The 57671-nt window shown below is 70.7% G+C and carries 44 protein-coding genes (1 of these 44 running past the window's edge); 21 read left to right on the top strand and 23 right to left on the bottom strand.

Features of this window, described 5'->3' with window-relative positions:
* The 3 genes in view from ACO2Q3_RS15615 to ACO2Q3_RS15605 are tightly spaced (each overlapping or abutting the next) and all read left to right on the top strand, a layout consistent with a single transcriptional unit that may run on beyond the window.
* Nucleotides 1–828, top strand: partial view of a DUF58 domain-containing protein gene (locus ACO2Q3_RS15615; protein ID WP_423308104.1) — the 3' portion only. 483 nt of this gene lie to the left of the window's left edge; the window shows 828 of its 1311 coding nt (coding positions 484–1311); the start codon falls outside the window, past its left edge; its stop codon occupies nucleotides 826–828.
* Nucleotides 825–1817 (top strand): stage II sporulation protein M, encoded by a 993-nt coding sequence (locus tag ACO2Q3_RS15610; protein ID WP_423308102.1) that lies wholly within the window; start codon nucleotides 825–827, stop codon nucleotides 1815–1817. Before ACO2Q3_RS15615 ends, ACO2Q3_RS15610 begins: the two co-directional genes overlap by 4 nt.
* A complete protein-coding gene (locus ACO2Q3_RS15605) occupies nucleotides 1817–2791 on the top strand; it encodes an RDD family protein (RefSeq protein ID WP_423308100.1) in 975 nt (324 codons plus the stop codon). The genes ACO2Q3_RS15610 and ACO2Q3_RS15605 overlap by 1 nt, the downstream gene beginning before the upstream one ends.
* A gap of 42 nt (nucleotides 2792–2833) precedes the next feature.
* Here the strand turns inward: ACO2Q3_RS15605 and ACO2Q3_RS15600 are convergent, their stop codons facing one another.
* Genes ACO2Q3_RS15600 through ACO2Q3_RS15585 form a run of 4 tightly spaced genes read right to left on the bottom strand, consistent with a single transcriptional unit; the run spans nucleotide 2834 to nucleotide 6967 of the window.
* Nucleotides 2834–3661, bottom strand: coding sequence for a hypothetical protein (locus ACO2Q3_RS15600; RefSeq protein WP_423308098.1), 828 nt, complete (start codon nucleotides 3659–3661; stop codon nucleotides 2834–2836).
* Nucleotides 3661–4494: a hypothetical protein gene (locus ACO2Q3_RS15595; protein ID WP_423308096.1), complete on the bottom strand. Its 834-nt coding sequence runs from the start codon at nucleotides 4492–4494 to the stop codon at nucleotides 3661–3663. Before ACO2Q3_RS15595 ends, ACO2Q3_RS15600 begins: the two co-directional genes overlap by 1 nt.
* 26 nt (nucleotides 4495–4520) lie before the next feature.
* Nucleotides 4521–5651 (bottom strand): DSD1 family PLP-dependent enzyme, encoded by a 1131-nt coding sequence (locus tag ACO2Q3_RS15590; RefSeq protein ID WP_423308094.1) that lies wholly within the window; start codon nucleotides 5649–5651, stop codon nucleotides 4521–4523.
* Nucleotides 5652–5659: 8 nt separating this feature from the next.
* A complete protein-coding gene (locus ACO2Q3_RS15585; protein WP_423308092.1) occupies nucleotides 5660–6967 on the bottom strand; it encodes a D-arabinono-1,4-lactone oxidase in 1308 nt (435 codons plus the stop codon).
* A 75-nt stretch (nucleotides 6968–7042) separates the two neighbouring features.
* On the opposite strand from ACO2Q3_RS15585, the gene ACO2Q3_RS15580 reads away from it, so the two are divergent.
* Nucleotides 7043–8473: an amidase gene (locus ACO2Q3_RS15580; protein ID WP_423308090.1), complete on the top strand. Its 1431-nt coding sequence runs from the start codon at nucleotides 7043–7045 to the stop codon at nucleotides 8471–8473.
* Nucleotides 8474–8482: 9 nt separating this feature from the next.
* On the opposite strand, the gene ACO2Q3_RS15575 is transcribed toward ACO2Q3_RS15580, so the two are convergent.
* Complete coding sequence (locus tag ACO2Q3_RS15575; protein ID WP_423308088.1) at nucleotides 8483–10717, bottom strand: hypothetical protein; 2235 nt, start codon at nucleotides 10715–10717, stop codon at nucleotides 8483–8485.
* 156 nt (nucleotides 10718–10873) lie between these two features.
* Between ACO2Q3_RS15575 and ACO2Q3_RS15570 the strand changes: the two genes are divergently transcribed.
* Genes ACO2Q3_RS15570 through ACO2Q3_RS15560 form a run of 3 tightly spaced genes read left to right on the top strand, consistent with a single transcriptional unit; the run spans nucleotide 10874 to nucleotide 14603 of the window.
* On the top strand, nucleotides 10874–11410 hold the full coding sequence (locus ACO2Q3_RS15570; RefSeq protein WP_423308086.1) for a 2Fe-2S iron-sulfur cluster-binding protein: 537 nt from the start codon (nucleotides 10874–10876) through the stop codon (nucleotides 11408–11410).
* Entirely contained in the window at nucleotides 11407–12351 is a 945-nt protein-coding gene (locus tag ACO2Q3_RS15565) for an FAD binding domain-containing protein (protein ID WP_423308084.1), read from the top strand. Before ACO2Q3_RS15570 ends, ACO2Q3_RS15565 begins: the two co-directional genes overlap by 4 nt.
* Nucleotides 12351–14603, top strand: coding sequence for a xanthine dehydrogenase family protein molybdopterin-binding subunit (locus ACO2Q3_RS15560; protein WP_423308082.1), 2253 nt, complete (start codon nucleotides 12351–12353; stop codon nucleotides 14601–14603). The genes ACO2Q3_RS15565 and ACO2Q3_RS15560 overlap by 1 nt, the downstream gene beginning before the upstream one ends.
* On the opposite strand, the gene ACO2Q3_RS15555 is transcribed toward ACO2Q3_RS15560, so the two are convergent.
* The 3 genes from ACO2Q3_RS15555 to ACO2Q3_RS15545 all read right to left on the bottom strand — a co-directional run bounded on the left by ACO2Q3_RS15555 (nucleotide 14600) and on the right by ACO2Q3_RS15545 (nucleotide 19182).
* Complete coding sequence (locus ACO2Q3_RS15555; protein WP_423308080.1) at nucleotides 14600–14944, bottom strand: YciI family protein; 345 nt, start codon at nucleotides 14942–14944, stop codon at nucleotides 14600–14602. The genes ACO2Q3_RS15560 and ACO2Q3_RS15555 overlap by 4 nt on opposite strands.
* A gap of 96 nt (nucleotides 14945–15040) precedes the next feature.
* Nucleotides 15041–18163, bottom strand: coding sequence for a VIT domain-containing protein (locus ACO2Q3_RS15550; RefSeq protein WP_423308079.1), 3123 nt, complete (start codon nucleotides 18161–18163; stop codon nucleotides 15041–15043).
* Nucleotides 18164–18258: 95 nt separating this feature from the next.
* Nucleotides 18259–19182: an efflux RND transporter periplasmic adaptor subunit gene (locus ACO2Q3_RS15545; protein ID WP_423308078.1), complete on the bottom strand. Its 924-nt coding sequence runs from the start codon at nucleotides 19180–19182 to the stop codon at nucleotides 18259–18261.
* 233 nt (nucleotides 19183–19415) lie between these two features.
* Between ACO2Q3_RS15545 and ACO2Q3_RS15540 the strand changes: the two genes are divergently transcribed.
* Nucleotides 19416–21020 (top strand): DHA2 family efflux MFS transporter permease subunit, encoded by a 1605-nt coding sequence (locus ACO2Q3_RS15540; RefSeq protein WP_423308076.1) that lies wholly within the window; start codon nucleotides 19416–19418, stop codon nucleotides 21018–21020.
* A 148-nt stretch (nucleotides 21021–21168) separates the two neighbouring features.
* A complete protein-coding gene (locus tag ACO2Q3_RS15535; RefSeq protein WP_423308074.1) occupies nucleotides 21169–22860 on the top strand; it encodes an AMP-binding protein in 1692 nt (563 codons plus the stop codon).
* Between the two features lie 159 nt (nucleotides 22861–23019).
* On the opposite strand, the gene ACO2Q3_RS15530 is transcribed toward ACO2Q3_RS15535, so the two are convergent.
* Nucleotides 23020–23733: a GH25 family lysozyme gene (locus ACO2Q3_RS15530; protein WP_423308072.1), complete on the bottom strand. Its 714-nt coding sequence runs from the start codon at nucleotides 23731–23733 to the stop codon at nucleotides 23020–23022.
* 166 nt (nucleotides 23734–23899) lie between these two features.
* Here ACO2Q3_RS15530 and ACO2Q3_RS15525 point away from each other — a divergent pair, with 166 nt between their 5' ends.
* From ACO2Q3_RS15525 to ACO2Q3_RS15515, 3 genes are all read left to right on the top strand, one after another.
* Entirely contained in the window at nucleotides 23900–25174 is a 1275-nt protein-coding gene (locus ACO2Q3_RS15525; RefSeq protein ID WP_423308070.1) for a cytochrome P450, read from the top strand.
* Between the two features lie 83 nt (nucleotides 25175–25257).
* Complete coding sequence (locus ACO2Q3_RS15520; RefSeq protein WP_423308068.1) at nucleotides 25258–26175, top strand: SDR family NAD(P)-dependent oxidoreductase; 918 nt, start codon at nucleotides 25258–25260, stop codon at nucleotides 26173–26175.
* 142 nt (nucleotides 26176–26317) lie between these two features.
* A complete protein-coding gene (locus ACO2Q3_RS15515) occupies nucleotides 26318–27538 on the top strand; it encodes an acetyl-CoA hydrolase/transferase family protein (RefSeq protein WP_423308902.1) in 1221 nt (406 codons plus the stop codon).
* A gap of 182 nt (nucleotides 27539–27720) precedes the next feature.
* Here ACO2Q3_RS15515 and ACO2Q3_RS15510 read toward each other — a convergent pair whose 3' ends face one another.
* Nucleotides 27721–29631: a potassium transporter Kup gene (locus tag ACO2Q3_RS15510; RefSeq protein ID WP_423308066.1), complete on the bottom strand. Its 1911-nt coding sequence runs from the start codon at nucleotides 29629–29631 to the stop codon at nucleotides 27721–27723.
* Nucleotides 29632–29934: 303 nt separating this feature from the next.
* Entirely contained in the window at nucleotides 29935–30813 is an 879-nt protein-coding gene (locus tag ACO2Q3_RS15505; protein WP_423308064.1) for an alpha/beta fold hydrolase, read from the bottom strand.
* 112 nt (nucleotides 30814–30925) lie between these two features.
* On the opposite strand from ACO2Q3_RS15505, the gene ACO2Q3_RS15500 reads away from it, so the two are divergent.
* From ACO2Q3_RS15500 to ACO2Q3_RS15490, 3 genes are read left to right on the top strand one after another with little or no spacing between them, the layout of a single operon-like run.
* A complete protein-coding gene (locus tag ACO2Q3_RS15500; RefSeq protein ID WP_423308062.1) occupies nucleotides 30926–32482 on the top strand; it encodes a sulfatase-like hydrolase/transferase in 1557 nt (518 codons plus the stop codon).
* Nucleotides 32479–33237: an HpcH/HpaI aldolase family protein gene (locus tag ACO2Q3_RS15495; RefSeq protein WP_423308060.1), complete on the top strand. Its 759-nt coding sequence runs from the start codon at nucleotides 32479–32481 to the stop codon at nucleotides 33235–33237. The genes ACO2Q3_RS15500 and ACO2Q3_RS15495 overlap by 4 nt, the downstream gene beginning before the upstream one ends.
* Nucleotides 33234–34433 (top strand): pyridoxal phosphate-dependent aminotransferase, encoded by a 1200-nt coding sequence (locus ACO2Q3_RS15490; protein ID WP_423308058.1) that lies wholly within the window; start codon nucleotides 33234–33236, stop codon nucleotides 34431–34433. The genes ACO2Q3_RS15495 and ACO2Q3_RS15490 overlap by 4 nt, the downstream gene beginning before the upstream one ends.
* A 190-nt stretch (nucleotides 34434–34623) precedes the next feature.
* Here ACO2Q3_RS15490 and ACO2Q3_RS15485 read toward each other — a convergent pair whose 3' ends face one another.
* The 3 genes from ACO2Q3_RS15485 to ACO2Q3_RS15475 form a co-directional block, all read right to left on the bottom strand.
* On the bottom strand, nucleotides 34624–36864 hold the full coding sequence (locus tag ACO2Q3_RS15485; protein WP_423308056.1) for a sulfatase-like hydrolase/transferase: 2241 nt from the start codon (nucleotides 36862–36864) through the stop codon (nucleotides 34624–34626).
* Nucleotides 36865–37081: 217 nt separating this feature from the next.
* On the bottom strand, nucleotides 37082–38308 hold the full coding sequence (locus ACO2Q3_RS15480; protein WP_423308054.1) for a beta-ketoacyl-[acyl-carrier-protein] synthase family protein: 1227 nt from the start codon (nucleotides 38306–38308) through the stop codon (nucleotides 37082–37084).
* A gap of 7 nt (nucleotides 38309–38315) precedes the next feature.
* Nucleotides 38316–38561: an acyl carrier protein gene (locus ACO2Q3_RS15475; protein WP_423308052.1), complete on the bottom strand. Its 246-nt coding sequence runs from the start codon at nucleotides 38559–38561 to the stop codon at nucleotides 38316–38318.
* Between the two features lie 356 nt (nucleotides 38562–38917).
* Here ACO2Q3_RS15475 and ACO2Q3_RS15470 point away from each other — a divergent pair, with 356 nt between their 5' ends.
* Nucleotides 38918–41287, top strand: a complete 2370-nt coding sequence (locus ACO2Q3_RS15470; RefSeq protein ID WP_423308050.1) for a TonB-dependent receptor — start codon at nucleotides 38918–38920, stop codon at nucleotides 41285–41287.
* A gap of 21 nt (nucleotides 41288–41308) precedes the next feature.
* The gene (locus ACO2Q3_RS15465; RefSeq protein ID WP_423308048.1) at nucleotides 41309–42037 is read left to right on the top strand and encodes a phosphatase PAP2 family protein; all 729 of its coding nucleotides are present in this window, start codon (nucleotides 41309–41311) and stop codon (nucleotides 42035–42037) included.
* A gap of 220 nt (nucleotides 42038–42257) precedes the next feature.
* On the opposite strand, the gene ACO2Q3_RS15460 is transcribed toward ACO2Q3_RS15465, so the two are convergent.
* Together ACO2Q3_RS15460 and ACO2Q3_RS15455 are read right to left on the bottom strand one after the other, a co-directional pair.
* Nucleotides 42258–43628 (bottom strand): VWA domain-containing protein, encoded by a 1371-nt coding sequence (locus tag ACO2Q3_RS15460; protein ID WP_423308046.1) that lies wholly within the window; start codon nucleotides 43626–43628, stop codon nucleotides 42258–42260.
* 114 nt (nucleotides 43629–43742) lie between these two features.
* A complete protein-coding gene (locus ACO2Q3_RS15455; RefSeq protein ID WP_423308044.1) occupies nucleotides 43743–44717 on the bottom strand; it encodes an AAA family ATPase in 975 nt (324 codons plus the stop codon).
* A gap of 193 nt (nucleotides 44718–44910) precedes the next feature.
* Here ACO2Q3_RS15455 and ACO2Q3_RS15450 point away from each other — a divergent pair, with 193 nt between their 5' ends.
* Entirely contained in the window at nucleotides 44911–45420 is a 510-nt protein-coding gene (locus ACO2Q3_RS15450) for a hypothetical protein (RefSeq protein ID WP_423308042.1), read from the top strand.
* A 21-nt stretch (nucleotides 45421–45441) separates the two neighbouring features.
* On the opposite strand, the gene ACO2Q3_RS15445 is transcribed toward ACO2Q3_RS15450, so the two are convergent.
* The 6 genes from ACO2Q3_RS15445 to ACO2Q3_RS15420 form a co-directional block, all read right to left on the bottom strand.
* Nucleotides 45442–46575 carry a dATP pyrophosphohydrolase gene (locus ACO2Q3_RS15445; protein WP_423308040.1) on the bottom strand — a complete coding sequence of 378 codons (1134 nt, stop codon included), beginning with the start codon at nucleotides 46573–46575 and terminating at the stop codon, nucleotides 45442–45444.
* 26 nt (nucleotides 46576–46601) lie between these two features.
* Nucleotides 46602–48890 carry an LptF/LptG family permease gene (locus tag ACO2Q3_RS15440; protein ID WP_423308038.1) on the bottom strand — a complete coding sequence of 763 codons (2289 nt, stop codon included), beginning with the start codon at nucleotides 48888–48890 and terminating at the stop codon, nucleotides 46602–46604.
* Nucleotides 48891–48905: 15 nt separating this feature from the next.
* Entirely contained in the window at nucleotides 48906–50072 is a 1167-nt protein-coding gene (spt, locus tag ACO2Q3_RS15435) for a serine palmitoyltransferase (RefSeq protein ID WP_423308900.1), read from the bottom strand.
* Nucleotides 50073–50131: 59 nt separating this feature from the next.
* Nucleotides 50132–50437, bottom strand: a complete 306-nt coding sequence (locus ACO2Q3_RS15430; protein WP_423308036.1) for an acyl carrier protein — start codon at nucleotides 50435–50437, stop codon at nucleotides 50132–50134.
* 97 nt (nucleotides 50438–50534) lie between these two features.
* Nucleotides 50535–51470 carry an NAD-dependent epimerase/dehydratase family protein gene (locus ACO2Q3_RS15425; protein ID WP_423308034.1) on the bottom strand — a complete coding sequence of 312 codons (936 nt, stop codon included), beginning with the start codon at nucleotides 51468–51470 and terminating at the stop codon, nucleotides 50535–50537.
* An 88-nt stretch (nucleotides 51471–51558) separates the two neighbouring features.
* Nucleotides 51559–53304: a fatty acyl-AMP ligase gene (locus ACO2Q3_RS15420; protein WP_423308032.1), complete on the bottom strand. Its 1746-nt coding sequence runs from the start codon at nucleotides 53302–53304 to the stop codon at nucleotides 51559–51561.
* Nucleotides 53305–53465: 161 nt separating this feature from the next.
* Between ACO2Q3_RS15420 and ACO2Q3_RS15415 the strand changes: the two genes are divergently transcribed.
* Entirely contained in the window at nucleotides 53466–55334 is a 1869-nt protein-coding gene (locus ACO2Q3_RS15415) for an ABC transporter transmembrane domain-containing protein (RefSeq protein WP_423308030.1), read from the top strand.
* A 180-nt stretch (nucleotides 55335–55514) separates the two neighbouring features.
* On the opposite strand, the gene ACO2Q3_RS15410 is transcribed toward ACO2Q3_RS15415, so the two are convergent.
* Nucleotides 55515–56333, bottom strand: coding sequence for a CDP-alcohol phosphatidyltransferase family protein (locus ACO2Q3_RS15410; RefSeq protein WP_423308028.1), 819 nt, complete (start codon nucleotides 56331–56333; stop codon nucleotides 55515–55517).
* 233 nt (nucleotides 56334–56566) lie between these two features.
* On the opposite strand from ACO2Q3_RS15410, the gene ACO2Q3_RS15405 reads away from it, so the two are divergent.
* Together ACO2Q3_RS15405 and ACO2Q3_RS15400 are read left to right on the top strand one after the other, a co-directional pair.
* On the top strand, nucleotides 56567–57358 hold the full coding sequence (locus ACO2Q3_RS15405; RefSeq protein WP_423308026.1) for an NTP transferase domain-containing protein: 792 nt from the start codon (nucleotides 56567–56569) through the stop codon (nucleotides 57356–57358).
* A gap of 168 nt (nucleotides 57359–57526) precedes the next feature.
* On the top strand, nucleotides 57527–57671 hold a 145-nt coding region (locus ACO2Q3_RS15400), incomplete at its 3' end, for a helix-turn-helix domain-containing protein (RefSeq protein ID WP_423308898.1).

Here is a 57671-nt window from a genome sequence, read left to right as displayed (position 1 = left end):
AACATCCAGGCGGTGAAGGACGAGGCGATCCGGATGTTCTCGCGCGAGGCCCTGTTCGGTCTCAAGACCCAGCTGGAGACCGGCGACGGCTCGGAGTTCCACGCCCTGCGCGAGCTGGTCGGCGGCATGGACCCGCGCACCATCGACTGGAAGCAGTCGGCCCGGCACACCAAGCTGCTGGCCAAGGAGTTCCGCACCGAGCGCAACCATCCGGTGGTGTTCGCCATCGATAGCGGGCGGCTGATGTGCGACCCGCTGCTGGGCGCGCCGCGCATCGATCGGGCGCTGAACGCGGCGCTGCTGCTGGCCTACGTCAGCCTGCGCCTGGGCGACCGGGCCGGCATATTCGCCTTCGACGCCAAGCCGCGGGTGTTCAGCGGCGTGCTCTCCGGCGTCGGGGCCTTCCCGCTGCTGCAGCGGGTCGCCAGCGCCATCGACTATTCGACGGAAGAGACCAACTTCACCCTGGGCCTGACCCAGCTCGCCGGCGCCCTGGAGCGGCGCTCCCTGGTGGTGATCTTCACCGACTTCGCCGACACCACCAGCGCCGAGCTGATGCTGGAGAACGTGGCGCGGCTGATGCGCAAGCATCTGGTGCTGTTCGTGGTGCTGCGCGACGAGGAGCTGGAGGCGATCGCCCGGCGCGAGCCGGTGGACGCCGACGACGTGTCGCGGGCGGTGACGGCCGAGGCGCTGCTGCGCGAGCGCGAGGTGGTGACGGGACGGCTGCGCCGGCTGGGCGCGCACATCGTCGACGCCCCCGCCGACCGCCTCGGCCCGGCCCTGATCAGCGCCTATCTGGACCTCAAGCGACGGGAGCTGATGTGAGGGACCTGCAGCTCAAGAGCCACCGCTTCCGGGCGGAACGGGAAGGCGACTGGCGTCGCCTGGAAAGCCTGCTGAAGAAGGCCGAGGGCGGGCGCGCGTCGCGCCTGGCCGACGACGAGCTGCTGCAGATTCCGGTGCTGTACCGGGCGGCCACCTCATCCCTGTCGATGGCCCGCGCCACCTCGCTGGACGCCAGCCTGATCGGCTATCTGGAGAGCCTGACCACCCGGGCCTATTTCTTCGTCTACGGACCGCGCACCCGGCTGCTGCAGCGGCTGACCCGGTTCTTCCGCCAGGACTGGCCGGAAGCGGTGAAGGGCCTGTGGCGCGAGACGGCGATCTGCGCGGCGATCTTCCTGGTGGCGGCCTGCGCGGCCTACTTCATGGTGCTGCGCGACAACGGCTGGTACGACACCATGGTCGGCGGCATGGCCCAGGGGCGCGACTTCGCCGCCTCCACCGAGTCGCTGAAGAAGGTGCTGTACGACAACGACAGCAAGCACTTCCTGGGCGCCTTCGCCGTCTTCCTGTTCACCCACAACGCCCAGGTGTCGATCTTCTGCTTCGCCCTGGGCTTCGCCTTCGGCCTGCCCACCGCCCTGCTGATCGCCGAACAGGGGCTGGTGTTCGGGGCCATGCTGGCGCTCTACGCCTCGCGCGGGCTGGGCTGGCAGCTGCTGGGCTGGCTGATGATCCACGGCTCGACCGAGCTGTTCGCGGTGATCCTGGCCGGGGCGGCCGGCTTCCGCATCGGCTGGGCGGTGGCCTTCCCCGGCGAGAAGACCCGCATCGACGCCGCGGCGGCCGCCGGCCGGCAGGCGGGGGTGGTGATGATCGGCGTGGTGGCGATGCTGGTCGTCGCCGGTCTGCTGGAGGGCGTCGGCCGCCAGACGATCCTGATCGACTGGCAGCGCTACACCATCGCCGGCGTGACCCTGACGCTGTGGCTCACCTATTTCTACCTGCCGCGCCGCAGGCGGCTCGCCTGATGGCCGCCCCGTCGCAGACCGCCCCCGCGCCCCGCCGCGGCCTGTTCGGGCGCCCGAGGCGGCCCAGGCCGGCGCCGGTCGACCCGGCCAATCCGCTGGTGCGCGAGTTCGTGACGCCGGAGGGCGTCGACCTTCGCTTGCAGCTGGGCGGCGCGGGCGAGCGGGCGGCGGCCTTTCTGCTGGACGAGGTGATCAGCTTCTTCAGCATCATCCTGCTGTCGTGGCTGTTCGGCCTGATCCTGGAAAGCTTCGGCATCCAGAGGGCGCTGAAGGGCGGCGACCAGGGCGCCGAGTTCGTCTGGGCGGTGCAGCTGCTGGTGCTCTTCCTGCTGCGCAACTTCTACTTCGTGTTCTTCGAGCTGCGGCCCCGGGCGGCGACGCCCGGAAAGATGATGCTGGGCCTGCGGGTCGCTTCGCGCGACGGCGGCCGGCTGACCAGCGAGGCGATCTTCACGCGCAATGCGATGCGCGAGATCGAGGTCTTCATGCCGCTGACCTTCATCCTGATCGGCTGGATCATGTCCCTGGCCGGCGGCGAACAGGTGGACGGCTGGATCATCCTGGCGGGCATCGTCTGGACCGGCATCTTCATGTTCTTCCCGCTGTTCAACCGCGACCGCCTGCGGGTGGGCGACTTCCTGGCCGGCACCTGGGTGGTGAAGGCGCCGCGGCGGGCTCTGGCCATCGACCTGGCGCAGGACGCGCACGAGCGCCTGGTGCGCTTCCCCTTCACCCCCGAGCAGACCGCCGCCTACGGCATCAAGGAGCTGCAGGTGCTGGAGGACGTGCTGCGCCGCCGCGACGCGCGCACCATGGCCGCGGTGGCCGAGCGCATCCGCCGCAAGATCGACTGGCGCCCGTCCGGCGAGAGCGACGCCGACTTCCTGGCCGCCTACTACGCCGCCTTGCGGAACCGGCTGGAGAACCGGCTGCTGTTCGGCCACCGCCGCAAGGACAAGTTCGACAAGGCCTGAGACCTGAGGCCTGAGGCGAGGGGCTCGCGGTGGGCTTGCGGCCTATTCGAATACCGCCGCGACGCCGGCCGCGCCGTCGATCGCCTCGCGGCCGCCCAGGGTCCGGTAGGCCGCCACCTTCAGCAGGGTGTCGAACGACAGCAGCAGGCCGGTGATCGGCAGGAGGGCGAGGTAGGCCAGCGCGCTGAGTCCGCCGATCTTGGTCGCGACCATGATCACCAGCGCGAGCAGCATCAGCAGCACCCCTCCCAGGAACACCATCTGCAGTGCGGCCAGGCCGCGGCGGTGACCCCGGGACAGCTCGGCGCTTCGCCGCAGCGCCGCGCGCAGGCCGGGGTGGTCGCGGGTCGCCAGCGCGGGGCCGGCCAGCGCCCATCGCGCCATCAGCAGAGTCGCGGAGACGCCTCCCACTGTCGCCCCGCTCAGCACCAGCCCGCTCTCGCCCAGGTGCAGCCGCATGGCCTGGTCGGCCACGGTCGCCACGAGCAGGCCGGCCGCCATCGCCAGACCCAGCAGCAGGGTGCAGGCGCCCTGCCAGGCCAGGGTTCCCGCGGCCAGCCGGAGGTTCTGCCGCACCTGGCCGGTCCGGGGCGCCTCGCCCATCGCCGCGCGGGTCACCACCACCTGCAGGACGACGCCGAGCAGCCACTGGCCGCCGAAGATCGCCAGCGGCGCGATGGGAAACGGCAGATCCGTCAGGTGGGACACCTCCAGGCCCACCGCTGCGGCCTCGGGCGCGGCGAACAGGGCGAGGGCCAGGAGCGCGGACGGCAGCGGCCGGCGCCGACCGGCGGCCAGGGCGTCGCGGAAGACCTGCAGGGTCCAGGAGGCGGCGCGTGGGTCCGGACCTGCGTGCTCCTGCGCCACCATCAGGCGAACACCTCCAGCACGCGGGCCTGCCCAACTTCCCCCTCCATGGTGGCGACCTCGCGGTACAGCCGAACCTTGGCGAAGCTCTCGTAGCCGGCGAGCACGCCCAGCAGGGTGAACGCCGCCTCAAGGCTGGCCTGGTCGAACCGCTGGGCGCTGCGCACGCCCAACGCTGCGGCGTGCTCGCTGAGATAGAAGGCTGCGAAGAACAGGCCTGGCCAGGCGCACAGGTAGAGCGCCTGGACGGCGGCGATCTTCAGGCGGTGGCCACGGGTCAGCTCGGCGCTTCGCTGCAGGGCCTCCACCACGCCGAGGTCCTCCACGTGCGCCGCCGCCGTCGCCAGAGCCCATCGTGCCAGCAGGAAGGCGGCCAGCACCCCGCCGGCGATCGCCCCGACCAACGCCGCCCAGCTGCCCGCATCCCCGGTCGGGGCGAGCATGCTCACCGCCACCCCGGCGGCGACGCCCAGGAGTACGGCGGCGAGGCAGACCAGCACCAGGGCCGTCAGGTTGAGGCCCAGGTCGACGCCGAGCCGCCGGGCGATCGTCCAGGCGTCCGCCCGCCAGCGCGCGCGCACCGGCCCCAGGTCGGCCGCGCCCAGCGCCAGCAGCAGCGACTGCATCGCTCCGCCGAGGCCGATCATGGCGGCGAGCATCAGCAAGTTGGATTCCAGGGCGACGCCGCGGACGCTCTCGTCGATCTCGAACATCACGGCCCAGGGACCGGCGAAGGCCCCCGCCGCCATCGGGACGACCGCGAGGCCGCGTCGGGCCGTGTCCATCGCCGCGGCGCTCAGCACCCGAACCATCCGCGCCTTCGGCCTGCCCGCCATGCGCCCCCCGTCGGCGAGACTCGGAATCAGGCCGAGCGGCCGCGTCCTTCTATGGCCCAGATATCCACCAGGGTGTCACCCCGCACGGCATGGTAGGCGTCGTAGAGGTTGACCGTCGGGTCGCAGTGCGGGGCGGCGAAGGTCACCACCTCGCCCAGCGCCGGCGGCGCCACGCCCTTGGGCGGGATCAGCGCGCCGTGCTCGTCGCCCATGAAGCGGTACTGCGAGCCGTCCGGCGCGCCGGAGACCACCGGCGGCGGCCCTGCCTCGGTGGCGAAGGCCTTGAAGCCGGCGTCCACCGTGACCAGCATCGGGTGGTTGGCGCTGATCACCCGGGCGTCCACCAGCAGGCTGGTCTCGAACGCCTGGGCCCCGTCGCCCACCAGGTCGCAGTCGGCATATTGCTTGTCCATGAACACGTAGGAGCCGACCTGCAGTTCGTTGAACACGCCGAGTTCCGCATCGATGGCGTGGGTGCCGGTGCCCCCGCCGGTGATGATCTTCGGCTCCAGACCGTGCTCGGTCAGCAGGGCGATGACGCTCTTCAGGTAGTCCGTGCGCTCGACGATCGCCTCGCGGCGGGCGGCAAAGTCCTCGATGTGCTGCTGCGAGCCGCAGTAGAACTGCAGGCCGGCGAAGCTCAGGCCCGGCGCGGCGTCGATCTGCTGCGCCAGGGCCAGGGCCGCCTCGGGGCTGGCGACGCCGGTGCGGTGGATGCCGGGGTCGAGGTCGACCACCAGGGTCAGGGCCGCGCCGCTGGCCGCCAGGGCCGCCACCGCGTGCGGATGGTCGACCGCCGCCATCAGTCCCTTGGCCCGGCCGGCCAGGGCCGCCAGCCGCGCCACGGCCGGGGCGCCGACCACCGGCGAGGTGATCAGGATGCCGTCGATCCCGGCCTCGGTCAGGGCCTCGGCCTCGCCCAGCTTGGCGCAGCACACGCCCAGGGCGCCGGCGTCGATCTGCCGGCGGGCGATGGCCGCGCTCTTATGGGTCTTGGCGTGGGGGCGCAGCGACAGGCCGCTGGCCTTGGCGAAGGCCGCCATCCTGGCGATGTTGCGCTCCAGGGCGTCGGCGTCGACCACCAGGGCAGGCGTGTTGAGATCGCGGCGCGATCCCTGCCGGCCGATCAGGTGCTGGTGCAGGTCGAAGGCTTGCATGGGAGGTCCTAGAGGCTGAAGGCGAACAGGTCGCGCAGGTGGCCGTTCATGAACTTGGCGGTGGGATCCACGCGCTTGCGCACGGCGCCCCAGCGCTGCGCCATCGGATAGAGGCGCAGCACGTCGTCTGCGGTCATCGTATGGCGCTTGGCCCAGTGCGGGCGTCCGCCGTGGGCGGCGAACACCGCTTCCACCGCCGTGAACGCCTCCTGCCAGGGCATGCGGGCGTACTGGTGGAACGAGATCGACACGCAGTCCCCCGCGTGCATCGGCGACAGCCAGATGTCGTCGCCGGCCACGGTGCGGAACTCGAACGGGAAGATGATCGGATAGCGCCGGTCACGCACCAGCTTGCGCGCTTCCAGCAGGGCGGCGACGCCGTTGGCCGCCGGAATCTCGAACTCCATCTCCTCGAAGCGGATGTCGCGGTCGGAGGGGAAGATCCGCCACGCCGGCGCCTGCCGCGAATGCAGCGAGCGGCCCTGCTGGCGCACCAGCATCCGCTGCAGGGTGGGGGCCATGCGGGGCGAGGCGGCGGCCAGATCGCTGACCGCCTGGAACACCACCCGCGAGCGGTCGGCCTCGTCCGGGTCGTCGCCCTCCTCGACCACGTCCAGGGTCTTGAAGGTGACATGGTCCGTGTACGGGAAGTTCCAGAACTCGCAGTGCCGATGCTGGTCGGCCAGGCTGTCCCACTGGTCCAGCACCTCGGCGATCGGCCGCCGCTGGTTGGTCTCGCGCAGGCGGAAGGCGGGCACGACGTTGAGGCGGATGGCGCTCAGCACGCCGATCATGCCCAGGCTGACACGCGCCGCCTCGAACAGCTCCGGCTCATGATCCTTGTCGCACTCCACCACCTGGCCGTCGGCCAGCACCAGGCGCAGACCCGCCACCTGGGTCGACAGCGAGCCGAACGCGCGGCCGGTGCCGTGCGTCGCGGTGGAGATGGCGCCGGCCATGGCCTGGCGGTTGATGTCGCCCTGGTTGGCCATCGACAAGCCGTGCGCCCACAGCTCCTCGGTGAACCGGGCCACGGTCTTGCCGGCGGGGGTCCAGACGCTCTTGCGGTCCGGCAGCACCTCGATGTCGCCCTGCTGGTCGGCCAGCGAGATCAGCAGGCCGTCGGTCTCGCACAGCGGCATGAAGGAATGGCCGGTCCCCGCCACGCGGACCCTTGATGCGCCGGCCACCAGGGCCGACAGTTCCGCCTCGGTGCGGGGCCGCTCGATCCGCGTGGGACGGGCCTCGACACTGCCGGACCAATTGCTCCATTCGGCCATCTGGATGCGTCCCGGCTTGGTGATAACGATAGTCAAGACTACCATATTCCCGCCTGCCGCCTAGAGCGGAGACGGCTGACAAAGACCCCAGGAAAGGGACCAGGGAAAGCGATGTCGTTCAAGGACTACGCAAGCTTCGACGGCCTGGGCCTGGCCGACCTCGTCCGCCGGCGCGAGGTGACGCCGCTGGAACTGGTCGACGCCGCCATCGAACGGATCGAGCGCCACAACCCGGCGATCAACGCGGTGGTGCACAAGGCCTACGACGAGGCCCGCGCGGCGGCGCAGGGGCCGCTGCCGGAGGGGCCGTTCACCGGCGTGCCGTTCCTGGTCAAGGACCTGCTGATCCAGGTGGCCGGCTGGCCGCGCACCAGCGGCAGCCGCTTCTGCCAGTCGATCGTCGACACCGAGGATTCCGGCCTGATGCGCCGCTATCGCTCAAGCGGGGTGATCCCGCTCGGCAAGACCAACCTGCCGGAGTTCGGCATCACCGGCACCACCGAGCCGGCCCTGTTCGGCCCGTGCCGCAATCCGTGGGACACCTCGCGCAGCGCCGGCGGCTCCTCGGGCGGGTCGGCGGCGGCCGTGGCGGCCGGGATCGTGCCGATGGCGCACGGCGGCGACGGGCGCGGCTCGATCCGGATCCCGGCCTCGATGTGCGGCCTGGTCGGGCTGAAGGTGACGCGCGACCGCAATCCGCACCTGCCGGACGGCTATGACTTCGCCCAGGGCTATGTGGTGGAGCACGTGATGACCCGCAGCGTGCGCGACTGCGCGGCCATGCTCGACGTCACCGGCGTGCCGGAACCCGCCAGTCCGTACGCTCCGCCGGCCAAGGCGCGGCCTTACATGCAGGAGATCGCCACCCCGCCCGGCCGCCTGCGCATCGCCTGGTCCAGCGAGACGGCGAACGGCCGCGACATCGCCCCCGAGATCCGCGCCGCCCTGGAGCGGACCGTCGAGCTGCTGAAGAGCCTCGGGCACGAGCTTGTCGAGCGCGGCCTCGGCGTCGACCAGCGGGCCTTCTACGGCGCCCAGAACGCCTGGTCCGGGGCCAACTACGCCGCCGGCATGCGCCGGCTGATCGAACAGATCGGCCGCGAGCCGGAGGAGCACGAGCTGGAGCCGCTGACCTGGGCGTCGCTGAAGGGCGGGCGGCGGCCCACCGGCGAACAGGTGATGTGGGAGCAGCAGGAGATGCGCATGCTCTCGCGCGGGGTGATGGCCCTGTTCGAGGACTTCGACGTCTACCTGACCCCGGTGATGGGCACGGTCCCGCCGCCGATCGGTTATCTCGACCCGGTGGCCGTCAGCCCCCGCGACATCGGCCGGCGCAACGGCGAGGTGTTCCCCTTCGCCGCCCCGTTCAACATGACCGGCCAGCCGTCGCTGTCCCTGCCGCTGCAGATGTCCGACGCCGGCCTGCCGATCGGCATGATGTTCAGCGGCCGCTATGCCGACGAGGCCACCCTGTTCCGCCTGGCGGCGCAGCTGGAGGCCGAGGCGCCGTGGTCGGCGCGCCACCCGCCGCTCTGGGACTGATCGCGCCGCTCACGCCGCCGCGCCATGCGGCGCGGGGCCGAGGGCGGTCTCGTGCATGTGGCTGGCGGCGCTCTCCGCCGCCGTCACCGCGGTGTCCGCCGCCGCGAGCGCGGCGCGCCAGTCGGTGTTGGACACCGAGGTCGGATCCTTGCGGATCTTGGTCCACAGATCGCCGAGGTCGGTCAGGCTCGAGCGGGCCGACTTGACGGCGGTGTCCAGGCCGGTCTGCGCCGTGGTGATCGCCTGCCGGGCGGTGGTGCGCGCGCCGTCGTCGGCGACGCTGGCCACGTGCTCGCGCGCCGCGACCAGGGCCTTGCGCGCCAGCTGCTGGGCGGCGTCCAGCCGGTCCTGCAGGGCCTTCACCGGTTCGGCGCTATCCATGCCGCCCGAGGCGCGGTTCAGCACCTTGCTCATCTGCGCCTGGCCCCACTCCCAGACCTCCTGGGCGAAGACCGCGCCCAGGAACGAGAACAGCAGCTGCGGGAAGGGCGAGTTGGCGGCCTGGCCGGAGAACACCAGCGACCCGGCCTGGAACGCCAGGAACACCACCATCGCCGCGCCCACGCCCTGGACGATGATCTTGCCGAATTCCGTCGGATTGAGCTTGGGCGTGCTGGAGGCGTGCCCCCCGCCCTGGGCCGCCGCCTGGCGGTCGACCACCAGGTTGTCCTCCGGCTTGCCCATGGTGCGGATCGCCGCCCCCAGCAGGCCGAAGCCCACCAGGCCCATGATCATCAGGATCGGCCGCGAGCCGCGATCCTCCTGCAGCCAGGGATAGACCCGGTCGACCAGGTTCAGCGGCGGATAGGGCGGCGCCTCCCAGTCCTCGTCGCTGGTGGGATCGGCGGCCGCGGCGCTGGCGCAGGCTTCGGGAGTCGCAGGCGCCTTGGCCGAGGCCGGCATGACGGCAGGACTGGCGAGGGGCGGGGCGGGCGTCGGTGTCACGGTCGCCGGCGTGGCCGACCCGGCGCCGGAAGGTGCGGCGCTGACGGCGTTCGCCGTGCCGGGCGGCGCGGTGGTCACGGGGGGCGCCGCAGACGGCGCAAGGGCCGCGGCTGACCGGGCCTGGGCCGCCGTCTGGCTGTCGGCGCAGGCGCGCAGGGCGGAGGCCAGGGCGTCGCGGCTGACGGTGCGCACCGACTGCAGCTCGGTCAGCCGCGCGTCGAGCCGGCTCGGCGGCAGGGTGGCAATCGCCCCGGAGGCGTACTTCACATACTTCAGGTCGACGGAGTCGGCGGCGTAAGCGATCGCCGAGCGGAAGCCGGCCACCGGCTCGCCGGCGTCCTTGGTCTTCAGCATCGCCGCGGTCAGCGCCTCGTCCGGGGCTGCGGGCGGCGGCCTGGAGGTCGGCGCCGCCGTGGCGTCCGCCGGCTGGCTCTGCAGCAGCACCATCGAGCCGATCGCCAGGTAGCCGGACGGCAGGATGATGGCGCTGTAGATCAGCAGCGCCAGCCATTGGCCGTAGGTGATGGCGATGGCGCCCTTGGCGACGCGGGTCGGCGCCGGCGCGTACTGGTTGACGTAGGCCCCGTAGAGGCTGCGCGACAGGATCAGGCACAGCATCATCACCAGCACGAAGATGAACCAGTCCTGGGCCGACGACTGCCAGCCGCCGGACGGGGCCGGGCAATAGGGATCGGCCGCCGGGCTCGCCGAGGCGGCGGCGACGGCCGCGGTGGTCGAGGCCGCCGTGCTGCGCCAGTGGCTGCGCTCCTGGCGGAACGGCCAGTTGCGGGCGATGCAGCGCAGCAGGCTGGCCGCCGGGCGGTCCTGGGTCGCCGCGCCGGACGTCGCACTGGACGGGGCGGCGGACATCGGGGCGCCCGCCTGGGCCGGCGGCGGACGGGCGCCGGCGTCGACCATGATCTGCGGCGTGGTCACCAGCGCCAGGCGGGTGACCACCTCGCCGACGCGGATCAGGTCCTGGATCGCGGGCGGCGAGACGGCGCCGGCCACCAGGATGCTCATCACCACGGCCGAGGTGCGAAAGCCGTAGGCGGTGTGGGTCTCGATGCCGATGACCCGCTTGGCCAGGCCCCACAGCACCAGGGTGGCCAGGCCGGAGGCGCCGGCGATCACCAGCCAGCCGCCCACCACGGCCCAGACCTCGCTGCGCGTACTCTGCGGCTGGCCGATCAGGGTCAGGCCGATCACGCCCAGCACCAGCGACGCCGCCAGCGGGGCCACCGCCCCCACCGTGCGCCAGCCACCCGTCAGCGCCGCCCCCGCGAGGTTGCCGGCCATGTGAGCTCTCCCACCGCTTGCGGTAGTATGCGCCCGGGCCATGCAATTGTTAATGGTTTCAGCGATCGCCGTTCGTCCGGGGCGCGACAGCCGGCAAACCCCAGGCTAGACTTAGGCCAAAAGCACTTTTCAAATCGATCATTGGGGTTAACGCCTTTGCCTGACGCCGCCCATCGCGCCGCCGTGACCCTGCAGGTCAACGGCGAGCGGCACACCCTCGACCTTGACCTGCGCACCACCCTGCTGGACGCCCTGCGTGACCATCTGGCCCTGACCGGGACCAAGAAGGGCTGCGACCACGGCCAGTGCGGCGCGTGCACGGTGCTGGTCGACGGGGTGCGGATCAACGCCTGCCTGTCGCTGGCGGTGATGCATGACGGCGATGCGGTGACCACCATCGAGGGCATCGGCCGGCCGGGCGCCCTGCACCCGCTGCAGACCGCCTTCCTCGACCGCGACGCCTTCCAGTGCGGCTATTGCACGCCCGGCCAGATCTGTTCGGCGGTGGGCATGCTGGCCGAGGCCGCGGCAGGGGCGCCCAGCCAGGCGACCGCGGACCTGAGCGCGCCCGTGACGCTGACCGACGCCGAGATCCGCGAGCGGATGAGCGGCAACCTCTGCCGTTGCTCGGCCTATCCGCAGATCCTGGAGGCGATCCGCGATGTCGTTGGCCGCGAAGGAGCCGCCGCATGAGGCCCTTCACCTACGAACGCGCCAGCGATCCCGCCGCCGCGGCGAAGGCGGCGGCGCAGACGCCCGAAGCCCGCTTCCTGGCCGGGGGCACCAACCTGCTGGACCTGATGAAGCTGGGCATCGAACGCCCCGGCCACCTGATCGACGTCTCGCGCCTGCCGCTGGGCGCCATCGAGGAAACGCCGCAGGGCGGTCTGCGCCTGGGCGCCATGGCGACCAACTCCCAGGTGGCCGCCGACGCCCGCGTGCGGGCGCGCTATCCGGTGCTGGCGCAGGCGATCCTGGCGGGCGCCTCGCCGCAGCTGAGGAACAAGGCCACCACCGCCGGCAACCTGCTGCAGCGCACCCGGTGCCTGTACTTCTACGACCCGGCCAAGCCCTGCAACAAGCGCCAGCCCGGCGCCGGCTGCGGCGCTCTGGAGGGCCTCAACCGCGGCAGCGCGATCCTCGGCCAGAGCGCGCATTGCGTGGCGGCCAATCCGTCGGACATGGCGGTGGCGCTGCAGGTGCTCGAGGCGGTGGTCGAGACGGTCGCCCCGGACGGGTCGACCCGCGCCGTGGCGATCGACGACCTGCATCGCCTGCCCGGCGACACGCCGCACATCGAGACCACCCTGCAGCCCGGCGAACTGGTCACCGCCGTGGTGCTGCCGCCCCCGCCCGAGGGCGGCCAGGTCTATCGCAAGGCCCGCGACCGCGCCTCGTACGCCGGGGGCCTCGCCAGCGTGGCGGTGGCCGGCGGCCGTGTGGCCCTCGGCGCGGTGGCGCTGAAGCCGTGGCGCGCCCGGGCGGCGGAGGCGGCGCTGAGCGCCGGCGCGTCCGCGACCGAGGCGGCCGCGGCGGAGCTGACCCAGGCCCGCGACAACGGCGGCAACGCCTTCAAGATCACCCTGACCCGCCGGCTGATGGCCGCGACGATCACCGACGGGAGCGCCGCCTGATGCCCAGCGTCACCGACTACGCCCTGCCCAACCCGGTCAGCGAGAACCGCGCCGGCGTCATCGGCCGCCCGGTCGACCGCTACGAGGGGCCGCTGAAGGTCAGCGGAACCGCGCCCTATGCCTACGAGGTCCCCACCCCATCGCCGCCGGCCTACGGCTATGTGGTGGGGGCGGAGATCGGCGCCGGGCGGATCGTCGCCATCGACGACGCTGCGGCCCTGGCGTCGCCGGGGGTGAAGCTGGTCTGGCATTGCTTCCGCACGCCCGCCCAGGCCGAGCGCGGGGCCAAGACCTACGCCAGCGCCCAGGCCTCCGCCGAGCCGGTGTTCGACAGCGACCAGGTGCTGTTCTGGGGCCAGCCGGTGGCTTTCGTCTGCGCCGACACCCCGGAGAACGCCCGCGAGGCCGCGGCCCTGCTGGCGATCCGCTACGAGGCGGCGCCCGCCGACTTCGACTTCGACCCCCTGCGCGCGGAGCTGCCGCGCGGCGAGGAGGACGCCCGCACCGGCGACTTCGAAGGGGCTTTCGCCGCCGCGCCGGTGCAGGTGGACGCGCTGTTCACCACCCCGATCCAGAACCACTGCCAGATGGAGCCGTGCGCCACGACGGCCTGGTTCGAGGGCGACACCCTGGTCGCGCACACCTCCAACCAGTCGATCAAGCGCCCGCAGCACCTGCTGGCCGAGACGCTGCAGATCCACCGCGACAAGGTGCATCTGATGTCGCGCTACGTCGGCGGCGGCTTCGGCGGCAAGGGGCCCAGCTACGAGGACCTGACGCTCGCGGCCCTGGCCGCGCGGGACCTGGCCCAGCCGGTGAAGGTGGCCTTCACCCGCCAGCAGATGTTCCACGCCTCGATCCATCGGCCGGCCACCGTGCAGCGTGTGCGGCTGGGGGCGACGGCCGACGGCCGGCTGACCGCCTTTGCCCTGGAGGCCGCCACGCACTGCGCGCGGCACGACGCCTTCGTCGAACACGCGGCCTCGTTCTCGCGCGCCCTCTATGCCGCGCCGAACCGGCTGACCGGCCACCGCGTGGTCAAGCTCGACATCCCGGTGGCCGGCGCCATGCGCGCGCCGGGCGAGGCGGTGGGCATGCTGTCGCTGGAAGGGGCGATGGACGAGCTGGCCGAGCGGCTGGACCTCGACCCGATCGAGCTGCGCCGGCGCAACGAGCCGGCCGCCCACCCGGAGACAGGCGCCCCGTTCTCGGCCCGCCAGCTGGTGGAGTGCATGACCGACGGCGCCCTGCGGTTCGGCTGGTCGCGGCGCAAGCCACGCCCACGCCTGACCAGGGACGGCGAATGGTGGGTCGGCATGGGCATGGCGGCCGCCATCCGCGGCAACTTCCTGCTGCCGGCCAAGGCGGCGATCAGCGTGATGGCCGACGGCACCGTCATCATCCGCCAGGGCATGACCGACATCGGCACCGGCACCTATACCATCCTGGCGCAGATCACCGCCGAGACCATGGGCGTGCCGGTCGAGCAGGTGGTGGTGGAGATCGGCGATTCCGGCTTCGCGCCGGCGCCGGGCTCCGGCGGCCAGTTCGGCGCCGCCAGCGCCGGCTCCGCGGCGCTGGCCACCGGCATGCTGCTGCGCAAGACCCTGGCCGAGATGGCCGTGGCCGATCCGGGCTCGCCGCTGCACGGCGCGCCGGTCGCCAGCGTCGACTTCCGCGACGGCCTGATCACCGCCGAGAACCGCTCGGAGACCCTGGCCGCGCTGGTGGCCCGGCTGGCGCCGGCCGGGGTGACGGTGGAGGGCGCCTCGAGCCCCGCCCCCGACGCGCGCAACTTCGCCCAGCACGCCTACGGCGCCACCTTCGTCGAGGTGGCGGTGTCGGACGTCACCGGCGAGGTGCGCATCCGCCGCATGCTGGGCGCCTTCGCCTGCGGCCGCATCCTCAACGCCAAGACCGCCCGCAGCCAGATCACCGGCGGCATGATCTGGGGCGTGGGCACGGCGCTGCACGAGGTCAACAAGGTCGACACCCGCTACGGCTCGTTCATCGGCCAGGACCTGGGCGGCTACCTGATCCCGGCGCACGCCGACATCGTCGACATCGACGCCTATTTCCTGCCGGAGGTGGACGACAAGGCCAACCCGCTGGGGATCAAGGGCGTGGGCGAGGTCGGCATCTGCGGCGTCGGCGCGGCGGTGGCCAATGCGGTCTACAACGCCTGTGGCGTGCGCCTGCGCGACTATCCGCTGACGCCGGACAAGCTGCTGGCGGGGCTGGACGCCTTCTAGCTGGCCGGCGGTGGGCCGAATTCCATGATCTGGCGGATCTCGGTGACGCCGTCGCCGGCAATGCCGAGGAATTCCTTGCACATCTCGATCACCGCCTCGCGCGACGGGGCGTTGAGGAAGGCGTAGCCGCTGGCGCGGTCGGGCTCGTCGGAGACGGTGTACTGGCCGTTCTTCAGCCGCACCCGCGCGCCCAGCTCGCGCACGCCGAGCGGCTCGGTGCCGATCAGCTTGCCGTTCTTCAGGCTCTCGTCGACGTAGCGGCCCATGGTCGCCATGTGCTCCGGATCGGGCATGGCCCCTTCCTCGCGGCCCTCGCCCCGATAGATCACCAGATAGCGCATGCGTCGTCTCCCTGTGGCCGGGCGACCCTGCGGCCGCTCATGGCCGAAGGACGCGCGGCGCGGTCGCCGGCCGACAGCCATCCGCCGATTTTCCGCTCAGGGCCTGTTCGACGCCGCGCCCGTCTTCATCGCGCCAACCTTCACTTCGCCTACCACCACCGTGCCGCTCTCGCCGGGTTTCAGCTCCACCTCGGTGGTCTCTTCCCGCTCGTTTGGCCGCCCGTAGTCGCGGAACACATGGGCGCGCACCACGATGGCGCCGTTGGGGTTCAGGCGGTCGGTGGCGAAGGTGTTGACCCGGATGACATAGGTCCCGTCGGGCGCCCGGCGCAGCAGGTACTCCTCGGGGCCGTAGCCTCTGCGCATGTCGTAGGACAGCCGCCCGCCGATGGCGGTGTGCGGATTGCTGTAGATCGCCCGCTCGCCGCTGGGCTCGTCGACCCACAGATCCATGTCGGTGGCGTCGACGAACCACTCCAGGGTCACCCGCAGATCGACGTCCAGCCGGGCGCGCAGGCGACGGTCCAGCGGGATGTCGCGCACGCCCAGCGCCTCCAGACGGCCGGCGATGCGGTTGGCCTCCATCAGCGGGATCAGTTCGAAGCCGTCGTAGTCGGCGTCCCAGGCGCGGGTGATCACCGTGTTCAGCAGGTCCAGGGCGCGCAGATCGTCGGCCCGCTGGGCGGCCGCCGGCTCGCCGTGCTCGGCGCGGGCGGCCAGGGCCAGAGCCAGGCTGCGGCGCGGCTGTGGCCGGTCGGGCTCGAGCGCCAGCACCTTTTCGTACATCCACAGGGCCCGGTCGGTTTCGCCGTAGCGCATCATCCGGTCGGCGACGATCATCAGGGTGGCGTCGTCGGCGGCGTCGAGCTCAAGGGCGCTGCGCGCCATCGAGGCCGCGGCCTGAGGTTGGCCCTGGCGATACAGCAGCTCGGCGACGTCGAGATAGAAGGCCGGCGACTGGCCGTAGCGGGCCTGCTGCTCGTCGAACACGCGCCAGAAGTCGCCGGCAGGGGCCGCCTTCAGCGCGCGCAGATAGTGGCGATCCGGATCCCACGGCTGCACGGCGATCTGGATGCCGCCGTCGGACGAGGACGCCTCGGCCGGAGTCGACTCCGGCGCAGACGCCTGGCGAGACTCCTCGGCCTGCGGCGCGCCGGCGCTGACGGCCGCGGGCGCGTTCCGGGGGGCCGGCGCCCGCCGCGCAGCGGTGACGACCAGGGAGTCGGCGGCGTTTGTGGAGGGCTCGGCGCGAGCGTAGCCGCTGGCGCGCGGCGCGGCGGGCTGCTGGACGGGCGGAGCCGACGCCGACATCGCCGGCGGGGGTGGCGGCGAGGGTGGCGGCGGCGGCCTCGGCATCTCGACGGCCAGCGCCGCGGCCGGCGGCGCGATGGCATGACCCCGTCGCGGGGTCGGGGCGAGTTTGCGCTCGCCGTGCGGCGCCGCCCACCAGGCCTTCTCCGCCTCCCAGGCGCGGATCACCTCATCCAGGCGCGCGGACTGCTTGTCGGCCTCGGCCGCCGCATGCTGCGCGAGCCTCCGCGCATAGCCGTCCTGGATGTCCTTGCCCGCCGCCTCCGGCGGCGTGATCCCGGCGTCGACATAGTCCTGCAGGGTCTCCAGCACCACGAAGGCCGCGCCGGCGCCGGCGACGCCGTAGCGACGGGCCATGGCCAGCGCCTGGTCCTGGTCGGGACGGTCGGTGGCGGTGACCTCGGCGATGCGCTCGGCGGCCCACAGCGCGCCGGGACCGTCGTGTGGCTGGGCGGTCAGGCCGTCGAGGTCGAACTCCTGGCGACTGCCGTCGGCCAGCAGCACCTGGACCTTGCGCACGCCAAGGGCGCGGCCGACGAGGCGGAAGCGGTCCGGCCCGGTGGGCAGGCTCGTGAAGTCCAGCGCCTGGCCGTCGCCGTTCACGCCCACCACCCGCGGACCGGGCGCCGTGAGGCGGCGCAGGGCTGCGTCCACGCCGAGCGTGGCCAGATCGAGGTGCTCGGCGCCGGACTTGCGCGCCAGGACGCCCAGGAAGCCGTGATCGGCGTCGGCGGCGGTGGAGATGGTGAACAGCGGGCACGCGGCCCGCTCGGCGCGGTAGGGGTCGACGGTGATGCGGCCGTCGGAGAACAGCAGGCAGGCGTCAGCGCGGCCGCCGGCGGCGTCCAGCACGCCGGTCAGCGCGGTGGCGCCGCGATAGGTCTGGCCGCGCAGAGCGGCGGCCAGATCGGCGCTTAAGGTCGGCCCGCGGAACCGGGCGACGGACGGGGCGTCGTCGGCGAAGCTCACCAGCTCGACGGCGTCCGGGCGGACGGCCGCGACATAGGCCGCGACCAGCGCCTGTTCCCGGACCAGATCGTCCTGGCGGCGCGACACCGATCGGTCCCAGTAGATCCGCACCAGGCCGCCCTGGCGGGTCGGCGGGGCGGCGGACGCGCGGGCGTCGATCTCGAAGAAGCCGTCGCCGTCGCGGTGGCGGGTGAGGGTCACCGGATCGGCGGCGGGCGCCTGGCGGACGACCAGGGCCCCGTGCAGCGGCATGTGCTCGGCGTGCGCCACGGCCACCGGGCCCTCTGGGCCGTCCCGCCACTTCAGCTCCAGGCCGTCAGGGCCCTCCACCTCGGGCCGCGGACCGTCCAAGCTCTTGACCGTGAGGGTCGCCGCGCCGACGGGATCGAGCGTCGCCAGGGGCAGGACCAACTGTCCATCGTCGGGGATCGGGGCGACGAAGGTCAGCCGCACGGTGCGCCCGCGGCCCGGCCAGATCGGAAACACGTGCGTGCGGAAGGCATTGTCGCGGGTGACTTCCGCCACGCCCGGATCGACACCCCGGCGCACCCGGCGCTGGTAGGCGAGCGTCGCCTGCCGCTGCCCGGCCAGCACGCCCTCGACCAGCGCCCCGTTGATGTCCAGGGCGTAGCCGGTGACCACTGCGCCGGGCGGCAGGTCCAGGGTGAAGTCGCCCTCCACCGCCGCGTTGGTGGGATTGTCGAAATGCGCCAGCACCGTGGTGCGCGCCACCCCGCCGGCGATCTCCACCGTGACGTCCATCTGGCCGAGGGTCAGGGCGTGCGTCGGTTCGGCTCCATTGGGGCCGAAGTAGTTGCGCGACACCAGTTCGGGATTGAGCGTCACCGACGCCGCGTGTCCCGCGCCGGCCCACCCGGCCGCCAACAGCATCGCCGAGGCCAGCAGCCCGGCGCGCAGGCTCCGCGCAGTCTTCGCCATGGTCCGTCCCTCTCCTGGTCTGCAGAGGGATACGGAAGGCGGCGGCGGACGGGGTTGCGCGGCTGCGCAGATTTTTCGGTGACCGGCCCTGCGACCTAAGGAGTCAGCTTCACCTTCACCACCGCGCTCAGCCCCGAGCGCAGTCGCTCCAGCCCGGGCTGGCCGGGGTCCAGGGCGATGCGCACCGGCACGCGCTGGACGATCTTGGTGAAGTTGCCGGCGCCCGGTTCGAACGGCAGCAGGGCGAATTCCGAACCCGTGCCGGGCGCGAGGCTGGCCACATGCGCCCTGAACACCCGCCCGGGCAGGGCGTCGACCCGCACCTCGGCGGCCTGACCCGGCAGCATGCGCCCGGTCTGGGTCTCCTTGAAGTTGGCGGTGACATAGAGGGTCTGCGGCCGTACCAGGGTCATCAGCGTCACGCCGGGCTGCACCAGGGCGCCGACGGCGGCCTGCAGGTCGCCGACCACCCCGTCCAGCGGCGCGGTCACGGTGGTGTTCGCCTTCTCGGCCCTGGCCGCGTCCAGGCCGTTGCGCGCGCGGAATTCCGCGGCCCGGGCCTGGGCCAGGGCGGCCTCGACCTCGGCCCGGCTGTGCGCCCCGATCAGGGCCTGACCGCGCGCGGTCTCGAACGCCTGGCGCAGGGCCGGATCGGCGGCGCCCTTGGGACCGGCGAGGGTCTGAGCCGCCTGCACCTGCTGCTTGGCGAGGCTCTCCTCGGCGTCCAGCCGCGACAGGCCGGCCTTCGCCTGGGCGATGGCCGCCTGGGCCGCCATCAGGTCGCCCTGCGCGGCGGTGAGCTTCAGGTCGTATTCGGTCGGGTCGATGCGCACCAGCGCCTGACCGGCCTTCACCGGCTGGTTGTCGGTCACCAGCACCGCCGCCACCGCGCCGCGCACCTTGGGCGAGATGACCGTCTTGTCGGCCCGCACATAGGCGTCGTCGGTGGCCACCGAGTCGCGCTGTCCGTTGATCCACAGCACCCCGGCGCCGGCGGCCACGACGGCGATCGCCGCCACGATCAGCGCGCGCCTGACCCCGGGCGTCAGGCCCCCCGTCCGGGCCCCGCCAGCGGCTCCCCCCATCGCCTCAAACCCCTAGAGCATGTCAGGCGAAAGTGGATCCGGTTTCGCCGCCCGGACATGCTCTAAATGTTTGAAGTAGAGCCCTTCTCAACGGGTCAGATCTGACCCTGAAGGGCTCTAGCGGCAAAGCATTTCGCATGCTCCGGCGATCAGATAGCATCGTTCGCATGGTCGCAAGCGCCGCCGCATCCTCAGGCCGGGAAGTCGGCGTCGTCGCCGGCGCGGGGCTCAGCGAGCGCCGCAGGATGGCGATCTTCTTCGTCATGGCGGTGGGCCAGTTCATGGCCCTGCTCGACATCCAGATCGTCGCCTCGTCGATGAACGCGATCCAGGCCGGCCTGTCGGCCGCCGCCGACGAGATCGACTGGCTGCAGACCGCCTATCTGATGGCCGAGATCGTGATGATCCCGCTGTCGGCCTACCTCGCCCAGGCCCTGTCCACCCGCTGGATGTTCGTCGCCTCGGCCGGCCTGTTCACCGTGGCCAGCCTGATGTGCGGCCTGGCCTGGGACCTGCAGTCGATGCTGCTGTTCCGCGTGGTGCAGGGCTTCGTCGGCGGGGCGATGATTCCGCTGGTGTTCGCCACCGGCTTCTCGTTCTTCGACGGGCCGCGACGGGCGATGGTCACCAGCGTGCTGGGGGTGATCTCCACCCTGTCGCCGGCGCTGGGCCCGGCGGTGGGCGGCTGGATCACCGACACCGAGAGCTGGCGCTGGCTGTTCCTGATCAACGTCGTCCCGGGCGCCCTGGTGACGGCCGGCCTGGTCTGGCTGGGACCGTTCGATCGCGCCCAGCCGTCGCTGTTGCCGCGGATCGACTGGGTGCACGCCGCCAGCCTGGCGGTGTTCCTGGGCGGGCTGCAGTACGTGCTGGAAGAGGGGCCGCGGCATCAGTGGTTCGCCGACGCGACCATCGCCAGCGTCGCCTGGATCGCCGCCGTCGGCGCGGTGGTGTTCTTCGAGCGCTGCTTCTTCTCGCACTCGCCCGTCGTCAGCCTGGCGCCCTTCCGGCGAAAAGGCTTCTGGGCGGCGGGGGTGCTCAGCTTCGTCACCGGCGTCGGCCTCTACACCATCACCTATCTGACGCCGGTGTTCCTGGCCCGGGTGCGCGACTTCCCCAGCCACAGCATCGGTCTGACCACGTTCGTCGCGGGCGTGTTCATGACCGCCTCGGCGCCCGTGGCGGCCTGGACGGCGACGAAGATCGACATGCGCATCTGCATGGCGATCGGCCTGGTGCTGTACGCCCTGAGCTTCTGGATGATCTCGGCGGTGGGCAGCGACTGGGGCTTCTGGCAGCTGTTCTGGATCCAGGCCGTGCGCGGGGCCGGGGTGCTGTTCTGCATGGTGCCGAGCGTCTCGATGGCGCTGAACAACCTGCCGGACGCCGAGCTGAAGCCGGCCTCCGGGCTGATCAACCTGATGCGCAATCTCGGCGGCGCCCTGGGCATCGCCCTGGTGAACACCGGCCTGCAACGCTATTTCGCCTGGCACGTCCAGCAGCTGGCTCAGAGTCTGGGCCGGGCGCCGCAGGACGCCATGGCCGCCGTCGCCGGCCTGGCCCAGCGTCTGGCGATCGACATGCCCAGTCCGGACCAGGCGCCGATGGCCGCCCGCGCGGCGATCGGCCAGATGGTGGCGCGCGAGGCCCTGACCGGGGCCTTCCAGGACGTCTTCCGCCTGTGCGCCTGGGTGTTCATCGCCGCCCTGGCGGCGGTGCCGTTCTGCCGTGGCGGGTCGATGATGCCCGACGAGACCCAGCATCATCATTGAGGTATTCTCTTCCCCCTCTGGGGGAAGTCCCGGCGAAGCCGGGGAAGGGGGCTCCAGAAGGCGCGGGCTTCCGCGCTAGGCTGGAGCCCCCATCCCCCCTCCGGGGGGACTTCCCCCAAGGGGGGAAGAGAGGGTTGGGGAAGGACGCATGGACGAGACCCTCAGCTGGGTCCGCGGGGCCGACGAGCCGCCGCTGCTGGAGCACACCATCGGCGAGGCGCTGGAGCGCGCCGCGGCGGCCTGGGGCGAGGCGACGGCGCTGATCAGCGCGCACCAGGGCGTGCGCCTGAGCTGGCGCGACCTGCTGGCGCGGGCGGACGATCTCGCCGCCGGCCTGCTGGCGCTCGGCCTGTCGCCGGGCGACCGGATCGGGATCTGGTCGCCAAACTGCGCCGAGTGGGCCCTGACGCAGTTCGCCGCGGCCCGCGCCGGCCTGGTGCTGGTCACCATCAACCCGGCCTATCGCCTGGCCGAGGTGGAATACACGCTGAACAAGGTGGGCGTGCGCGCCCTGGTCTGCGCCGAGCGGTTCAAGACCTCGGACTATGCCGGCATGATCGAGGCCCTGGCCCCCGAACTGGCCGTCTCGCCGCCGGGGCGACTGCAGGCCGCCCGCCTGCCGGCCCTGGTGGCGGCGATCAAGATCGGTGGCGGCCCGCGCGCCGGCTGGCTGGACTTCGCGGCCGTCGCGGCGCCGGCCGCGCCCGCGGCGCTGGACCGGGTCGCGGCGATCGGCCGGACTCTGAAGGCCGCCGATCCGATCAACATCCAGTTCACCAGCGGCACCACCGGCTCGCCCAAGGGTGCGACGCTGAGCCATCGCAACATCCTCAACAACGGCTTCTTCGTCGGCCGCGCCATCGGCCTTCGGGCCGGTGACCGGCTGTGCATCCCCGTGCCGCTGTACCATTGCTTCGGCATGGTGATGGGCAACCTCGGCTGCCTGACGCATGGGGCGGCCATGGTCTACCCGTCCGAGGCGTTCGACGCCGAGCGGGTGCTGGCGGCGGTGGAGGCCGAACGCTGCACCGGCCTCTATGGTGTGCCGACGATGTTCATCGCCGTGCTGGGCAGCGCCGACCTCGAACGGCGCGACCTGTCCTCGCTGCGCACCGGCTGCATGGCCGGCTCGCCTTGCCCGGTGGAGGTGATGAAGCAGGTCATCGGGCGCCTGGGCATGACCGACGTGACCATCGCCTACGGCATGACCGAGACCAGCCCGGTCAGCTTCCAGACCGGCCCCGACGACCCGCTGGAGCGGCGCGTCTCGACCATCGGCAAGGTGCAGCCGCATCTGGAGGTGAAGATTGTCGGCGAGGATGGGACGGTGACCCCGCGCGGCGCCCCGGGCGAGATCTGCACCCGCGGCTATTCGGTGATGCTGGGCTACTGGGACGATCCGCAGCGCACGGCCGAAGCGGTGGACGCCGACGGCTGGATGCACACCGGCGACATCGGCGTGATCGACGCCGAGGGCTACGGCAACGTGGTCGGGCGGATCAAGGACATGGTGATCCGCGGCGGCGAGAACCTCTATCCGCGCGAGATCGAGGAGTTCCTCTATCGCCATCCCAAGATCGCCGACGTGCAGGTGGTGGGCGTGCCCGACGACCGCTACGGCGAGGAACTGTGCGCCTGGGTTCGCCTGCAGCCCGGCGAAAGCGCCGACGAGGCGGAGATCAAGGCCTTCTGCCGCGGCCAGATCGCCCACCACAAGATCCCGCGCTACGTCCGCTTCGTCGACGACTTCCCGATGACCGTCACCGGCAAGGTGCAGAAGTTCCTGATCCGCCAGGCGATGATCGACGAACTGGGGCTGAGCGAGCGGGCGACGGCTTAGCTTTGCTCTGTCATCCCGGAATCCGCGCAGCGGATATCCGGGACCGCGGCCGGCGCCGGCGCACGCTAAGGCCGCCCTCCGTCAGCGCTTCCGGCGGTCCCGGATATGGGCTGACGCCCATTCCGGGATGACAGTGGGAAGGGAGAGAACGCCGGCCGCTCAAGCCCCCGCCAGCCGCGCCAGGCCGCCGGGCCTGCCGGCGAACACGTTCAGGTCCACCGGGCCCAGCACGCCCTTCACCTTGCCGCGGTTGTGGTACTGCCAGAACACCCACGGCCGCCGGTCGTCCGGCTGCATGGCGATCGAGCGACGCCATACGGGGCGGTCGGGCAGGGCGACGGCGTAGATCTGCTGGAACTCCGGGGTCATGTACAGGATCGCCCGCTTGCCCTCGCGCGCCTCCACCGGACGCAGGAAGGCGGCCAGCTGCTGGCGCAGCGCATCGGGTCCGGGACGGGTCTGGCAGTTGCCGCCGAACTCCAGGTCGACCACCGGCGGCAGCGCGTCCGCGGCGTGGGGCACCGTGGCCAGGAAGTTCGCCGCCTGGGCCGCGCCGGAGCGGCAGAAGGTGAAATAGTGGTAGGCCCCGACCCGCAGCCCGGCCGCCCGCGCGGCCTTCCAGTTGTCGGCGAACGCCTCGTCGCGGTTGTCCGCCCCTTCGCTGGCCTTGAGGTAGGCGAAGCTGACGTCGTCGGTGGCCACGGCGCGCCAGTCGATGGCGCCCTGATGGTGCGAGACGTCGATGCCGCGCACGGGATAGCGATGCCGGTCCGGCCGGAACGAACCGAACCACCAGGCCCCGGCGGCCAGGGCGCCGAGCACGCCCAGCGCCAGCGCCCCCGTCATCCATCGCGACCGTTTCCTGCGCGCCATGCCCGCTCCCGACCCGGCGGCAAGGCTAGCACGCCGATCGGATCGCCGGCGCCGGACAAGACCGGACTTTTCGGCGCCACGCCCCGCGTGCCGTCGCGTCGGCTTTGACCTCGATCAATGTCGCGCCTTGGCCGTTCGCTTCCGCTGGCGGGCAAGAGGAGCCCCCATGACCATCCCCACAGACGTCGCCAACACCATCATCGACCCCAAGGCGTACGCCGACGGCCGCCGTATCGACGAGGCCTTCTCCTGGCTGCGGCGCGAGGCGCCGCTCGACGTGGCCGAGGTGGAGGGCTTCTATCCGTTCTGGGTGGTCACCCGGCAGGCCGACATCCTGGAGGTCGAGCGGCAGAACGAGCTGTTCCACAACGGCGATCGGCCGACCACGCTCACCAATATCGAGGGCGAGAAGAAGGTGCGCGAGATGATGGGCGGCTCGCCGCACCTGGTCCGCTCGCTGGTGCAGATGGACAACCCCGACCACCACGCCTACCGCCGGCTGACCCAGGCCTGGTTCATGCCGCAGAACCTGCGCCAGCTGGAGGCGCGCATCCGCGAGATCGCCCGCAGCTTCGTCGACCGCATGGCCGCGCACGGCGGGCGCTGCGACTTCGCCCGCGACGTCGCCTTCCTCTATCCGCTGCACGTGGTGATGGAGGTGCTGGGGGTGCCGGAGATCGACGAGCCCCGCATGCTCAAGCTGACCCAGGAGCTGTTCGGTAGCGCCGACCCGGAGCTCAACCGCACCGGCGAGGCGATCGCCGACATCGATCAGGGCATCGCCGCGATCCAGGAAACGGTCATGGACTTCATGACCTATTTCAACGCCATGACCGAGGACCGGCGGCGCCAGCCGAGGAACGACCTGGCCAGCGTGATCGCCAATGGCCAGGTGGACGGCCAGCCGCTCGGCCACCTGGAGGCGATGAGCTACTACATCATCGCCGCCACCGCCGGCCACGACACCACCTCCAACACCACCGCCGGCGCACTCTGGGCCCTGGCCGAGCGGCCGGAGGTGTTCCGGGCGCTGAAGGATGACCTGTCGCAGATCCCAGGGCTGATCGAGGAGTCTATCCGCTGGGTCACCCCGGTGAAACACTTCATGCGCTCGGCCACCGCGGATGCCGAGCTGGGCGGGCGCAAGATCGCCAAGGGCGACTGGTTGTTCCTCAGCTATCCGTCCGGCAACCGCGACGAGGCGGTGTACGCCGACCCCTTCGAATTCGACATCGCCCGTTCGCCGAACAAGCACGTGGCGTTCGGCTACGGCGCGCACATCTGCCTGGGCCAGCACCTGGCGCGGATGGAGATGCGCATCCTGTGGGAGGAGCTGCTGCCGCGGCTGGAGTCGGTGGAACTGGACGGCACGCCGGCGAACATGACCGCCAACTTCGTCTGCGGCCCGAAGACCGTGCCGGTGCGCTTCAAGATGCACTGAGCCCGCGCTGGCGCCCCCGGCGTCACCATTGAGCCCGCCCTCTATTCGCGCTAGGCGGCGGCCATCGCGAAGAGGAGGACCCCATGGGCGTCTTGGAAGGCAAGGTGGTGCTGGTGACCGGCGCCGCGGGCGGCATCGGCAAGGAGTGCGCCCTGCTGGCGGCGCGCGAAGGCGCCAAGGTGGTGGTCAACGACCTGGGCGGCTCGGTGGCGGGCGGCGACGAGGGCTCCGCCGGTCCGGCCGAGGCCACGGCCGCGGAAATCCGCGCCGCCGGCGGCCAGGCGGTCTCGAACTCCGAGAGCGTCACCGACATCGAGGCCGTCAGGCACATGGTGCAGCAGGCGCTGGACGAGTTCGGCGGCCTGCACGCGGTGATCAATCCCGCCGGCATCCTGCGCGACGGCATGTTCCACAAGATGAGCGACGCCGACTGGGATGCGGTGATCGCGGTGCACCTGCGCGGCGCCTACAACGTCTCGCGCGCCACCATAGAGCATTTCCGGGGTCAGGAAGAGGGCTCCTACGTCCACTTCACCTCGACCTCGGGTCTGATCGGCAACATCGGCCAGGCCAACTACGCCGCCGCCAAGCTGGGGGTGATGGGCCTGTCCCGCATCCTGGCCATGGAGGGGGCGATGAAGAACGTCCGCTCCAACATCATCGCCCCGTTCGCCTGGACGCGGATGATCGCCACCATCCCGGTGAAGGACGAGGCCTCCGCCGAGCGGGTGGGCCGCATGCAGCGCTCGATGCGCGCCGACCAGGTGGCGCAGCTGGCCGTGGCGCTGGCCAGCCCGGAGTCCAAGGACGTCTCCAGCCAGATCTTCGGCGTGCGCGGCAACGAGGTGGTGCTGTTCGACCAGCCGCGCCCGGTGCGCTCGATGGCCAACACCGAGGGCTGGAGCCCCCGCAGCCTGATCGATGTGGCCCTGCCGGCGATGAAGAACGACTTCACCAGCCTGGGCGCCTCGGCGACCGTGTTCCCCTACGATCCGATCTGACCATGCAAGGTGAAGCGCTGTCTCCCCTCCCCCTCGCGGGGAGGGGCCGGGGGTGGGGGCGTCAGCGCTGGCTTCTGCCGATGTCGGCGCGACACCCCCACCCCCTGCCCCCTCCCCGCAAGGGGGAGGGGAATTGAGCGCCGTGCTGCTCGAGGCGTTCCGGCCCGGCCGCAGGATCTACGTCCAGGGCGGGGCGGGCGAGCCGCTGGCCCTGCGTGCGCTGCTGGCGGCGCATCCCGAAGCCCTGGCCGACGTCACCCTGGCGGGCTGCTTCCTGCCGGGGATGAACGACTTCGACTATGCGGCGCTGAACGACCGCGTGCAGGTGTCGTGCTTCATGCTGCCGCCCGCGTTCCGGGGCGCGTTCGAGGCCGGCCGGGTGACGGTGACGCCGATGGCCTATTCGCAGATCGCGGTGGCGATGCGCGACGGCCCGGCGCCGGACCTGGCCATCCTGCAGGTCACGCCGCCGGACGCGGACGGAAACTGCAGCTTCGGTCCTTGCGCCGACTTCGCGCCGCTGGTCTGGCCGCGGGCCAGCAAGGTGGCGGCCTTCATCAATCCCCGCCTGCCGCGGGCCCGGCGCGGGCCGACCATCCCGGTCGCGAAGATCGACATCCGCATCGACGCCGACGGACCGTTCATCACCGCCGTCGAGGCGCCCCCGGCCGCCGACCAGCAGGCGATCGCCGCGCGGATCGCCGGCCTGGTCCCCGACGGCGCGGCGATCCAGACCGGCATCGGCGGCGCGCCCGCCGCGGCGGTGGGCCGGCTGACGGACCGGCGCGGCCTGGTGGTGCGTTCCGGCATGGTCACCGAGGGCTACCGCCGCCTCGCCGATGCGGGCGCCCTCGCCGACGCCGGGCATATCACCGGCCTGGTGCTGGGATCGCCCGGCTTCATGGCCTGGGGCTGCGAGACCTTCGAACTCGCCGACGCCACGGTCACCCACGGCCCGGCGTCCCTGGCGGCGATCGAGCGCCTGTGGGCGCTGAACTCGGCCCTGGAGGTCGACCTGTTCGGCCAGGCCAATGTGGAGTGGCAGGGCGGGCGGCTGATCAGCGGCCTGGGCGGCGCGCCAGACTTCGCCCGCGCGGCCCGGCGTTCCCCTGGCGGCCGGGGCGTGCTGGCCCTGCCGGCCACGGCGCGCGGCGGGACCATCTCACGCATTGTCCCGCGCATCGCCGCGCCCACGGTGTCGATCCCGCGCGACGACACCGACCTGGTGATCACCGAGCACGGCGTCGCCGACCTGCGCGGCGCCAGCCTGGAGGGCCGGGCCAAGGCGCTGATCGCCATCGCCGCGCCGGAACACCGCGAGGGGCTGGAGCGCGGGTGGGCGGAGCTGAAGCGGGGGCTTTAGGGGCGCCGGAACCCCTCACCTTCCCATGGCTGCGCCATGGGCCCCTCCCTCTCCCTCTGGGAGAGGTGATTTTCTTATGTGCGATCAGCGCCTTACCTTCACCTCTCCCGTGGGGAGAGGGAGGGGCCCAATCGCGATCCGCGATTGGGAAGGTGAGGGGTTCAGGCCTCTCCGGCCAGAACCTAGACCGTCACCTGTAGCCCCATCTCCACCACCCGCCCGGGGGGAATGGCGAAGAAGTCGCTGGGGTTGGCGCTGTTGCGGGCCAGGGCGATGAACAGCAGATCCTGCAGGCGCCGCAGGCCGTGCTCGTGCGACGAGACGATGGTGCGGCGGCCCAGGAAGTACGAGGTGGTCATCGGGTCGAAGGCCACATCGCCCTTCACAAGCTGCATGGCCGAGGGCACGTCCGGCGTCTCCATGAAGCCGAAGCGCAGGTTCACCCGGACGAAGTCGTGCGACAGCCGGTCGAACGAGGCGCGCCTGGCCTCCGGCACCCGCGGTTCGTCGGTGGTGGTGACGGTCACCAGGCAGTTGGTCTGGTGCAGGATGCCGTTGTGCTTGAGGTTGTGCATCAGGGCGCTGGGCGTCAGGTCCGCCTCGGGCGTGAGGTAGACGGCGGTGCCCGCCACGTGATGCCGCGGCCGGCGATCCAGCGAGGCCAGGAAGTCGGACAGCGGGATGCGGTCGCGGCGCGCCTTGTCGGTGATGATCCGGCTGCCGCGGATCCAGGTGGCGATGATCGCCGCCGCGGCCGCGCCCATGGCCAGCGACACCCAGGCGCCCGAGATCAGCTTCAGCGAATTGGCGGCGAAGAAGGCCAGGTCGACCAGGAATAGCGGCGCCACGATCAGCGCCGTGCGCCACGCCGGCCACTTCCACATCCGGCGGATGACGATCGCCGCCAGGGCGGTGGTCACGGCCATCGTCCCGGTCACCGCCAGGCCGTAGGCGTTGGCCAGGTTGTCGGAGCTCTTGAAGATCGCCACCAGCAGGATCACGCCGATCATCAGCAGGAAGTTGATGGTCGGCAGGTAGATCTGCCCGGCCTCGACCTCGCTGGTGCGCCGCACGTTCAGTCGCGGCAGCAGACCCAGCTGGATCGCCTGGTTGGACAGGGAATAGGCGCCGGTGATCACCGCCTGGCTGGCGATCACGGTGGCGGCGGTGGCCAGGATCACCAGCGGCACGCGGGCCCAGGTGGGGGCCAGCAGGAAGAACCAGTCCTGGTCGGCGATCGCCGCCTGGCTGCCTGGACCGGAGATGAACTTCAGCGCCAGGGCGCCCTGGCCCAGGTAGCAGAAGGCCAGCGCCGGGAAGACCACCAGGATCCAGCCCACCCGGATCGGGCCGCGGCCGAAGTGGCCCATGTCGGCATAGAGCGCCTCGGCCCCGGTGATGGTCAGCGACACCGACCCCAGCACGAACAGGCCGATGATCCCGTGCCGCAGCAGGAACAGGATCCCGCGGGTGGGATCGAGCGCCCACAGCACCTTGGGCGCCTCGGGAATGTGGCTGACGCCCATCACCGTGATGACCACGAACCACAGCAGGCAGATCGGGCCGAACAGGGTCGCGACCCGGGCGGTGCCGTGCGACTGGATCAGGAACAGGCCCACCAGGATGGTGAGGCTGATCAGGATCACCACCGGCAGGCTGACGTCGTTCGCGATCTGCGGAACCGTCCTCAGCCCCTCGACCGCCGACAGCACCGAGATCGCCGGCGTGATCATCGCGTCGCCGTAGAACAGGGCCGCGCCGATCACCCCCAGCACCAGCACCACCCGCGTACGGCCGCCCAGCGCGTGCTGCGCCAGCGCCATCAACGACAGGATGCCGCCCTCGCCCTTGTTGTCGGCGCGCATCAGCACGGTGACGTACTTGATCGTCACCACGATGGTCAGCGCCCACAGCATCAGCGAGGTCAGGCCCAGGATGTCGCCCTCGTGCACCGTGGCGCGGGCCGCCTGGCCGATCGCGACCTTGAACGCATAAAGGGGACTTGTGCCGATATCGCCGAACACGACCCCCACGGACCCGAGGGTCAGGGCGGCGAAACGGCCGAGGGACGGCTTGGCGGCGTGGGCGGTCAAGGAGTTCTCTCTCGGCGCGCGGAAACGGCGCGTCTCTATCGCCCCGCAGCTATGTCCGCCAGCCTAAGAAGGAAATGTCCAAAGCGTCGCAGGGGCATAAGGAAAGCATAAAGATCGGGGTGCTCGGTGCGACTCGTCACCCCGTCGAGTTCTCTTCCCCCTCTGGGGGAAGTACCCGCGAAGCGGGGGTAGGGGGCTTCAGCGCAGAACGGATCATCGCTGCAACGCTGGCGCGCGGCAGCCCCCATCCCCGCCTTCGGCGGTACTTCCCCCAGAGGGGGAAGAGAACGAGGGCGGCCGCTTTCAGACCAGCCCCTTGGCGCGCATCCACTCGGCCAGCGCCGCGTTGACCGCCTCCGGCGCTTCCTGCTGCACCCAGTGCGAGACCCCCGGCAGGCGGCGGGTGGTGAGGTCGGCGACGTAGGGGCCATAGCCCTCGGCGCATTCCACCCCGAGGAAGCTGTCCTCCTCGCCCCACACCAGCAGCGAGGGGGTGGCGATGGGGGACGTCCCGTCGCCGATGTAGCGATCCACGCCGGCCACGTTGGCGCGGTAGTAGTTGATCATCGCCGTCAGGGCGCCGGGGATCAGGGCGTTGCGGCGATAGACCTCCACCGCCTCGGGCGGGAAGCGGCTCTTGTCGCGCGCCTCGGTGACGAAGGCCTGGGCGATGGCGCGGGCGCCGTTGGCCCGCATGCCCGCTTCCGGCAGGCCGGGGATCTGGAAGAAGGCGACATACCAGGACCGGGTCCACTGGCGGAACGAGCGCCGCAGCACGTCGCGATAGACCGCCATGTGCGGCGCGTTCATCACCACGAGGCCATCGAGCGGCAGGCGGCCGGCCTGGCCATAGCCCCAGGCGATGATGCCGCCCCAGTCGTGGCCGATCAGCAGCCTCCGTTTCGCGCCGGCCGCCTTGAACAGGGCGGCGACGTCCTCGGTCAGGTGGTCCAGGTGGTAGTTGGCCTTGCCGAGCGGTCGGCTGGTTTCGCCATAACCGCGCAGGTCCGGCGCGATCGCCCGCCAGCCCAGCGCCGCCAGGGCCGGCAGCTGGTGGCGCCACGACTGCCGCGCCTCCGGAAAGCCGTGCAGCAGCAGGGCGACGTCGTCCCCCTCGCCGCAGCTGTCGACCACGAACGACAGGCCGTTGGCCTGCATGCGGCTGGTGACGATCTCCGCCATGCGCTTCCCCCCAGGATCCCCGGCCAAGCTTAGCGGATTTCAGCGGCCCGCGCTTGCCTTCGCGGCCGATCCGGGGCCTTGAATGGCCAACAAGACAAGGGAGCGCGCCGCCTTGAAGACGCCGAAGAACGCCATCGTCATCCTGCTGGACAGCCTGAACCGGCACATGCTGGGCGCCTATGGCGGGACCGAGTTCGAGACGCCGAATCTCGACCGCTTCGGCGCCGGCGCCGTGCGTTTCACCCGCCACTACACCGGCTCGCTGCCCTGCATGCCGGCGCGGCACGACATCCTGTGCGGGGCGCTGGACTTCCTGTGGCGCGCCTGGGGCTCGGTTGAGATCTGGGAAGACGCGATCACCTACGAGCTGCGCCGCGCCGGGGTCACGACCCAGCTGATCAGCGACCACCCGCACCTGTTCGAGACCGGTGGCGAGAACTACCACTGCGACTTCAAGGGCTGGACCTACGAGCGTGGCCACGAGGGAGACGCCTGGAAGACCCGGCCGGACCCCAGCTGGACCGGCGCGCCCGCGTTCGGCCGTGGGCACATGCCCTATGACGACAGCCGTGGCTGGTTCCGCGGCGAGGGCGACTTCCCCGGCCCGCGCACCATGGCCGCCGCCGCCCAGTGGCTGGACGACAACGCCGGCCATCACGACCGCTTCTTCCTGTTCATCGACGAATTCGACCCGCACGAGCCGTTCGACACGCCCGAGCCCTGGGCCTCGAAGTACGATCCGGAGTGGGAAGGGCCGCACCTGATCTGGCCGCCGTACATGCAGGGCGCCATCGAGAAGGGAATCATCACCGAGCGGCAGGCCAAGCAGCTGCGCGCCAGCTACGGCGGCAAGCTGAGCATGATCGACCACTGGTTCGGCAAGGTGCTGGACGCCATCGAGCGCAACGGCCTGGCGGACGACACGGCGGTGATCCTGTGCACCGACCACGGCCACTACCTGGGCGAAAAGGACATCTGGGGCAAACCCGGCGTGCCGGTCTACGAGACCCTGGGCCACATCCCGCTGATGATCCGCTGGCCCGGCGTCGCCCCCGGGATCTGCGAGGCGCTGACCACCAGCGTCGACATCCACGCCACCCTGATGGACCTGTTCGGCGTCGCCCAGCGCCAGCGCACGCACGGCCATTCGCTGATACCGCTGCTGTCGGGCGCGGCGACGTCGGTGCGCGACTGGGTGCTCACGGGGGTCTGGGGCCGCGAGGTGTGCCTGGTGTCGGAGCACTGGAAGTACGTGCGCGGCCCGGCCGGCGCCAACGCCCCGCTGTCGATGCTGTCGAACCGCTGGTCGACCATGCCGACCCATGTGCTGCCGCCCTACGAGGCGCTGCCGCTGCCCGACCACCGCGCGGTGCTCGACCGCATGCCGGGCTCCGACGTGCCGGTGATCCACCAGCGCTGGGAAGACGGCGACGCCGTGCCGTTCTGGGCCCGCTTCAAGCCCAAGGGGAACTTCCTGTTCGACCTGGCGGCCGACCCCGACGAGATGACCAACCTGGCCGGCGGTCCCCACGAGCCAGCCCTGGCCGCCCGGCTGCGCGATATCCTGATCGCCCTCGAAGCGCCGCTGGCCCAGTTCGAGCGTCTGGGGCTGGAAGCGCCGCCGACGGTCTCGCGCCCGGCCGCCGAACCGGCTATGGCCCGGTCATGATCAGCTCGCGCCTCCCCACCCCCGCCCTGAAAGCCCGGCTGAAGTCGGGCCCCTCGATCGGCTGCCACTGGCTGTCGCTGGGTTCGCCCGCCATCGCAGAACTGGCGGCGGACGCCGGCCCCGACGCCATCGTCATCGACACCCAGCATGGTCTCTGGGACCGCTCGACGATGGAGAGCGCCATCGGCGCGGTGGCCGGCCGCGCGCCGGTGCTGGTGCGGGTCGCCGACCAGTCGGACTGGGCGATCGGCTCGGCGCTGGACGCCGGCGCGCACGGCGTGATCGTGCCGATGGTCAACACCGCCGACGAGTGCGCCCGCGTGATCGGGGCCGTCCAGTATCCGCCGGTCGGCCGCCGCTCCGGCGGCGGGGCGAGGACCAGCGCCGACTTCGCCGCCTACCGCGGCGCGGCCCAGCACCTGGTGGCCTCGGTGATGATCGAGACCGCCGAGGCCGTCGAGGCCGCCGAGGCCATTGCCGCCACCCCCGGCCTGGACCTGATCTTCATCGGCCCTGGCGACCTGACCCTGTCGCTCGGCGCCGGCCAAGGGACGCCCGCGTTCGAGGCCGCGGTCGCCAAGGTCATGGCGGCCGGCAAGGCCGCCGGCGTGCCGGTTGGCATCTTCACCACGGGCATCGACCAGGCGCTGGCGCGCGCCAGGGAAGGCCATGCCTTGGTGGTCGCCGCCTATGATGTGGCCGTGACTCGCAGCGCCACGGCCCAGGTGCGGCGCTTCCAGCAGGAGGCGTCTTGAGCCGCGCCGCCGCCGGCCTGGCGCCCCCCGCCAGCCTCGCCCTCTCGGGTGTGCAGGACCACATCCTGCGCATTCCGCTCGACAACATCTCGACCCTGGCCAAGAACGCCTTCGGCGACCCATCGATCATCCCGCTGTGGTTCGGCGAGGGCGACCGCGCCGCGCCGGCCTTCATCGGCGAGGCGATGAAGCGCGCCATCGACGATGGCCACGTCTTCTACACCCACCAGAACGGCATCCCCGAGCTGCGGACGGCCCTGGCGGACTATCTGACGGGGCTGAACCGCGCGCCGGTCACGCCGGACCGGATCACCGTCACCTTCAGCGGCATGAACGCGATCATGCTGACCCTGCAGATGGCCATGCGCCCCGGCGACAACATGATCGCCATCGACCCCGTCTGGCCGAACGCGGCGGGCATGGCGAAGCTGCTGGACGCCGAGGTCCGCTCGGTGCGCATGGATCACGGGCCGGACGGCTGGACCCTGGACGTGGACAAGCTGGTCGACGCCATGGACGAGCGCACCCGGGTGGTGTTCTTCGCCTCGCCCGGCAATCCCACCGGCGCCATGCTGCCGATCGAGACCCAGGTCGCCGTGCTGCAGGCCTGCCGCGCGCGCGGCATCTGGCTGATGGCGGACGAGGTCTACAACCGGCTGGTGTTCGGCCGCCGCAACGCCGAATCCATCCTCGACCACGCCGACCCGGAAGACCGGCTGATGGTGGTCAATTCCTTCTCCAAGTCCTGGGCGATGACCGGCTGGCGGCTGGGCTGGATCGTGCATCCGCCGTCGGTCGGCCAGCACCTGGCGATGATGACCCAGTACACCACCTCGGGGGTGACCACCTTCCTGCAGCACGCGGGCGTCGCGGCGGTGCGCCAGGGCGAGCCGTTCGTGGCGTCGATCCGCGACTACTGCGAACAGGGCATGGGCATCGTCTGCGACGCCCTGGAACGGTTCGGCCGGGTGCGCCTGGGCCCGCGCCCCAAGGCGGGCATGTACGCCTTCTTCGAAGTCGACGGCCTGCCCGACAGCCGCGCCGCCTGCCTGGAGATCCTGGACAAGACCCGCGTCGGCCTGGCCCCCGGCTTCTTCTTCGGCCCGGGGTCCGACAGCTTCCTGCGCCTGTGCGTGGCGCGCGATCCGAAGGTGCTCACCGAGGCGGTGGGGCGGCTGGAAGGGTTTTTGGGATAGCGGCGGCGGCCCTCTCCCCCCCACTGTCATCCCGGAAAGTCGCGCCAGCGGCTTATCCGGGACCGCCGGAAATGCTGTGGCTTGCAGGCCGTAGCGGGCGCCAGCGCCTGCCGCGGTCCCGGATATCCGCTACGCGGATTCCGGGATGACAGAGGAAGTGGGAGAGGGTGCAGGGGGGGCTTCTCGCCCCCTACTGCCGCGCCATCTCCGCCTCGCCGACCATGTCGCCGTCCAGCGCCTGGTCGGCGTCCATCGTCACGGTGACCTTTTTCAGCTGGCCGGTGAATTCGAAGGGGGCGCCGTAGTCGCCGACCGGGCTGCCGCGGTCGCGGCCGATGTCCAGGCCCGACCAGGAGATGAAGCTGTGGAAGCCCATGTCGGTCTCGCCGGTGCCCACGGCCTTGCCGTCGACGATCAGGGTGATCGAGCGCTTGCCGGGCTCGCTCTTCACCGCCACGCCCAGCCGGTGGTGGCCAGCGGGGACGGGGGCGTCGGAGGTGACTACGGCATGCCGGCCGCCGACGTTCATGTCGTAGGTCAGCCTGCCGTCGCGGACATAGAGGCAATAGCCACAGGTGGCGTCGCCGTGGGCGATCAGCACGCCCTCTTCCCCCGCCTCCGAGACCTTCACATAGGCCTCGATCACGAACGACCGTGAACGGACGTCCGGGGCGACGTCAGTGGGCAGGTGGCCCATGCCGGCGTGGAAGGTGAAGGCCTTGCGCGGGCCGTGGAAGCGGGTGGCGTTCTCGGCGAAGCGGGGGCCGAAGCGGTCGTCCAGCGGCAGCACCTGGCTGGCCTCGGCGAGGCGCCACCACTCGGCCTGCAGCGCCGCCAGCCGCTCGGGCTGCGCCTGCGCCAGGTCCTCGGTCTCCGAGAAGTCCTGGTCCAGGTGGTACAGCTCCCAGACGTCGGCGTCGAACGGCTGGCCCGGCGGGTGGAAGGCGACGGCCTTCCAGCCGTCCTGCCAAAGGCCCCGGTGGCCGAACATCTCGAAGTACTGCGCCTTGCCGCGCGGCGGGTCGGCCTCGCCGAGGCTGGCGGCGAACGAGACGCCCTCCAGCGGCATCTGCGCCACCCCGTTCACCGTGGCGGGCGGCTGCAGGCCCAGCACCTCCAGCAGGGTCGGGGTCACGTCGCTGCAGTGGCGGAACTGATGGCGCAGTTCGCCGCGCGCCTCGACGCCGTTCGGCCAGCTCAGCACCAGCGGGTCGCGGATGCCGCCGCCGTGGGTGTTCTGCTTGTAGCGCTTCAGCGGCGTGTTCGACGCCATCGCCCAGCCCCAGGGGAAGTTGGAGTGGGTGTCCGGGCCGCCGATGTCGCCGATGCGGGCGATCTTCTCGGTCAGGGGCTCGGGCTTGCCGTTGTAGGGGCCCATGGCGTTGACCATGCCGAACGGCCCGCCCTCCTGGCTGGCGCCATTGTCGCTCATCACCAGGATCAGGGTGTCGTCCTTCAGCCCGGCCGTCTCCAGGAAGGCCACCAGCCGCGCCAGATTGCGGTCGGCATGGTCCAGCATCGCCGCGAAGGCCGCCTGCAGGCGGGTGAACAGGCGTTGCTCGTCCGGCGAATGCTCCGCCCAGGGACGCACCATGTCGTTGCGCGGCGGCATGCGGGTGTCGGCCGGCACGATGCCCAGCTGCTTCTGCCGGGCGAGCCGGCGCTCGCGCTCCACGTCCCAGCCTTCGGCGAACACCTGGTCGTAGTGGGCGATCAGTTCCTGCGGCGCCTGGTGCGGCGCATGGCACGCGCCATAGGCCAGCCAGCACAGCCAGGGACGATCGGGCGCGTCGGCGGTATGGTCGGCGATGTAGCGGATCGCCTGGTCGGTGAGGTCCTCGGTCAGGTGGTAGCCGTCGGCATAGCCGCCCGGCGCCTCGATCGGCGTGTTGTCGCGCACCAGTTCGGGCGCGTACTGGTCGGTCTCGGCGTCCATGAAGCCGTAGTAGCGGTCGAAGCCGCGGCCCAGCGGCCAGCCCTCGAACGGTCCCGTCGGACCGGTCTCGGTCAGCGGCGTGACGTGCCACTTGCCCACCATGTAGTTGCGGTAGCCGGCCGGGCGCAGCATCTCGGCCAGGGTGCCGGCCTCCGGGGCGATCTTGCCGCGATAGCCGGGGTAGCCACTGTCGAAGTTGGCCAGGCAGCCGACGCCCACCGAGTGGTGGTTGCGCCCGGTCAGCAGCGCCGCGCGGGTGGTCGAGCACATCGCCGTGGTGTGGAAGCCGGTGTAGCGCAGCCCCTGCGCCGCCAGGGCGTCGATGGTCGGGGTGGCGATCGGCGAGCCGTAGCAGCCGAAGTCCGAGAAGCCGACGTCGTCGAACAGCACCACCAGGATGTTCGGGCTGCCCTTGGCCGGGGCGGCCGGCGTGGGCCACCAGGGCTTGGACTCCGCCACGGTGCGTCCGATGGTCGGTCCTGTTTGGGCGTCCATACTGCCAATTCCTCCCGCGCCCGGGGTCTATGCCCGAAAGGGTGGGGCGAGAAAAGGGCGGGGCGCCATGCGCCCCCAACTTCTGTCATCCCGGAATCCGCGCAGCGGATATCCGGGACCGCGGCGAGCGCCAGCGCCCGCTACGGCCGGCAAGCGCCGGCGTTTCCGGCGGTCCCGGATAAGCCGCCATGCGGCTTTCCGGGATGACAGACGGAGGCTAGCCCCAGCGCTTCAGCACCAGCGTCGTGTTCAGCCCGCCGAAGGCGAAGGCGTTCAGCACGGTGCTGGTGGCCGTGATCGGGCGCGCCTCGCCCAGCACCAGGTTCAGGTCGCAGTCCGGATCGGGACCCAGATAGTTCTGGATCGCCGGCGCCAGGCCGTGGCGCAAGGCCTCCAGCGCGATCACCCCCTGCAGCGCCAGGCTGGCGCCGATCAGGTGGCCGTGCAGGCTCTTGGTCGCGATCACCGGGTGGTTCTTGGCGCGCTCGCCGAACACCGTCTGGATCGCCAGCGTCTCGTTCTTGTCGTTCAGCGGCGTGCCGGTGCCGTGCGCCGAGATCAGCAGCTGAGCGTCGTCCATCACGCCGGCCTGCTCGAGGGCCGGCCGCATGGCGGCCAGGGCGCCGTCGAGGCTGGGCTGGGTCCAGTGGAAGGCATCCGACGACATGCCCGAGCCGGTCAATTCGGCCAGGATCGTCGCACCACGCTTCTGCGCATGCTCCAGGGTCTCCAGCACGAAGGTCGCCGCGCCCTCGCCGATGGCCATGCCGTCGCGGCCTTCGGAGAACGGGCGGCAGGTGCTGGGCGACATCGCCTGCAAGCCTTCCCAGGCGCGCAGACAACCCGGCGTGTTGATCGCTTCCGAGCCGCCGACGATGGCCACGTCCGCCATGCCTGAGGCCAGCAGGGCTGCGCCCTGGATGATCGCGTGGCCGCTGGAGGAGCAGGCGCTGGTGACGCCGAAGGTCGGACCCTTGACGCCGAACTCGATGGCGATGGCGCTGACCGGGGCGGAGACCATCACCTTGGGCACGGTGAGCGGATGCAGGCGGGCGGCCTTGCGCCCGTAGAACCGCTCGAAGCCCTCTTCCAGGGTGTGCAGACCGGCGAAGCCATGGCCGTAGACCGCGGCGGTGCGCGGGCCCAGCTGGCCCAGCAGGCCGGCCTGGGTCAGGGCTTCGTGCGAGGCCTTCACGGCATAGAGGGCGAAGGCGTCGAGCGACGTGCTCACCCGTCGGCCGAGCGCCGCCTCGGTGGCGGCCAGCGCCTCGTCCGGGACCATGGCGACCGGGGTCGTGTGGCCCTCGGGGCCGTTGGGGCCGGGGTCGAACAGCCGGGGCGCGATGCCGCTCCTGCCGTCGCGGGCCGAGGCCCAGGTCTCTTCCACGGAAAGGCCCAGCGCGGATACCGCGCCGAGCCCCGTCACCACTATGCGATGGGTCATGCCGTCCTTAAGCCTGCTTGGCTTCGATCAGGCCCTTCAAGGTGTCCACGAACTCGCCGAGATTCAACGTGTTCTTGAAGGCGTCCTCGGCGATCTCGGCCCCGTATTTTTCCTCGATGGCGAAGACGATGCTGACCACGTCGACGGAATCCAGGCCCACGTCTTCCAGCGTCGCCTCGCGCACCAGCTTGGCGCGGTCGATCAGGGCCTCCTCGGCCACCAGATCCAGGAGTTCGTCTTCAAGAGCAGCCATGGCGCCTTCTAGTCCGCAGGGGGTGCGTCGGCCCTAGCCATAGCAAGCCGAGCCCACGATGCAAAAGGCTCTTACAGGCGATGGGCCGTGCGCGCCACGCCCGGGCGTTCAAACCTCGTCGCCAACTGTTGGCGCGCCGCCCCCGTCCCTCCGGGGGCGGAGCAGGGCGCGTGAAGGTGATTCCGACGGATCGGTAATCTTCCGTCAAAAAATATTCACTCGACCGACATGTGGCCAAGGCGTCATGAGACCACCGCCGTCAGACACAAGGACGGAGTCGGGCGCGCCGAAGGTTGGCGGCGCCTGAGTGGGGTATTCGACCGGCAGCGTAGAGCGCCGGCGCTAGGGGATATTCGATGACGACTTTGAAGAGCCGGCTTTACAGCCGGACGGCGGACGTGCGCGCCTGGCGCGTCCTGGCCGCCACCGCCGCCCTCGCCACCGGGCTCGGACTTTCCACCGCCGCCCTGGCCGCGGACGCCACCTCGACGGCGACGGCCGATGCGGACACCGGCGTGGTCGATCGCCCGGACTACGGCGTGCGCGTGGAGGAACTCACCGTCACCGCGGTCAGCCGGGCTCAGGAGAATGCGCCGAGCAAGGCGCCGCTGCAGGCCACCCAGCCGACCTCGATCATCACCCACGACGCCATCGACCAGTTCGTCGCCCAGACCGGCGACTACACCGAGGTGATCCTGCTGACCCCGAGCATCTCGGGCGTCTCGTTCAACGGCCCGGGCCTCTATGAGGCGAAGTCGACCCTGCGCGGCTTCCAGGACGGCCAGTACAACATCACCTACGACGGCATTCCGTTCGCCGACACCAACGATCCCACGCACCACTCGACCTCGTTCTTCCCGTCGTCGAACATCGGCGCGGTGGCGGTGGAGCGCGGCCCCGGCGCCGCCGGCCAGCTCGGACAGGCCAACTTCGGCGGCTCGGTGAACATCTTCTCGCCGGAAGTGGGGGACACCTTCGGCGGGTCCGAACAGGTGACCTACGGCTCCTGGAACACCGCCCAGTCGGTGAGCCTGCTCAACACCGGCGCGATCGACGCGCTGCACGGGACCAAGGCGCTGATCGGCCTGTCGGCCCTGCGCACCGACGGCGCCCTGACCCACAGCGGCGCCTATGGCATCAACATCATGACCCGCGCCGTGGTGCCCCTTTGGGGCAGCTGGAAGGCCACCCTCTTCACCACCATCAACCACACGCACGTCTACCAGGACGACAACAACGGCGCGACGCTGGCGCAGATTGCTCAGTTCGGCAAATACTATGCCCTGAACGACATTCCCGGAACCAATCAGTACTACAAGATCAACCAGGTCAATAAGCATACGGATTTCGAATACATCCGCCTGAACGGCGACGTGACGCCGAAGACGCACATCGAGGACACGACCTATACCTATTACTACGATAACAACACGTGGTCGCCGAACGACGTCACCGGCACGACGACCAACTCGACCAAAGACGCGAACGGCAACACAGTGCCGGGTAACCACATCCCGGGCTACGTGAAGGCCAACCACTACCGCGTGGTCGGCAACATCCTGCGGGTCAACCAGGATATCGGCATCGGCGTGATCAAGGCCGGCCTCTGGTACGAATGGTCGGGCACCCACCGTTACCGCTACGACTACGACATGACGGCCAGCATCACGCCGACCGTGCCGAACTACGACCAGAAGCCGGTGCTGGACGCCAGCAAGAACCAAATCAGCACGGCGCCCGCCAACATCCAGTTCGACCAGCACTCCAGCTGGCATCAGTACCAGCCGTTCGTCGACTTCGAGCTGAAGCCGAACGACCGCCTCACCCTGACGCCGGGCTTCAAGTGGCTGCATTTCGAACGTGACGTCTGGGGGCCGTACAATCAGAAGAACCGCAACGGCATCCCGTACTCGGCGACCTACGAGAAGCCGCTGTACTTCTTCACCGCCAACTACCGGCTGCGCGACAACTGGAGCGTCTACGGCCAGTTCGCCACCGGCTTCCTGGTGCCGCCGCTCAGCGTGCTGCAGACCAACAACCCGAACACCGGCAACCTGAAGCCGCAGGAGACCAGGAACTACCAGATCGGCACGGTCTTCCAGAGCGGGCGCGTGTCATTCGACGCCGACGTCTACTACATCGACTTCAACAACCTGCTGCAGTCGTTCGTCTGTGCGCCGGGCAGCACCACCTGCACGCCCAACGACACGGTGTGGTTCAACTCCGGCGGCGCCACCTACAAGGGCTTCGAGGGCGAGGCCACGATCAACGTCAACGAGCACCTCTATGTGTTCGGCAACGGCTCCGTGAACTTCGCCGAGGACAAGGCCAATCCTTACAAGCAGCTGAGCGGCGCCCCGCGCGGCACCGCGGCCATCGGCGCCATCTGGCGCGACGGTCCCTGGAAGCTGTCGATCTCGGACAAGTACGTCGCCGAGCAGTGGGCCAACAACTACGACACCACCAACCCCAACCCGATTGCCGCGGAAGCGCTCTATCAGGCCTACAAGATCCGCGGCTATCACCAGACCGACTTCACCGCCAGCTACACGATCGAGCACTGGCGGCTGCAGGCCTCGGTCTACAACCTGTTCAACAGCCAGTCGGTCGTGAAGGTGAACGGCGCCGGGACCTACGCCAACGGCGTGGTGACGGGCGCCCTCTCCGACCAGTACTACTTCCAGCCGCCGCGCAGCTTCCAGCTGTCGGCCAAGTACAGCTTCTAGTCCGGACGGGGAGGGCGGCTCATGCGCCTGCGCGGTTTCAGTCTGATCCTGGCGGCCTCGGCCGCCCTCCTCGGCCTGACGGCCCAGGGCCATGCGGCCGACAAGCCGGCCCTGGCCTTCCTCACCGAGGCCGACGTCGAGCCCAGCCATCTGCTGCCGCCGCCGCCGGTGGACGGCTCGTCGATCGCCAGGGCCGAGCTGGCCGAGCTGCATCGCATCGGCGCGGTCACCACCCCTGCCGAGTTCGCGATCGCCAAGTGGGACAACGACCACGAGGACGGCACGATCTTCCAGAGCGCCATCGCGCCTGGCTTCGACCTGGACAAGCTGCCGGCCACGGCCAAGCTGTTGCGCGAGGTCAGGACCGAGGAGGCGATCGCCGCCTCCAAGGCCAAGGACTATTTCAAGCGCAACCGCCCGTGGATCGTCGACGGCAGCCTGAAGACCTGCTCGCGCGACGAGAAGCCCCAGAGCTCCTATCCCAGCGGCCACACCACCATGGGCTTCGCCATGGCGGTGGTGCTGACCAAGGCGATGCCGGAGCTGTCGGGCGCCATCATGAGCCGGGCCCGCGACTACGCCTATCACCGCATGGAATGCGGCATGCACTACCGCGCCGACATCGTCGGCGGCGAGACCCTGGGCGTGGCCGTCGCCGCCATGCTGCTGAAGGACCCGCGCTTCCAGGCGGACCTGGACGCCGCGCGCGCGGAACTGAAGGCCGCAGGGCTGACCGGACAGGCGGGGTAGTCGCGGCGGGGGCGGAACCCCTCACCCTCCCGATCGCTGATCGCGATCGGGCCCCTCCCTCTCCCTATGGGAGAGGTGAAGGAAAGTGGCGCGCGGGGCTCTAACTTGCTGACGACACTGAATAAACCACCTCTCCCATAGGGAGAGGGAGGGGCCCGCGTGGCTTGCGAGAGCAAGGCGCGTGGGAGGGTGAGGGGTTACGAGCCCTCCGCCCCGCCCCCTACCGCGGCGAGTACGTGCGCAGCACTTCCTCGATGATCTTTTCCAGCTGGTTCAGGGTGTTGCAGCTCTTGGCCACGCTGCAGAACCGCTGGTAGGCGTCCATCTTGGAGTCGCCCTGGCCCCAGTAGGTCACCGGTTCCGGGTTCAGCCAGATCACCGCGCGCGAGCGCTCGGCGATCTGTTTCATCAGGTCCAGCCGCGGATTGACGTAGTTGGAGCGGCCGTCGCCCAGGATGATCACCGTGGTGTGGCGGTCGAGCTGGTCCAGGTGGGTGTCGCAGAAGTCCGCCAGCGCCCGGCCGTAGTCGGTGGGGCGAAAGCCGATGCGCTTGAGGATCTGGGCTATGGCCTCGTCCAGCTTCTCGTCGTCCAGCAGGTCGTTCACCGACACCATGCGGTCGGAGAAGGCGAATGCCTCCAGCTTATCGACCACCTCGTTGAGGCTGTAGAGGAACAGCAGCAGGAACTGCGCCGCCGCCGCCACCGAGCGCGAGACGTCGCAGATGGCGATGATCTTGGGCTTGTCGATGGTCTGGCTCTTCCAGACGATGTTGAACGGCACCCCGCCGTAGCCCATCGACCGGCGGATGGTCTTGCGCACGTCCAGCTTGCCCTTGTCGGCGCGGTGGCGCTTGCGGGCGTAGCGGCTGGCCAGGCGCTTGGCCATGCGCTTGACCAGGGCCTCCATGGACTTCATCTCGTCCACGTCGATCGAGGTCAGCTTCATGTCGCCGAGGATCTTCTCGCGCATGCGCCGGCCGGTCTCGCTGGCGTACAGCTTTGACTGCCGCTCGACGAAGCGCTGGGCCTCGACGAACAGCGCCTCGCGCCGCTCCGCCAGCCGTTCGGCCAGCTGTTCGTCGCGAGCCTGGCCGGAATCGCGCAGCCGGTTGATCAGCGCCTCCAGCTCGCGAAGGCCCATTTCGTCGAGGGTCTTGCGGGTCAGCAGGCTGCGCTGGGTGTTGAGCCGGATGTCCTTGGCGCGCGCCCGGTCGGCTGCGGCCTCCATGGCCCGCGACAGGGCGATGGCGTCGTTGTCCAGCAGCATCTCGGCCAAAGAGGTTTCTTGGGAGGCCTCGTCCGCCCGGTCCTGCGCACCGCCGCCCGGTCCGCCCGCCGGCTGGCCGGCGTCCGGCTCACGCCGATCCAGGCGATCGTCCTCGCCGCGCTCGGCCGGGCCCATGGCGCCCTTGAACTCCTCGCGCGTGAAGAAGGTGTCGAACGCCATCTCGAACCGCTCGACCTCCTCCTCCGACTTGGCGAGGGTGACGCACAGGGCGTCCTTCAGCAGCTCGCGATTGGCGTAGCCCACCTGGGCCACGGCCAGGTGCGCATCGATGGCCTCGGCCGGAGAGACGCGGACTTCCATGGCGCGGAGCGCCCGGAGGAAATCCTCCAATGCGCCCTGCATGGGGGCGCCCCGCGCGGGAGCGCCCTGCACGGAAGCGCCTTGCCCAGGGGCGCTATGAATGGCGGCCACGGCCTAGACCCCCGCTGCCTCGGCGGCCCTGGCCAGGTGTTCGCCCAGCTTGGCCTCCACGGCGACGATGTCCTGCTCGAACTTCAGCAGCACGTTGAGGGTCTCGCGCACCAGCTCCGGCTCCAGCGCCGCGGCGTGCAGCAGGATCAGCGCCCGGGCCCAGTCCACCGTCTCGGAGATCGACGGCGACTTGCGCAGGTCCAGGGTGCGCAGGGTCTGCACGAAGGCGACCAGCTCGCGGGTCAGCCGCGCCTCGATGCCCGGCACGCGGGTGGCGACGATCCGCTCTTCCAGCCGCGCCTCCGGCAGCGGGATGTGCAGGTGCAGGCAGCGGCGCTTCAGGGCGTCGCCCAGGTCGCGCACGTTGTTGGAGGTCAGGAACACGATCGGCGGGGTCAGCGCCTTGATCACGCCGATCTCGGGGATCGACACCTGGTAGGCCGACAGCACCTCCAGCAGGAAGGCCTCGAACGCCTCGTCGGACTTGTCGATCTCGTCGATCAGCAGCACGCAGCCGCCGTCCTGGCGCATCGCCTTGAGCAGCGGGCGCGGTTCCAGGAACGGCTCGGAGAAGAACAGGTCGCCCATGCCGTGCAGGCGCTCCATGGCGCTGTCGACGTCCGGCGCGTCGGTCAGCTCCTTGCCCATGTGGTCTTTGAGGATCTGAGTGTAGAGCAGCTGCTTGCCGTACTTCCACTCGTACAGCGCCTTGGACTCGTCCAGGCCCTCGTAGCATTGCATGCGGATCAGCGGCAGGCCGAGCAGCTCGGCGGTGCGCAGGGCCAGCTCGGTCTTGCCGACGCCGGCGACCCCTTCCACCAGGATCGGCTTCTGCAGGTGGGCGGACATGTAGAGCGCCGTGGCGATGCGGCGCGAGGCGATGTAGCCGGCCCCGGCCAGGCCTTCGATGATGCTGTCGACGGACGCCAGCGGATGCGACTCGGTGATGTCTCCGAGGGAGTGAGCAGCTAGGGTCAAAGTCTCGAACTCTCAAAATGAAGATGCAGTATGCCTCTGCTTTGAAGCCGTTGCGCGCCCTTGGCAATGGCCTTGGCCTGGGCTCGCTTGTCGCGGTGGCGGGGCGCCATGTGCCCGGAACGGGCAGGGTGGCCTTGAGATCGGGGTCGAATATGCCTCCGCTTGCGCAAACGACCGCTTCTCGGGGACCACGATGCATCAGCGCCTGACGGCGGCGGCCGCTCTGCTGCTTCTGGCCGCCTGCGGCCGGGGCGGCGAGCCCGCCGCGACCACTGCGACCATCGGTCCGGCCCCGGCCGCGCCACGGCCGGTCGCCTATTCCGCGGTCGGCGGCGCCGACGACTTCCACGGGACGGGTGTGATCTGCGACCTGGCCAAGCCGTTCGTGATCTCCGGCGGCGGGGTCAAGGTCAGCTTCACCCCCAGCGACGCCAGGCAGGGCGCCTATGTCTATGGCGGCGCCCTGATGGGGTTCGCGGTGAAGGGCGCCGGAACCTACAAGGTGACGCTGAAGGACGATGGCTCGGGCGGCCGTATCGAGGCCTCCGGCCCCGGCTCGGTGAAGACGCCGATGGGGGTCAAGACCTCCGGCGGCTCCGAGGTCTACGTGCTGACCCGGCAGGCCGAGCCGTGCGACCCGGCGGCGATGACCCTCGGGGCGGCGACGGCGGCCACCGACGCTCCGCCGACGGCCGGCCACTAGCGGCTGGGGGACGCCCCGCCCCTAGCCGATCGCCTTCTCGTAGATGCGGTAGGTCTTGTAGGGGACCGCCTGCAGGTTCTCCATGATGTGGTTCATGGGGCGGTTGTCCTCCAGCACCCAGCCGCACTCGGTGTTGGTCATGCCGTACTTGACCGCCTGGTCGCGCAACTCGCGGATGATCCGGAAGGGGGCCAGGATGCCACGCGGGTCCTTGGCGAACTTGCGCTTGACCCCCATCAGCGGCACGCGGAAGCGCGGGATCTTGCCCACCTTCAGCCGCCACAGCAGCTTGATCCAGCCGAACGGGAACAGCTTGCCGCCCAGGTCGCGGGCGATCCAGTTGAGGTCGGGGACCATCACCCCGAACGCGGCCGGCTCGCCGTCGATCTCCATGAACCAGATCAGCCGGTCCTTGAGGATGAACCCCAGGCTGTCCTTCATGTACTTGGTCTCGGACTCGGTGATCGGCACCGACTGCCAGTTGTCGGCCCAGGCGTCGTTGTAGATCTCGACCAGGGCCTTGATGTCCCGCTCGAAGTGCTTCTTGTCCACCGGCCGGAACACGACGCCGTCGCCCATCGGCCGGGCCAGCCGCTTGTCCACCGCCTTGGGGAAGGTCGGCACGCCCGTGTACCAGGCGAACATGTCCTTGGCCTTGGCGTAGCCCAGCGCCTCGACGCGGGCCGCCACATAGGGCAGGTCATGCGGCATCATGAAGAACGGCGGGGTGTCGAACCCCTGCACCAGCAGGCCCGTCTCCTCGTTGATCGAGAGGTTGAACGGACCCATGACGTGGGTCTTGCCGCGCGCCTTCAGCCAGGCCTCGGCGGTGTCGAACAGGGCCTGGAAGATCGCCGGATCGTCCTCGGCGGCGATCATGCCGAACTGGCCGGTCGGCTTGCCCGGCTCCTCGCGGCACAGGCTGTCGATCTGGGCGCTGATGCGCCCGACGTCGCGGCCGCCGCGCACCGCCAGCCAGAACTGCACCTCGGCGTGCTCGAAGAACGGGTTGTGCTTGGGCGACAGCGCCTCGCGCCGCTCGAACAGCAGCGGCGCGATGTACTTGGGGTCGGCCGCGTTCAGCCGCATGGGCAAGCGGATGAACCGCTCCAGCTCCGCCTGGCTGGAGACGGGGATGATCTTCAGATCGGTCATGCGTTAGGCCGTCATCCTTCTGCCCGTCACCCTTCTGCGTACAGCAGGATACTCAAGGCGCCGCAGCCGAAGGCCACGGGCGCGCCCCACGCCGCCGCCGCGGGCGGCAGCACGCCGGTCTGGCCCATGGCGGTCAGGAGCCCGTCCACCACCAGATAGAGCAGCCCGCCGCCCAGGCCGAAGATCACCGGCAGGGTGCGGTTGCTGCGGGTATGGCCCAGCGCCGCGGGCAGCGCCAGCATCAGCATGATCAGCGGCGCGAAGCCCCCGGCGATGGTGCGCTGGATGCGGGTCTGGAACTCCGCCGGCGATCGGTTCAGCGGCTCGGTGCCGCGCAGGGCCCGGATGGCGTTGGCCGACGAGATGTCGGCGGAATCGGAGAACAGTCGCGCCGCATCGCCTGGACTGAGCGAGGTGGCCCAGTGCACGTCGCCGCCGGCGGTGATCGCCGCCCGCTGCGGTCCTATGTCGGTGACCACCGCGTCCTTCAGCTTCCAGCCGCCGACTTCCGGCGTGGCGGTCTGGGCGGTCATCCTGCGGTTCACGGCCAGGTCCTGGTCGCGCTGATAGATGGATAGCCCGGTCAGGATGCGGCCGTCGGGCGTCGAGCCTCGCGCCACCACCAGGTCGCCGCCGATGCGGAACCAGTGCGGCTCGGGCGCCTTCTTCTGCGCCGCCGGGGCGCTGGCGTTCCACCAGGTGGCCAGGGCCTGCTCGGCGCGGGGCGTGACCACCTCGGCGACGACCAGGTCCAGCGCCACCACGCTGAGGGCCACCGGCAGGGCGCGCCGGAAGATCTGCCACAGCGACAGGCCCGTGGCGCGCATGGCCACCATCTCGGAGGTCGCGGCCAGTTGGTTGAAGGTGAACAGCGCCCCGGCCAGCACGGCGAAGCCGGCGATCTGCTGGAACATGTCGGGCAGGCGCAGCGCCAGGTAGCGGAAGATCTCCAGCGCGCCGCCGCGGTGGAGGATGTCGTTGGTGCGTTCCAAGAGGTCGATCAGCTGCAAGAGGCCCAGCAGCGCCCCGGCCGCCACCGCCGTGCGCACGGCGAAGATGCGGCTCATGTAGCCGGTCAGGCTCAGGCCGCCGCGCGTCTGCACGGCCGCCGCGGGCTTCACCTTGGAGCGGCGCTCGAAGAAGCCTTCGATGGCCATGAACAGGCCGGAGATCGGCGTCTCGCCCGGCCGGCGGCGGCTGGAGAAGAACATCCACAGGCAGAAGCCGACGAACACCGCGAACACCGCGCCCATCACCAGGGTCGGCGGCGCCTTGCCGTTGCCGGCGATGTTCTTGCACAGCGTCACCCCGTGGTGGAACGCCACCAGGGCCAGGGCTCCGACGATCATCCCCGGCGCGCGCCGGCCGCGCTTGGCGGCCATGGCCAGGGGCAGGGCCAGGAACGGCAGGAACGGGATCGCCAGCGAGCGGGCCAGCCGCGCCAGCAACTCGGCTTCCAGGCCGGCGTGCGACAGCAGGGCGTCCTTGCGCCCCAGTTCGCGCACCAGCTCCGGCAGGGTCAGCTCCTGGCTGTCGCCGACGCCGCGCGGATCGAGCTTGGTCGGGCCGCCCAGGGTCTCGAAGTCGGTGACGTTGCCGAAGCGCAGCACCCGGGGGTCGCCGTGCGGCCCATCCTCGTAGAGCACGCCGCTGGACAGGGTCAGCTCGGTGGTCTTGCCGTCAGGTCGCAGCCCCAGGCGTCCGCTGGTGGCGGTCACCAGGCTCTCGCCGTTGGGCGTGATCCGCCGGATGAAGACGCCCTTCATGTTGCGGCCGCTGGCGTCCACCTCGTCGGCGGTGATGGTGAAGTCGGTGCCGGCGCTCATGAACACCTGCGGCTCGATCTGCGCGGTCCAGCCGGCGTCGAGGGCGGCGTTCCTCATCGCCCGGTAGGCGAAGCGGCTGTAGGGCTGCAGGTAGCCGGTGAGCAGGATGCTGAAGATCCCCAGCAGCACCCCGATGAACACCAGGGGCGCCACCATCCGCTCGAACGAGACGCCACCGGCCAGGATGGCGTCGATCTCGCTGTCCTCGTCCATCCGGGCGACGACAATGAACATGGCGATGAAGAACGACGCCGGCAGCGCCAGCCCCAGGTGGTAGGGCACCAGGTTGGTGATCAGCCCCGGCAGGAAGCCCAGGTGCGCGCCGTTGGCCGACAGCTCGCGGATCAGCCGCAGGGTCTGTTCCAGCAGGAAGGCGACCAGCGTCACGCCCAGCACGCCCACCGCGGGGCGCGCCAAGCTTCGCAGGACGTAGCCGTCGATCAGCGACGGTCGCCACGTAGACCTGTACCCGGCCAAGGCCGCGGCCATGGCTGCTCCCTAAGGTTAGCTGGAGGCGCCCGCGCGCCGCTTGTCGGCGCTTAGCATGCCGAGCTGGCGTCCCACATGCTCAAATGCTTCCAGGGCCGCATCGATCTGCTGGATCGTGTGTGCGGCGCTGACGCTGGAGCGCAGCAGCGGATTGTTGGTCGGCGTGGCCGGCGGCACCGCGAGGTTCAGATAGACGCCGGCGTCCAGCAGCATCTTCCAGAAGGCGACGGCGATTTCCTGGTTCGGCATCACCGCGGCGACGATCGGATTGGCCTCCGGGCCGGTCTCGAAGCCGAGCGCGGTCAGGCCGTCGTGCAGCCGGCGCGCGTTGCGCATCAGGTTGGCGCGCAGCTCGGGACGGATCTGCATCTGGTGCAGGGCCTCCAGCGTCGAGGCGATCACGCCCGGCGGCAGGGAGGCGGTGAACATGTACGGCCGGCTGACGATGCGCATCACGTCGAAGTCGGGATTGTCCGACACGCAGAAGCCGCCGACGCTGCCCAGGCTCTTGGAGAAGGTGCCGACGATGAAGTCGACGTCGGCCTCGACGCCGGCCTGTTCGGCCAGGCCCCGGCCGGTCTCGCCCAGCACGCCCAGCGAATGCGCCTCGTCGACCAGCAGATAGGCGCCGGTCTCGCGCTTCACATGCGCGATCTCCTTCAGCGGGGCGGTGTCGCCCAGCATCGAATAGATGCCTTCGACCACGATCAGCCGGTCGCCCGGCACGCCTTCCAGGCGGCGCAGGCGCTTGTACAGGTCGTCGGGGTTGTTGTGGCGGAAGCGGATCACCTCGGCCATGCCCAGCCGCGAGCCATCGTAGATCGAGGCGTGGCTGTCGGCGTCGAGCATCAGGTGGTCGCCGCGGCCCACCAGGGTCGACAGCACGCCCAGATTGGCCTGGTAGCCGGTGGTGAACACCATGGCATGCTGGCGGCCGTAGAACTTGGCCAGGCTCTGTTCCAGCTGCAGGTGGCCGTCATAGCTGCCGTTGGCGATGCGCGAGCCGGTGGTGCCGGTGCCCTGGTGTTCGGTCGCCTCGACCGCCTTCCTGATGCAGTCGGGGTCGAAGGTCAGGCCCAGGTAGTTGTTGGTGCCCAGCAGGATGGTGCGCTTGCCCGCGAGGACGCCCTCGGTGGGCGAAAGCACGTCGTCGAAGCGGACGCTGAGGGGCTCGATGCCCATGTTGCGGACCGCGTCGTAGGCCGCCTTGTACGCGGCGTGTTTGGCCAGGATCGTCACGCTCAGGCTCCCTTACGCAGCTCTTCGACCGCCCGGATCAGGTCGCCGACCGTCTGAACCTGCGTGATTCGGTCCAGCGGGATTGAGATGTCGTAGAAGTCTTCGATCGCCATAACGAAATTCATTACTCCGAGGGAGTCCATACCAAGGTCTTCGACGATGTCGGTGTCGTCGGTGATGTCCACGGGACGGTTCAGAACCTGCTCGAATATCGAAGCAATATCGTCACGCATGGATCGATGAGAGACGTCCATCTCGGAGCCAACCACTGTCAATTGATGATGTCCCCGCATTCCGCGAATCTGCATGCACCGCTTCGCGGACGAAGCCCCGAGCCCACCGTTACAGGTTTGCGAATAGCCCTTCAACTGCGGCCGAAAGTGGCCGACCGGCCGTAGTCGCCCTCTAGAGCCACCCCGCGGCCCGGTACCAGGCCACCGTGGCGGCGAAGCCGGCGGCCAGGTCGAAGCGCGCCGGCGCGGCGCCTGGGGCCTGTTCGGCCGGGCTCACCGACCAGTCCGTGTGCAGCAGCTCGCGCACCTTGCCGGGTCCGAAGATCGCCGGCTGGCCGGTGAGCCGGCCGCCGAACGCCGACAGGGCGCCGGCCGCGCGAAGCACGGTCGGGCCGACCGGCACGAAGTCGATGCGCCGGCCGAACACCGCCGCCGCCGTCTGGAACACCTCGCGCCAAGCGTAGCCCTGGGGACGCTCGCCGCCCACCGCCCAGGTCCCCGGCGTCGGCGCCTCGGCCAGGCGCAGCACCTCGGCGCAGACGTCGTCGACGTGCGCCAGCGCCAGCCGCGCGGCGGGATCGCCGGGCAGGGGCAGCAGGCTGGAGGTCGCAGCAAGTCTAAACAGCGCAAGGGTTTCCCGGTCGCCTGGGCCATAGATCGCCGGCGGCCTCAGCACGCTCAGCGCCTCGCCGAAGGCCGCCCGCGCGGCCGCCTCGCCGGCCGCCTTGCTGGCGGCGTAGTCGCTCAAGGCGGGCTCGCGGGCGGCCAGGCTGGAGATCGCCAGCAGCCTTGCGCCCGCCGTCCTGGCCGCCGCGGCGACCCGCGCCGAGCCGGCCTCGTTCACCGCCAGGAAGCCGGCCAGGTCCATGGCCTTGATCAGGCCGGCGCCATGGATCACCACCTCGGCGCCCTCGCACAGGCGATCCAGCGCCGCCGCGTCGTCCAGATCGCCGCGCACGATCTGCGGCGCCGCGCCCTCCCAGAAGGCCGGGTCAGGGTCGCGGCGGCAGAGGACGCGCACCCGCCATCCGGCGCCGATCAGCGCCGGAACCAGCCGGCCGCCGAGGAAGCCGGTGGCCCCGGTGACGGCGGCCAGGCGGGGGGTCAATTGTGGTTTCTCATCGTGTCAAACCGTGAGAGATCGCCCCTCGAAGCCCGTTTCCGGGCGCCGCCCCGCTTCCGAACGGCTGCATGGCTCAGGCGGTGAGACTGACCTGCGCCTCTTCCTCGAACGCGCCCTCCAGGTAGAGAGCCCGGGCGCGCGAGCGCGACAGCTTACCCGAGGACGTTTCCGGCAGGCTGCGGGGCGGCGCGAGCACCACCTGCACGTCCAGGCCGTGGCGCACCCGCAGCAGCTTGGCGACCTCGTCGCGCAGCGCCTCGCGCGCGGCCGGATCGCTCAGGCGGCACTGCACCAGCGCCACCACCGTCTCTTCCAGCTCGCCGGTGATCGAGAACACCGCCACGTCGCCCTGCCGCAGGGCGGCGACCTCCTTCTCGGCGGTCCATTCCAGGTCCTGCGGCCAGACGTTGCGGCCGTTGACGATGATCAGGTCCTTGGCCCGGCCGGTGATCACGATCTGGCCGTCGACGAAGTAGCCCAGATCGCCGGTGTCCAGCCAGCCGTCGGCCGACAGCACCTTGGCGGTTTCCTCCGGCTCGCCGAAATAGGTCTTCATCAGGCTGGGGCCGCGGGCGAAGATCCGCCCCACGCGCCGCTCGGGCAGGACATGGCCCGCGCTGTCGCGCACCTCGACCACGTGGCCCGGCAGCACCTTGCCGCACAGGGCGAAGTCGCGGGTCCGGCCGACCGGCTTGCCGCCGCGCCGCGCCGGCCGGCAGGCCAGGCCCTCGCGCTCCAGGCGGTCGATGTCGGTCTGGTCGGTGGTCAGGCCGCCGCCCACCGGGGTCAGGGTCAGGCAAAGGGTCGCCTCGGCCATGCCGTAGCTGGCGTTGAACGCGCCCGGGTCGAAGCCGGCCGGGGCGAAGGCCTCGGCGAAGGCGCGCAGCGGCTCGGGGCGGATCATGTCGCCGCCCAGCCCCGCGACCCGCCAGGACGACAGGTCCAGGTCGCCCATCTTGCCGGCCAGGGCCCGCTTGGCCACCAAGTCGTAGCCGAAGGTCGGGGCGTAGGAGATGGTGCCGCGGTGCTTGGAGATCAGGTCCAGCCAGACGCCGGGCCGACGCACGAACGAGCCGGTGGGCAGCAGGTCCAGGGACCCCTGGCACATCACGGTGGTCAGCAGGATCCCGACCAGGCCCATGTCGTGATACAGCGGCAGCCAGGAGACGCAGCGGTCCTCGTTGTTGGCCGCCAGCCCCTGCGGGCTCGCCATGCCGGCGACGTTGGCGCGCAGCGCCGCCTGGGTCACCGCCACGCCCAGCGGGAAGCGGGTGCTGCCGGACGAGAACTGCAGGTAGCACAGGCCGTTGGGATCGGGAGCCGGCAGCTGGCTCTCGCGCGTGTCGGGCAGCTGGGCGTAGCCGCCGGCGTAGGCCAGCCCCAGGCCCTCGGAGGCTTCCACATACCAGTCCGCCAGCGAGGCGGGCGCGAAGGCGGCCTTGGCGCCGGAGGCCTGCAGCATGCGGCGCACGTGCGCCAGATAGGGCTCCTTGCCGCCCAGCAGCGAGGGCAGCGGCAGCGGCGCCGGCGCCAGGCCGGCGTACTGGCAGGCGAAGAAGGCGCGCAGGAAGTCGGAATCGCTCTCGGCGGCCAGGGCCACGCGGTCGCCCGGCTCCAGCCCGGCGCCCAGCAGGCGCTGCGCCATGGCCCGCGCCTCGTCGCGCAGCCGGCCGTACTCCAGGACGTCCGCCAGTTCCCCGCGCAGGGAATAGACGTTGATCCCGGTGGGCATGTCGCCGGCGTAGTCCAGGCTCTCGGCGATCGTCGGCTGGGCCGCGATGAGCATGCGCCGCTCAGGCGCCGTGGGCGTGGGAATCAAAACCGACCGTCCAATAGAGTCGCTCCGGGGATGGCGAACGCGCCGTGATCATGGCATGCGGCGCGGGGTGACGTCATTATGACAACGCGCGCCGTCCTGATAGTCCGTAAGATGCGCCGCCGTGCATGTCGTGGCGCGGTTTGGTCGGTATTGGAGCACGAATGAGCGAACCCGGGCCGATCGAGGCCAGGCCCCTGGGCCGCCCCAGCCTGGGCGGGGTGATGAAGGAGGCGTTCAAGGCCGACGCCTGGCGCCGCGAGCGCCAGCGCGACCTTAGGCCGCTGGGCAAGCTGACCCCCTTCGTGCTCGCGCATGGCCTGGACGCCTTCCTCAGCGGTTTCTTCATCCTGGTCTCGGCCGGCGCCCTGCTGTTCCTCACCTGGCGGCTGAAGGCCGTGGTCGACCACGGCGTGGCGCTGCGCAACCAGGCCGAGCTGGTCAACGCCTTCGCCGGCCTCACCGCCGTCGCCTTCATCCTGGCCGCCTCCACCGGCCTGCGCATCTTCTTCACCCTCAAGCTCGGCGAGCGGGTCGTCGCCGACCTGCGCAAGCAGGTGTTCAAGCACGTGCTGACGCTCGACCAGTCGCACTTCATGCGGCTGCGCACCGGCGAGATGCTGTCGCGGCTGACCACCGACATGACCATGGTCGAGCGGGCCGTCGGCAATGTGGTGCCGGTCGCCCTGCGCAACCTGATCACCTTCCTTGGCGCCCTGGTCTCGATGGTGGTGATCAGTCCGCGGTTCACCGGCCTGGTGCTGGTGCTGATCCCCCTGCTGCTGACCCCGCTCGCCATTCTTGGCCGGCGCATGCAGCGCCTGTCGATCCTGGCGCAGGACCGCTTCGCCCAGGCGATCGGCATCGCCGGCGAGGGCCTGGAGGCGATCGAGACGGTGCAGGCGTTCGGCCAGGAAGAGTCGATGTCCGAGCGCTTCGACAGCTCGGTCGAGAAGGCCTTCGCGGCCTCCCGCGCCCAGCTGCGGGCGCGCGGCACGATGTCCGGCCTGATGATCACCCTGATCGCCGGCGGCCTGCTGATCCTGCTGTTCCAGTGCGCCATGGCGGTGTTCATCCAGCGTGACGCCCACGGCCACCCGCTGATGTCCTCCGGCTCCCTGACCGCCCTCCTGGCCCTGGCCATGGTCGCCGCCTCCGCGGTGCGTGACCTGTCCGAGGTCTGGGGCGAGATCCAGAAGGCGTCCGGCGCCGCCTCGCGCGCCATGGACATCCTGGCCCTGACCCCGGCGATCGCCGCCCCCGCCCACCCCAAGCCGCTGCCGGTCCCGGCCCGCGGCGCGGTGTCGTTCCACAACGTGCGCTTCGCCTATCCCGGCCGCGCCGAGGCCGCCCTCAACGGCTTCACTCTGGACGTCCGGCCCGGCGAGCGGGTGGCCCTGGTCGGGCCGTCCGGCGCCGGCAAGAGCACGGTGCTGCGGCTGCTGCTGCGCTTCTACGATCCCACGTCGGGCGAGGTGTCGATCGACGGCGTTGACCTGCGCGACGCCGACCCGCGCGAGGTGCGCGCGCGCATGGCCCTGGTGGCCCAGGACACGCCGCTGTTCTCCGGCTCGGCGGCCGAGAACATCGCCTTCGGCCGCGCCGGCGCCGACGCCCAGGCGGTGCGCGACGCCGCCCTGGCCGCCCAGGCGGAGGGCTTCCTGTCGGCCCTGCCGCAAGGCTTCGACACCGCCGTCGGGGAACGCGCCAAGACCCTCTCCGGCGGCCAGCGCCAGCGCTTGGCGATCGCCCGCGCCCTGGTGCGCCGCTCGCCGATCCTGCTGCTCGACGAGGCCACCAGCGCCCTCGACGCCGAGAACGAGCGCCTGGTGCAGAAGGCGCTGCTGGAGGCCATGGAAGGGCGCACCACCCTGGTCATCGCCCACCGCCTGGCCACCGTGCTGGAGGCCGACCGCATCGTGGTGATGGAAGACGGCCGCGTGGTCGAGGAGGGCCGGCACGCCGAGCTGATGGCCCGCGGCGGCCTCTACGCCCACCTCGCCAAGCTGCAGTTCGGGGAAGAGGCGGCTTAGGACCTTCGGGCGGTCGTTGACGCCGCCTTGCCCCCCCCGTCACTCAGACCTTGCGGGCTGAGCGCCACCTTCCCCGCTCCGCTGCGCTGCGCATGGGAGGAGAAAGAACGATCGACGCCGCTTCTGCTCCTCCCATGCGAAGCCGGATGGTGGAGGGGGCGCAAGGCGAGCGAAGGAACCCTACCCCGCGTACCGCGCGGCCAGCTGGTGGTTGCGGATCGCGCGGGCCGCGAGCACCGCCAACAGCACGCCGTTCAGCACGGTGATCTCGTAGATGAAGAACCAGGCCGGATGCCTGGCGAGCACCGCCAGAAACGCCGCCAGGGTGCGGCTGTTGGAGCTGAGCAGGCCCGAGCGCTTGACGATGAACACCTGGGCGCGGCGGTAGGCGGCGCGCACGTCGGCGGCGGTCTCGCCACCCTCGGCGATCTTCGGTTCCAGAGCCTGCTCCAGCCCGGTCTCGCCGGGGGCCATGAGGTTCGAGAGACCGATGTACAGCCCCCCCAGAAGGCGCTGGAAGATGTTGCCGCCCTGGCTCTGGGTCTGGCGCATCCAGGCCGCGCCATAGACCCAGCGGCGATAGGTCTTGCGGCCGGTCTCGTAGCCATTGGCCTGCACGAAATGGCTGGCCGCCGCCGCCAGGGCCAGCTGCACCGCGACGGTGACGCCGGCGTTTCGCGCGACGATCCAGCCGAGGCCGACATAGACCAGGGCCTGGCTGGCGTGGTCGCAGACCCCGTCCACCAGTTCGCCGATCGGCGAGGCGCGGCCCGTGCGGCGCGCCAGGTCCCCGTCGGCGCCGTCCAGCACGTGCCAGGCCATCAGCAGCACCAGGCCGGCGAAGGCCGAGAACGGCCAGGGCAGGGCGGCGAAGCTGGCCGCCCCGGCGGCGGCGAAGACCACGCTGGCCACCGAAACCTGATTGGGCGTGATCGGCGTTCTTTCCAGCACGTCCACCACCCGCCGCGAGATCGGGTGGATCAGCCAGACGTTGGTCACCCCCTCGATCTCGTTCGGACGTCCGGGGGCCTGGCCGGGCGCGGCGCCCTGGCCTGCCGGCCTGGCGCCGTCTGAAACCTCAGGTGATGAAGAACCGCTTGATTTCATAGCCAGGTTTGGGTCCTTAAGCGGTTCGCGTGCGGGGTCGTCTTGTTCGGCATATGGCCCGGCGCTAGCGTCCTCGCATCCCCTGGGACGTTCATCTGAAGCGTCTGTCCCCGAACGGAATACTCATGGCCAACAAGACCCGTGCGGCGACCATCGGCGTCGGTGACAGCGATGAGACGCTGCGCATGACCGGCGGCGAGGCCAACGTCAAGGGCCTGATCGTGGCCGCCGGCCAGGGCCTGCGCATCCGCGACATCGCCCTCAGCAAGCCGCTGGCCGAGGTGCGCGGCGTGGCCCTGATCGAGCGGGTGATCGACAGCGCCCATGCCGGCGGCCTGAACGAGTTCGTGGTCGTCACCGGCTACGAGGCCGAGCGGGTCGAGGCCTTCCTGCAGGATTTGTCGGCGCGCCGCGGCCTGACGATCGACACCGTGCGCAACCCCGACTGGCGCAAGTCCAACGGCCTGTCCGTCGCCGCCGCCGAAGCCGCGCTGGGCGAGCGCTTCGTGCTGATGATGTCAGACCACCTGTTCGACCCCGAGATCCTGTCGGGCCTGCTGGCCCAGGCGGCGGACCCCGAGGGCGTGACCCTGGCCGTCGACCGGCGGCTGCAGAACGACCTGGTCGACATGGAGGACGTCACCCGGGTAGCGACCACCGCCGATGGCCGGATCGTGCGTATCGGCAAGCTGATCGAGACCTACGACTGCTTCGACACCGGCATCTTCCTGGCCTCCAAGGCCCTGATCCGCGCCGTCCACGAGGATGTCGCCAACGGCGGCTCGGGCGGCATCTCCGGCGGCATGCAGCTCCTGGCCGACCGCGGCCACGCCCACGTCTGGGACATCGGCGACCGCTTCTGGCTGGACGTGGACGACAAGGTCGCCTTCGGCCACGCCGAACAGGCGGCGGCGTGAGCCCCCAACCATCCGCTCACCCCGGCGAAGGCCGGGGCCCAGGCATGACTCGCCACCAACGGCATGCTTGGTGGTCGGATCTGGCCAAAAGTCCAGCAAATTGAAATTTTTGCCTGGGTCCCGTGAGTTCTCAAACGAAGTGCAACACTCCCTTGTGGGAGTGTGGGGATGGGACGCAGCTACACACAGCTCGATCTGGAGGAGAGGTGTGCGATTGCCCGCCTTCATGAAGGCGGGCAATCGATCCGGCAAATCGCTGCAGCTCTGGATCGCTCGCCATCGAGCATCAGTCGCGAGCTGAAGCGCAATACGG

The sequence above is a fragment of the Caulobacter sp. KR2-114 genome, assembly GCF_049446115.1.
In the GTDB taxonomy this organism is placed as follows: Bacteria; Pseudomonadota; Alphaproteobacteria; order Caulobacterales; family Caulobacteraceae; genus Acaudatibacter.
Note: the sequence above shows the minus strand (reverse complement) of the source record. Positions and strands in the feature narration are given on the sequence as shown.

Bases quoted from the DNA above. Each gene is read 5' to 3' on its own strand.
- ACO2Q3_RS15600 (WP_423308098.1), bottom strand. From the start codon at position 3,661: ATGGTGGCGCAGGAGCACGCAGGTCCGGACCCACGCGCCGCCTCCTGG.
- ACO2Q3_RS15540 (WP_423308076.1), top strand. From the start codon at position 19,416: ATGGTCGCAAGCGCCGCCGCATCCTCAGGCCGGGAAGTCGGCGTCGTC.
- spt (WP_423308900.1), bottom strand. From the start codon at position 50,072: ATGGGCATCGAGCCCCTCAGCGTCCGCTTCGACGACGTGCTTTCGCCC.
- ACO2Q3_RS15525 (WP_423308070.1), top strand. From the start codon at position 23,900: ATGACCATCCCCACAGACGTCGCCAACACCATCATCGACCCCAAGGCG.
- ACO2Q3_RS15535 (WP_423308074.1), top strand. From the start codon at position 21,169: ATGGACGAGACCCTCAGCTGGGTCCGCGGGGCCGACGAGCCGCCGCTG.
- ACO2Q3_RS15495 (WP_423308060.1), top strand. From the start codon at position 32,479: ATGATCAGCTCGCGCCTCCCCACCCCCGCCCTGAAAGCCCGGCTGAAG.
- ACO2Q3_RS15555 (WP_423308080.1), bottom strand. From the start codon at position 14,944: ATGCGCTATCTGGTGATCTATCGGGGCGAGGGCCGCGAGGAAGGGGCC.
- ACO2Q3_RS15560 (WP_423308082.1), top strand. From the start codon at position 12,351: ATGCCCAGCGTCACCGACTACGCCCTGCCCAACCCGGTCAGCGAGAAC.
- ACO2Q3_RS15405 (WP_423308026.1), top strand. From the start codon at position 56,567: ATGGCCAACAAGACCCGTGCGGCGACCATCGGCGTCGGTGACAGCGAT.
- ACO2Q3_RS15580 (WP_423308090.1), top strand. From the start codon at position 7,043: ATGTCGTTCAAGGACTACGCAAGCTTCGACGGCCTGGGCCTGGCCGAC.
- ACO2Q3_RS15475 (WP_423308052.1), bottom strand. From the start codon at position 38,561: ATGGCTGCTCTTGAAGACGAACTCCTGGATCTGGTGGCCGAGGAGGCC.
- ACO2Q3_RS15480 (WP_423308054.1), bottom strand. From the start codon at position 38,308: ATGACCCATCGCATAGTGGTGACGGGGCTCGGCGCGGTATCCGCGCTG.
- ACO2Q3_RS15550 (WP_423308079.1), bottom strand. From the start codon at position 18,163: ATGGCGAAGACTGCGCGGAGCCTGCGCGCCGGGCTGCTGGCCTCGGCG.
- ACO2Q3_RS15595 (WP_423308096.1), bottom strand. From the start codon at position 4,494: ATGGCGGGCAGGCCGAAGGCGCGGATGGTTCGGGTGCTGAGCGCCGCG.
- ACO2Q3_RS15485 (WP_423308056.1), bottom strand. From the start codon at position 36,864: ATGGACGCCCAAACAGGACCGACCATCGGACGCACCGTGGCGGAGTCC.
- ACO2Q3_RS15505 (WP_423308064.1), bottom strand. From the start codon at position 30,813: ATGGCGGAGATCGTCACCAGCCGCATGCAGGCCAACGGCCTGTCGTTC.
- ACO2Q3_RS15440 (WP_423308038.1), bottom strand. From the start codon at position 48,890: ATGGCCGCGGCCTTGGCCGGGTACAGGTCTACGTGGCGACCGTCGCTG.
- ACO2Q3_RS15605 (WP_423308100.1), top strand. From the start codon at position 1,817: ATGGCCGCCCCGTCGCAGACCGCCCCCGCGCCCCGCCGCGGCCTGTTC.
- ACO2Q3_RS15520 (WP_423308068.1), top strand. From the start codon at position 25,258: ATGGGCGTCTTGGAAGGCAAGGTGGTGCTGGTGACCGGCGCCGCGGGC.
- ACO2Q3_RS15590 (WP_423308094.1), bottom strand. From the start codon at position 5,651: ATGCAAGCCTTCGACCTGCACCAGCACCTGATCGGCCGGCAGGGATCG.
- ACO2Q3_RS15415 (WP_423308030.1), top strand. From the start codon at position 53,466: ATGAGCGAACCCGGGCCGATCGAGGCCAGGCCCCTGGGCCGCCCCAGC.
- ACO2Q3_RS15450 (WP_423308042.1), top strand. From the start codon at position 44,911: ATGCATCAGCGCCTGACGGCGGCGGCCGCTCTGCTGCTTCTGGCCGCC.
- ACO2Q3_RS15460 (WP_423308046.1), bottom strand. From the start codon at position 43,628: ATGGAAGTCCGCGTCTCTCCGGCCGAGGCCATCGATGCGCACCTGGCC.
- ACO2Q3_RS15575 (WP_423308088.1), bottom strand. From the start codon at position 10,717: ATGGCCGGCAACCTCGCGGGGGCGGCGCTGACGGGTGGCTGGCGCACG.
- ACO2Q3_RS15430 (WP_423308036.1), bottom strand. From the start codon at position 50,437: ATGCAGATTCGCGGAATGCGGGGACATCATCAATTGACAGTGGTTGGC.
- ACO2Q3_RS15565 (WP_423308084.1), top strand. From the start codon at position 11,407: ATGAGGCCCTTCACCTACGAACGCGCCAGCGATCCCGCCGCCGCGGCG.
- ACO2Q3_RS15530 (WP_423308072.1), bottom strand. From the start codon at position 23,733: ATGGCGCGCAGGAAACGGTCGCGATGGATGACGGGGGCGCTGGCGCTG.
- ACO2Q3_RS15470 (WP_423308050.1), top strand. From the start codon at position 38,918: ATGACGACTTTGAAGAGCCGGCTTTACAGCCGGACGGCGGACGTGCGC.
- ACO2Q3_RS15465 (WP_423308048.1), top strand. From the start codon at position 41,309: ATGCGCCTGCGCGGTTTCAGTCTGATCCTGGCGGCCTCGGCCGCCCTC.
- ACO2Q3_RS15445 (WP_423308040.1), bottom strand. From the start codon at position 46,575: ATGACCGATCTGAAGATCATCCCCGTCTCCAGCCAGGCGGAGCTGGAG.